The following is a 57,671-nucleotide window of genomic DNA, read 5'->3' on the forward strand; positions in this document are numbered from 1 at the left end:
GTCATGCAAGACAGCCTGGCCCCCGGCGTTCGCAATCTGTCAACATGGGATGAAGCGACTGACCACTTCTTCTCTGAAATCACTGAAGACCTCAGCTTGACTCCGTTTTAAGTCTGCTTTTGTAAGGTTTCCAGGCGACTGACAAAGAAATTGTTCAGTTCGCTGTCAACGATTCCAGCATATCAATCTCGAATGCAGACGGAATCGTTACCAGCAATGTGTTCGCATTATAATCGAATCGGATGGTGTTATACGGCATCGAACTCGACTTACTGTTGACCAGAACGACGTTCTTATCCCTCAGGACTAAAAAGTGCTCCTTTAAGCCCTCTTTTCCGATCGTAATAAACATCAACACCCCCTGCTTCAGTTTCACAGTCTGCACTTTCTTAAAAATGGTGCTTTGAGAAACCCGAGGCAAGCTACCTTGATTAAGGCCTAATTGATTTGCATTCGTTATCACTTCCTCTTCTTTCGATTGCGTCTCTCCACTCACAATCAGCAGAGAGAGACAAAACAGAATCACAATGATTGAAGCGATCGTGGTCAGCAGGTCTCGCATGATTCCCGTCTCCTGATTATTGATATCATCACTGAGATGATTATTCCCAAGTACTCGTGTTACTCACTTTTTGTTTACGCAGGCCACCCGCAATCATCTATGGGCTCAGAAAAAACTCATCCCCATTCGAGGCTGACCCGTTTGCTTAAACTTCGGTTCCGTCAGACGCCAGGTCCCTTCGCTTTTTCCTGGCACGATCAATGAATTCAAGATCGGCATCTGCACAAAGTTGAAGATTTCATTGAGGGATTTGAACGGTACGAGTTCAAATTCGGCATTGGCTGTCTTGAGTAAATTCGACTCTGCCACATCCGGTTTTCCAGCAGCCAATGCCAGCAGTAATTGCTGTATCACCTTCGCCTGAGTCGCGGAGAGAGGATGAGTCATACGCACCCCTTCCCTGGGCTCAGGCCAGCGGAATTGAAAACGATCCCCTTTTGACCAGTCGGGATGCTGCTCCGCGAGTTTCTTCAAATCATGTCGGATCGTTTTTGTAATGACTTCGCCAGCTTTCACCGTGACCTGCGAATTAATGTAGTGCGCCGGCTGCCGCTTGATTTCCCACCCCGCAGCATCACTCACAACCTCTATCTCATAGTTGCCGGGAGACATTTCGAAAATCGTTTTACCGGCTAAATGCTTTTTTGCCATCCAGGGTTCAACTGCTGGATCCTGTGAAGCATCAGCCCGTTTAACATCCACCTGCAATCCATCCTCTGTAGAAAGCGTGAGTGCCCCTCTTACTTTCTTCTTTTCTGTTTTCTGTATGCTGACACCAGGACGATTGTCTTCAAACGGATTCGATTTCGGTGCTTGAATGAATTTTGGTTCTGCCAGCCGCCAGGTACCTGGTTCTTTTCCAGGCACAATCAATTTTCCCCAGGCAGGATGCTTCCCATTCTTGAAATATTGTTCCAACGAATCATATATACCAGGATTGAAGCCTGTACTCGCTGTCTTCAGTAAATCCGCTTCCGCCACATCCGGCTTGCCATCTGCAAATGCCAGGAATAATTGTTGAACAACCAAAGCATCCTGAACGGAAAGCGTAAAGACCTGTCGCGTCCCCAGTCTTGAATCAGGCCAGCGAAACTTGAACAGCGCTCTCCATGACCAGTTCGGATGATTCTCGGCTAGTTTTGCATAGTCCCGTGAAATCGTCACGGGAACAATCGCTCCCGGCTTCACCTCGATCTCAGTCATATCATACTGAGGATTTTCGCCCTCTATTTCCCAGCCAGCGAGTTCACTGGTAACGCGGATGAAATACTTGCCGTCAGGAACTTCATGCGTCATCGACTCCTGAATAAACATACGATCTGATGAAAACAATCCATCCATCATCCCCCCGCTACCCATCATGTCCTCGACTACTGTCAATACGCGGCCCCACAAACCAGGCTCTTGCCCACTCAGCACGATTGCACCGCGATTTTGCTCCCGCTCTACTGCCTCTTGTTTTCTATTTTTGGCGTCGTTGACGATCTGCTTGATCACAGGGGCCAAGTGAATCTTCTGTCGTTTCCCAGCGATTTTTTTCACATTTCGTGTAAAACTCAACGCCTTGCCAGACGACTTGTAAGTAACCTCTAAAGCATGCTCACCCGGTGACAGCTTGATTAGAAACGGCTGAGAAACGACATTGATCTCTTCACCAGGTTTAGTTGAAATTCGCGTCACTGGATACTGCTTATCAAAGGTAATCACTACCCAATCGCTTCCAGGCTTGCTCACCACCTGCATCAACATCGACAAAGTAAATAGACCAGCCAACATCGCGGTCACCCAGCCCATGATATTCCAGGGGTTATTCCTCGCTGCTGAAGCTGCTTTCCGCTTAATAAAATATGCGGCTACGAACATCCCGCAGACCACTGCCAGTCTCAAGCCCCAAATCCGGACCCATTGTTGCTCGACCTCATTCAGATGAATCCAGATCTGCACATAGAGCATCGAAATCAACAGTAGAGAGAGAACAAACAGAACTCCCAGGATGATCCGCTTATTGGAACGCCGATTCTCTTGAACAAACGGATCATCGCTGGAAGTGACAGGCAATTGCTGCGTTTTTTCTGCTGCTTGCGCGTCCCGCCGTTTCATGTAACGCGCAATGTATAACAAGATGCCAAGTGGGCCCAAACCTAAACAAGCCAGCAAAAACAATCCATCCAGAATTTTCGCTGACTTTGATTCCGGCTTAACAATATTTTGCGCCCCACATACAAGTACCAAGATTCCCAGCGGGCCGAAGAACAACAGGGAGATCAAGGCAACATCCATGACCTTGGACTTATAATGCAGTCCGCTTGCCATGCCACTGATCCAGATAAAAAACGGCAGCAGCAACATAATGCATCCGGCCCAGATCACGGCCCGATCGACCCAACTCCCCCGAGAGCCACCTGCAGGATCAGATTTCTTCACAGAATAAACGGACGTCTCCTCACGTTCCGGATGTCGCGCTGCATAATCCTTTCTCCAACTGCGTTCCATCAGAAACCCTGCTGTCACGAACAGGCCACCCACCAGAGAAAAGATCAAAATTGGTGCAAAATTCCAATCGCCGCTTGCCAGGAACGCGGGTTGGTAGAATCCCGTCGAAAACATCCAGTAAAACAAAACCATTAACACCCAGATCCCGATGCCGGTCCCCGTCAGAGTACGGGCATCTTTTTGTTTCACTGCCGCAACATAATCAGGCCCCTGCTTTAAGATATGCAGCCACTGCCCCCGCATGGCGAACCCGGCAACAGCCAGAACACCCAACACGGACGCTGCCAGAATCGATCCGTGCATCGAGTTAAATTCGGCTCCAGGTGGTTTGGAACGGATGACCGCCGTCGTGATAAATGACAGCCCTAACGTCATAAACATCGCTAACGTTGACAGGAACCATGTTAAAAAAGGGAGTGGTTTTTTATCTGCTCGATTCCAATAGACGATTGAGGCAATAGAAAGAATAAATATGAGCGTGAATGAGAATTTCACAATTTTACTCATCGTATCATAAGTCATACTGGATTCGGGAGTGCTGGGACTTATTATCTTAAGCCCGATGACGGTGCCCAATACCAAGCCAAGAAATATGGCAATAATGTAACCCGCCGGAGTACTCCCTTTTTCCAATATAACCGAGGTGGCAGACTTCAAAACATCTGTTTGTTTAGCCTGCGATACAACAGACTCTACAGATTGATGCTGCTGGACTTCCATCTGTGGATATCGCTTGCGAAGATCCCTCACGAAATAAATCGTGAAACCAATTGCAAACAGAAAATAGAGCAGTGGTCTCGGAAAATCGGGAATCATCTCCAGATAAAACAGCATCTGCATCAGCCACGTCCCACCTGCTAATGCAGCGGGCATCGAAAGGGCATCGAACATCTGCAGTGACAAAAGAGGCTTCGCCTGACGCCGTTCTGCCTCATAAACAACCAAAGCAATCAAGACCCCCAGAAAGACACTGCTCGCTAAGGTCATCAGAAATGAAAACGAAGCATGCGCTTCCGAAAACATAATCATCCCCGCCAGAAAATAAATGGCGTGTGCGACTGGCATGAAAACCCGCGGATCAGTCTCCACTGCCGGTGCAACTTCTGCAGATGATACTTCTGTGGTGTGAGACGTTGTTTCCTGCCGGGAAGGCCGCGACGGTTTCCCATCCATTTTCGGCACCGCGCCCGGTTGTTGCACAATCGCTAGATGTGCTCCCAACAAATCAGCGACCTCGCTCGCGGTCTGAAAACGATTCTCCGGTCGTTTTTCCAACAGGCAATCGACAATCTCAATCAGCCATACTGGAATTTCTTCGTTGACATCCTGAATCGGGCGTGGTGTATCATCACAAACCCGGCGCACCACAGCGACCAGATTACTCGCTCGAAATGGCGATCGTCCCGTACACATCGCATATAGCACTGCCCCCAGACTGAACAGGTCACTCCGCTGGTCGACGCGGTCCCCTGTCGCCTGTTCGGGAGACATATACTGCGGCGTGCCTGATACTTCGCCAGTCTTCGTGATCGTCACATCATCGACGGCGCGCGCCAAGCCGAAATCGGTGATTTTGACTCGCTCGACACCATTTTCCAGCAGAATATTCGCCGGCTTAATATCCCGGTGAATCAATCCCTGTTTGTGAGCGGCGGCCAATCCCTCGGCAACCTGGTTTCCAATTCGCAAGATTTCAGTCACGCTGAGCGAACCAACGTTATCGAGCTTCTCTTGTAAGGACTGCCCCACCACATATTCCATCACGAGATAAGGTAACTTGTCTTCATCAACTGCATGAATCGTCACGATATGAGGATGACTCACCGCAGCCGCAGCTTGGGCTTCCCGCAGAAACCGCTTCCGTGCATTGGGGTTCACCGCTAATAACGGCGACATCACTTTGATCGCCACGATCCGATTCAACTTGGGATCAAGGGCCCGAAAAACAATTCCCATGCCTCCCTGCCCAATCACTTCCTGAATCTGATACTCTCCCAGAGTTCCCAGTAAATCGGGATTCTCCGCAGGAGTTAGAAAATCGAGTGAATAGGGCGGAACCTCTCCTGAACCGACTGGAGATTTTTCCAGAAAACTGCCGGCATCATCATACGCCATGAGCAGCGCCTCGACGCGTCTGCGTTGCTCTGCATTATCACCACACATTTCATCCAGAAATTTTGTGCGTTCCGCCGGTGTTTTCTTTTCTAGTGCAACCAGAAACAGTCCCTCAATCGACTGGGGATTTACATTCTCACGTGTTGGTCCTGGCTCTTGCTCAGGGTTTTCTGATGAGTCTGATTCAGGGTTAGACATGATTTCATTTTTCTTCAGGATGGGAGATCCCATCAGGAAAAGATTTCAAACCAGGGCAGTCATTGCCCCACGACTACTATTCCATGCGATTTTGACGTGTGGCGCGCCTCAAGGATTCTTTGAAAAATGTATTCTTTCGAAATTCGATTATAGACTGGCACACTTGATTCGCCGTAAGCCCATACTACTAAACAGTTTAATATTTTCCAGATTTGATTTGAGAAAAGAGCCAGGCCCGTGAATAGGCCCAGTGACGCGCGGCGGTTGCACGTGAGATCCCCAGTACCTCGGCGGCTTCCTGCTCACTCAACCCGGCGAAGTAGCGTAGCTTAACTAGTTCCGCCTTCTCTGGACTTTCCTGCGCAAATTTGGTGAGTGCGGCATCCAACTCCAGTAAATCATCCGATTGATCTAAAGCCGGTGCGGAGATTTCCGGAAGATCAACTCGATCGTGTTCGCCACCATGTTTCAATCGTTTTTTGCGACGCGCATTCTCGATCAGAATCCGCCGCATCGATTCCGCAGCCGCGGCAAAGAAGTGTCCTCGGTGATCCCACTGCTGCTCCTCGCCTTCATTGCCCACAAGTCGCAGATAAGCTTCATGCACCAGTGCTGTCGCCGTCAACGTTTGGCCGGGTGCTTCGTGTAACAGTTTATTCCCCGCGAGCTTCCGTAGTTCCACATACACGATCGGCAGTAATTGATCGGTGGCAGCGACATCGCCTGCTTCCAGAGCCTGTAATATTCGTGTCACTTCCTGCATGTTGATCTTCTCGTTGTCTCGATCACTGCTGTTTTTAGAGTAATTCATACGGTTTCTGTATCACGCTTCAGTGTAACCAGATACCCGACCAATGCAAATCTCATTCTTCACTAACAATCCGAGCCAAACTTAAAAAGCGACATCTCAAAACAATCGAAGATCAAAATAATACATGGCAGCCATCTAGCAGTCCTGACTCGTTTCACCCCTATATTTACAGACTGAAATCAGCTCTTGACCTCGCCGTGGCGCGAAATAAGATGTGTTGTTCGCATCGCGCGCGTGAGCGATCAGTAGAACATCCCAAACTGATTCCAAATGAGTACTATATAACCCGCTGGTTTCATAACGATTTTCAAATAAACTGCTCACTCCTCTCCCATTTATCAAAGCGCTTCGAATGATCTTCATAAGCCATCCCAGGTTAATGAAGCGGTATCGTGAGGGGTTCATTAGGCATTCACGCTTCAATAATTGATTCATTTTCGTTACTCCGTGTTACAGCTAAAAAGGGCAAACCAAACTATACGCCGGCATCTCTTTATCGATCAGCAATCCGGACAGTCATCCCTGTCGGTCCGCCGAATGAAAGACCCGGAAGACAAAACAGGGGCCATCTTACCGGAAAGACTCGAACGCCCAGAGATGAAAACGACGAAGCAATACTTACTTCTAAGCACCATAAAGATTATCGATAGACCAGCGATCACAAATGATTCACGAGAATGAAATTGATTCTAAAACAACAGGCAGAAACGATAAAATATGAGCCACCGTGTGCCACTGTCGGCTGGCCCGACAGTGCGCGCGAGGAAACTGCTCCTTACAAATTCAATGAAACATCTTCATCCATTAACTAACTAAAATTGATTCATTTATGATTCAATTGAGCCCCAGTAAAACGGTATAATCTGGATACTCTCAATTCACCTTACAACGAAAAGTAACTGCTTATGCGCCTCACACTGCTGCTCCTTTGTTTTTCTCTGTTTTTGAGCATCGCGTCAGCTGCTGAGAAATCAGCTGCTCAAAAAGCACTGCCATCATCAGGAGTCGTCTTCACATTCGATGATCGTAACATGGATCAATGGGTCAAACAGATCCCCCTCTTTCGCAAGCACAATGCAAAAGTGACCTTCTTTGTCGATCACTTTCACACACTCAAGCCTCAGCAAATCGCTCGACTTAAAAAACTGCAGGACGCCGGACATACAATTGGCTGTCATGGCGTGAAACATCGTAAAGCGGTCGACTACGTTCGCGAGCATGGCATCGAGCGTTACATGGAGGATGAAATCAACCCCGCAGTCCAACGTATGACCATCGCCGGTCTCAAACCGACAGCTTTCGCCTACCCCAGCAGTTCCCGAACCCCGGAAATCGATCAGCGGTTACTCAAAACGTTCCGCCATCTTCGCGGCGGCACCGGTTTACCCCCGACCCAACGCATGCGTGATCTCAAACCCATTTTTGTCCCCGTTGATCAGATCAAGGCCACCGGTTGTCTAATCGGTACCGGCATCGATTACGCGGGCACCCAAAAGCGTCCGCACTATCTGACCGAGATCAAAGACGCCATGGATCATGCGAAACAACAGAGTGAAATCGTCATCTTCTACGCCCACAACATCAGCGACAAAGGCCCCGGACATCATCTGCCACCCAAGGCACTCGAAGAAATCCTGGCACACGCCCAACAGATCGACCTGCCCACCTTAACCTACGATGATTTGCCATAGTCACCTGCGTGCTTTTCCCATCACCAAGGTCTATCACCACCCACATAAAAACAAATAAATATACAACATTGTGTGCCACTGTCGGCTGGCCCGACAGTGCGCGAGAGAGAACCATTCCTTACCAAGAATAACGACAGGAAAAGTAAAGTCACTGCCCCAACTATTCCGACTTGTGTTACCACAGGAGCAGCCCCATGTGTCCGTCGGCAACCAAGATTTCGAAAATAAAGAAATAGACGCACAGTTTCTAGACAAAGCTCAAAACGGTTCACAACAGTTGCACCAGCACTGTCGGACAAGCCGATCAGGGGCACACAGGATCGTTGTTCTGGTTCATAATTTTGCATAGATTGAAACGTCAACAGTACGCGTGAGCGAAGCGCTCCTTACCCATCTCTTGAAAGAACAGGGTCGATACAGAAAACTTCAGAAAGCTATTTCTTCCCTTTCATCTTCGTCTTCAGCTCCACCTTGTCAGCCCAGACAAACCAGTCCTGCGCCATCAGCTTCACACGGTCCGGATGTTGAGCCGCCAAATTGTTCGTCTCACACCGATCGGCACTGATGTCATACAGTTCCCATTCCTTGACCTGCGTATCCCAGACAAGTTTCCACGGCCCCTGTCGCAGAGCACGATTTCCCGACCAAAACCAAGCCAGTGAATCGTGCAGCGTTTTTTCTTCGCCTTTTAACAGTGCCAGCATACTGGTCCCTTCCACGGGAAGAATTTCATGTCCCTGATAAGTCTTCGGATAGTCAGTCCCCGCCATTTCCAGAAAGGTCGGCATCAAATCGATAATATGCGCCGGATTCCTATTAATCGTGTCCGCGGGAACATGACCCGGCCACCAGGCGATGCAGGGTGTGGAGATGCCCCCTTCATGCACCCACGACTTATAACGGCGGAACGGCGAATTCTGTGCCCAGCCCCAAGAGGGCCCCACGGCGACATAATCGTCTTTCGGCCCCGGTTTGCGGACGTTCGCATCACGGCCACCAGGCTCTTCACTGCAGCCACCATTATCAGAGAGAAACAGCACTAGCGTATTATCCAGCTGTCCGGTTTCTTTTAGTGTCGTCATGATCCGGCCGATGTTTTGATCCATGCTGTCAATCATCGCTGCATACACGGCCATTCGTAGATCTTCGAATTCATGAATCGCCGTTTCCCAATCGTAGGTTCGACTGTCCCCTTCCGAGAGCGACCAGTTTTTCCCCGCCAGCCCCATTTCCTGCAGACGTTTCCAGCGGTCTTTCCGCATCTGATCCCAGCCCATTTTGAACTTGCCCACATATTTGGCGATGTCTTCCGGCTTTGCATGCAGCGGATAATGGGGCGCCGTATAACACAGATGAATGAAGAACGGCTTCTCTGCCTTACTGGAACGCTGAATCATGCCCAGCGTGTGATCGGTAAACGCATCGGTCGTATAATAACCGTCTTTGAATTCGGTGACCGCTTTGTCATCATGACCGAAGCTGCGAATGCCTGCCTTCTTATATGGCGGATCGGAAATCGTCGGATCGAAGAAATTACAGCAACCGTCTAACACGCCGTAATACGAATCAAAACCGCGAAAGAAGGGATGCGTTGTTTTATCATAACGATCAATCCAGCCGCCCGGCGTTTTGCTCTTGGCATAACCTTTAGTGCGCATCAGATGCCATTTGCCACTGAGCCCCGTCTGATAGCCGGCGACTTTCATCGCTTCTCCCAGCGTGACCATATTCTGCCGCAGGTGTCCCCCTTTTCCGAAACGGGGATAGAGACCTGTCAGAATCGAAGCGCGCGTGGTCGTGCACTTCGCGTTGTTGTAGAACTGTGTAAACCGCATCCCCTCACGGGCCAGTCGATTCAGGTTCGGCGTCTCAACTTCACCGCCATAACAACCAATATCTGAGAACCCCATATCATCGCACATGATCAAAATGATGTTCGGCTTGTCGGCTGCCTGTAGAAAAGAGACAGACAAAAAGAGAATACAGAGCGTAGAGAACAGGACAATCAATCGACGAGAGCGCGAATTCGGCATGGCGTTGCTTTAGTTGAGGGAGTTAGTGCGGAATGCAGTGAAAACGATGCTCTCATTGTAAGCTGTCGGCAGACAGGACTCAACAATTGATCTTTCCTACAGAGCCGGTTCCCAAGAATTCCGGGAAGATTCAAGTTCCGAATTGATCTGGCTTTCAGCACCGGTTACAGTTTAAGGAATACATATTAAATCCAGAATCCAATTAAATTGTCTCTTTATCGCCGCTCCGGGAGATCTTACATGAGTCATTCGAAACAGACACATACACGTCGCGACTTTTTGAAAACAACCGCAGCGGGAACGACAGCAGCCCTGTTCGGTGCTCCCGCGATTCACGCTGGCACGAAAACCGATTCACGGATCGTACTCGGTTCAGGCGACTATCAATACGAAGTCCAGCACGACTGCGTCAAGCTGCCGTCCAAATTCACCTGGCAGACGACACATAATGTCGCCGTGGATAAAGACGGATTTCTGTATGTGATCCACGAAGGCCGCGCCAATCAAACCGATCATCCTTCGATTTTCGTCTTCGATCCGAACGGAAAGTACGTCCGCTCATTCGGCAAACAGTTTCAGGGGGGCGGCCATGGCCTGGAAGTCCGGCAGGAAGGCAATGAACAGTTTATCTACGTTACCGCGTATCAACACCTGAAAACATTCGCCAAGCTCGACTTGAAAGGCAAAACCGTCTGGCAGAAATATGCACCGATGGAATCCAAAGTGTACGCCGAAGGTGAAGCCGCACATCCGAAAAAAGTCTGGGGCCGTGATCGATTCCTTCCGACCAACTTTGCGTTTCACAATGATGGCGGGTTTTATTTGGCCGATGGTTACGGTGCGTACCAAATCCACCGTTACGACAAAGATGGTAAATGGCTCTTCGCCTTCGGGGGAAAAGGGAAAGAAGATGGCAAGTTCAACCTGCCACACGGGCTGTGGATTGATAACCGTCCGGGCCGCGAACCTTCGGTTGTTGTCGCTGACCGGGCTAATGCACGACTGCAGTGGTTCACGCTTGACGGCAAACATCTGGAAACGATGACCGGTTTTATTCTGCCTGCGAATCTGGATACACACAAAGAAATCCTGCTCGTCCCCGATCTGGCCTCGCGGATTACGCTCTTGGGGCCGGACAATAAAGTTCTCGCCCATCTGGGTCAGGATCCAGAATGGGAAAAAGCGATGAAATCCGCTAAGCCCCGCATGCGGGAAACGCCAGACAAATGGCAGGCCGGCCGTTTCGTGCACCCGCATGACGCCTGTTTTGATCAAGATGGCAATATCTTCGTCGCCGAATGGGTCGCCACAGGACGCATCACAAAACTGAAACGACTAGGCTAACAAGCCGCACTGACAGTACAATCTCACCATGAAAGCGCAAGTTTACGTTCCCCTTCGGAAGAAGTAACATCATGAAACGACCAGCCATACTCACCTTAATGGGCCTGATTTTATTTTCATTCTCGTTACCGGCTTTACCGGCAGCAAACGAACCCCAGCCTGCGAAAATCACATTAAGCCCCGAAACAGAGGCTCGCTGCCTGGAAGTCTTGCGAGAAGCAATTCGCAGCGATGAATTCTGGCCGTCCATGCACGCAGCGGAAGCACTCACCCTCGCCGGTAAAGGTGCCGAAGTGCGTGCAATCATTGAACCAAAACTGAAAACCGAAAAGGACGACCAGCACCGCTGTGGTCTGGCACGGGAACTGGTTCGTGCCGGCGACCGCTCCAAAGCGGTGATTTTGTTCCAGATCCTGGCAGGCAAAGATCCGCACGGTCACATCCATGCCTGTGAATCGTTGTACAAAGTCAATGAACTGGGAGACGGTATCCTGATCCGCGAGGCACTGAAGTCAGACAACCCCAAAAAATCCATGATGGCAGCCGCCCTGCTCTGTCGCTGGGGAAATCCAGAGGCGTTTCAAGTTGTTCGGAAGTATCTGAATGATCCCGATGTGAGTATCGCCAGTATCGCGGCCTGGATCATTGCCCGCGTGGGTGACAAACAAGATATCCCGGCTCTCAAAGCAAATCTGAAACGGACCGACGATCCGTTTACGCGTGCTTATTTCGAAACCGCACTCGCCATGCACGGCGATCCGGAAGGCTTACAGGCCGTCCAACGGAATCTCTCCAGCGATAACGCGGCCGTCAAAACCTATTCCGCAATTTTTGCCGGCGAATCAGGCGCCAGTAATCTGAAAGAGAAACTCAAAAAACAGCTCAACGATACTAATCGGGACGCACGAATCCGGGCGGCTCAGGCATTGATTGTACTCGCAAAGAAAGATCAGTATCCCAAAGGGGAAATCGTCGTGAACGACGTCTACGAAGCCTCAAAAGAATATCCCCGCTACAGTGAAGGCTCGATCCTGCCTTTAAATGACGGCACTCTCCTCTACGCGACCACACAGTTCATCGGCAGCGGCTCCGACTTTGCCACTGCCCGTATCATTGCCAAAAAATCACCAGACGGCGGGAGAACCTGGAGCAAGCCCCACGTGTTACAGGAAAACACAGGTAAGAAAAACGTGATGTCCGCCACTCTGCGTTATCTGGCTGGCCCCATGCAAGAAAAACGCCCCATCGGTTTATTCTACCTCAAGAAAAACACACTCTCCGATCTGAAAGCGTTTTTGAAAGTTTCACACGACAACGGAAAAACCTTTGGACCGCCGATTGAAATCACCACCCCACCCGGCTACCACGTGATGAACAACGATCGAATCACCATTCTGTCATCAGGCCGCTGGCTGGCACCCGTCGCTTCGACGCCCGATGTGCACAAGTCGAATCATTTTGTTTGTACCTGTTTCATTTCCGATGATCAGGGAAAAACATGGCGACAGTCGAAAGGCAGCGTCGATTACGCAAAACGCGGCGCCATGGAACCAGAGGTTTTTGAACTGAAAGACGGCAAAGTGCTGATGATCTTCCGCACCCAATCCGGCCACATCGGCTCCAGTATCTCAAGCGATAAAGGCGAACACTGGAGTAAACCCGGTTCCTGGGGCGTGCGGGCTCCCGAAGCCCCTGCCACACTCCGCCGCATTCCTTCAACTGGCGATTTGATGCTGATCTGGAACGACAACTTTGAACCTGGCGCCGGACATAGCGGCAAACGTACGCCACTCACAGTTGCCATTAGTAATGATGAAGGCCAAACCTGGAAACTGAAAAAGAACCTGGAAACCGATCCAGACCAGACCTATTCCTATATCAGTCTGACCTTCCATCAGGGGCGGGCCATTATGAGCTATTATGTCGGCGATCCCGATCGAAAGATCTCATCACGCTTCCGATCCATTCCCCTGATCTGGTTCTACCAGCCTGAGTCCGATTAAGGCCAGCAGTTACTTCCCGATGCAATACAGCATTTCCTGACGTTTACCATCAACTTCTTCAGAGACCCGCATAAAGATCCGACTGTCACAAAACGTCGGCGTCGCAAAGACTTCCGAACCCAGTTTGTTTTCTGCCAACAATTCGAATTTCTTTGGATTCGCTTTGTAAATGTAAGTCTCACCACCCTCGTTGGTCACATAAATCCGATCACCCACTAGTACGGGAGAAGAGCTGAAGGTGCCGCCCAAGCGTCCCTTCCAGATTTGCTTGCCGGTATTCACGTCCCAGCAGATGGCCACGCCATTGTCGGTCACCGAAAAGAGATGGTCCCCTTTGATCAACATCGAAGGCACATACATGCGGTTATTATTTTCCCAGAGCACTTCACCCGAACCATCGGCTTTAACAGCTGCCATATGATTTTTAGGATAGCCGCCACTCGTCAGAATCAGTTCGCCGTTTGAAACCGTGGACGTCACACACTCGGTTGTCGCACCTTCAATTTCCCAGAGTTTTTTCCCGGTCAGCGGCTCAATACTCGTTACCAGATCGCAGCCCGTCATCAACACCTGCTCTTTACCTGCGATATCCAGAATAATCGGCGAGGGATAATTGGGCCTTTTCGGACGCGCAATTTTCCAGACGACCGAACCATCGGATCGCTTCAGACCAGCAACCGCACCACCCCCTTTATTATCAGCCGACACAATCACTAGCGAATCAAAAATCGCCGGCGAAGATCCGTACCCCTGATGAATAATATAATCGGTGATTTTCGTCTGCCACAGTTGCTTGCCTTTCAGCGACAACGCCGTCGTATAGGCGGCGCCATCGTTGATGAAATTAATAAACAATCGCTCGCCGTCACAGGCCACGGTTGATGAAGCATGCGTCGATTTTTTATTCCCCTTCTTACTGAAGCCCCCTTTGTGAATGATCGTTTTCCAGAGTTGTTTTCCTGTCGTTCGATCATAACACAGAACAAACTGTGTTTCCGTTTTAGTATCCGCAGAAGCAAGATAGATCTGATCGCCAACCACCGTCGGTGAACTATATCCCCGACCTGAAATCGGCGTTTTCCAGACAATATTTTCTGTCTCAGTCCACTTTAGCGGTGGATTCTGATTCGGATTTGCAATCCCATTTCGCTGCGGCCCGCGCCACCAGGGCCAATCGGTCGATTTCACATTGATTGCTGACGCAGAAGCCGCCTGCTTTTCCCCCGCGCTGAGTAAAGCCGGCTGGCAGAGTATCAATAATAGACAAACGACGAGAAACCGATTCATGGGTGTGCTTTCTATAGGAAGGATCGCGTGGAGGAAACGGGGGTATTAAAAAGAATCAACCTCATAGATCTCCTTTTATTGTAAGCGCTCCGGTATCAACCGCAAGCGCAGTCAGTCTTTCCCCCTCAGAAAACCGAGACCGATTGAGAGGCAACGCATCGGAATGACATCTTTAAAAATACGCTCCATACTCGCGGGATCCAATTCTTTTCAGAGCGATTAAAAATTGGATTCTATCTCCAATTTATACTTGATCCGCTGATTTTGATTGATACCTTAGATACAACTCCACAGCATATCGTATTTCATTTTTGACGCTCGTTTTTTTAGTAATCCATCTAAGTTACTCACGGTGATGCCTCTCACTTGGTAGATTGGAAACCCAATGTTAACGATTCTCTACACCGCCTTGGGGGTAATTTTTGGCTTCGTCATTCTCATTCTGGCGATCTGGTTCTGGCTGAAGTATAAATTTCGAAAGTTCACATCCAAATTTGCAGCCGAATTCGCTGACGCAATGGCGAATGCAAGAGGCTTCGCTCCCCCCCTGCGTATTGATCTCGAACCAATGGACGAACCCGAGTGGACGGACACCGAAAAGATTGAATTGATCACGACCGCTCTGAAAAAGACAGGCTTCGAACCGGATGGCCTCTATGAATCGTTTGCCCCGGTCCATCTCAAAATATTGGGATTCAAAAACAGGAATCTACCCGGCTACGCGGCGATCTACGAAATAGATCAGATCGGCGCCATTCACCTGGAACTGGTTTGTGAATTATCCGATGGAACTCATATCACAGTCACTACAATATCAGACGATGGAATGGATCATCCGGAATACTCAAGAATCATTCGCATGGATCATCTGGACCTTTCCGAACCAGAACAGGTTCAGGAACTGTATCAATGCATGCAGGACGAAATAAATGAAAAAACGATAGTCGATCAGACGGACAAAGGATTTGAAGAAGTCTTCAAAAAAACTTGGGCACGTTCTATGGACTGGCGCGTGGAACGCGGAGGTATCACCACCAAAGAAGTCCTCCGAGTTGCTGAAATAAATGGTCAACCAGAACCTTCTGAAAAAGAAATCGAACTGGCTAAACATCCCTGGAAGCAACAGATCGACTATTTTATCACAGATCAAATCCGTAAGAGCTACCTCAAAAACACCAACATGTCAGGCGATGAATGGGAGGAAACAGTCGATCGCTTGGTGATTATTCACGAGAAATCGGACCTAACGCGTTTGATCTCAGAACTGGCAGACCTCATCACATATGACGATGACCTGGATGATGATGACGATGAGCAAGGCGAAGATGCCTATTTAAAAATGGAGCATCAGCTGAAAGCAGCCTTTGATTCTGAAACGTCTGTCATCGACGGTTTCCGAAAAGCGATTGAATTACTACCGCCCAAAAAAGAATATACCCTGCACGGCTCAACAGATTCGCCTTGGAGAAGCGAAGTCTATCTCTCTCCCAATTTCTATGATGAAGATGACGACGACGATTTCTAATACGAACTCTAATTATCGCTACCCCCGGGCTCTGCCTGGGAACCCCACAAGCTGAAAGAACCTCACCGAACCATCAACAACCCTTGATGTATCATTCACATCATTGGTACGATGAAGCAGAAATCGCGAGCACACAAAATCCGAGCCATTATGCCCTTAAAGGAGAACCGGTATGAGCAACGTCAACCGTCGCACGTTTATGGGAGCATCTCTTGTTTGGGTGGGAGCATCTGCGTTGAGTCAGGCGGCGGTTTCCGCAAATGACAAAGTCAACGTCGCACTCGTCGGCTGTGGTGGTCGAGGGCGTGGCTTGGGCAGTTGGTTCTCAAAGCTGCCTGACAGTCAACTTGTCGCGGTTTGCGATCCCGATCAAAGCCGTAGTGGCCAAATGGCAGACCAGATTGAAAAATCAGGAGCAAAACGACCTAAGCTGGTTGAAGATTTTCGCTCTCTCCTCGACGGGAATGATATCGACGCGATTGTCATCGCCACACCCGACCATTGGCACACGCCAGCCGCGATCATGGCCTGCCAGGCTGGCAAAGACGTCTATGTAGAAAAGCCCTGCTCACACAATATCCATGAAGGACGTCAGTTGGTGAATGCCGCGCGCAAATACAAACGGGTGGTCCAGCATGGCACCAATCTGCGTTCAACCCCCGTCTATGAAAAAGCGTGGAAGCAAATCCAAGATGGCGTGATCGGCAAAGTACAAATGGTCAAAGCCATCAACAATCAACGCCGTGCCCTTTATCCACCACGCCCGAACGAACCGGTTCCCAAAGGAGTCAACTACGATCTTTGGCTGGGCCCTGCACAAAAACGGCCCTTCAACCGCAACTGCTTTCACACTTCCTGGCATTGGAACTGGGATTTTGGTACCGGCGACATTGGCAATGATGGTGTGCATCAAATTGATATCGGCCGTTGGGGCATGAATCTGAAAGCGCCGAACGCCGTCTCCTGCAGCGGCGCGAAATTGGGTTCCAAAGGAGATGCCCAGGAAACGCCAGACACGATGGTCGTCACTTGGGAGTATGATGATCTGCTCTATGTTTACGAGCAGCGCGATTTCACCCCTTATCGTATGCAGGCACATCGCCACGATAACGACAATATTTTTTACGGTGATAAAGGATTCATGATGGTCGATCGCTCTGGCTATCGTATCTTTTTCAAACATGAACGTGGCCCCGCTTTCGAACAGAAGTGGCAGGACACGCCAACGCATTATCAAAACTTTATTGATTGCGTGAAAAACAGAAAGTCTCAAGACCTGCTGGCCGAAATTGAAGAAGGCCACTACTCAGCTTTGCTCAGCCACCTCGGAAATATTTCGTATCGCACCGGACGACGGCTGGTATTTGATCCCAAAACCGAAACGTTCCCGGAAGATAAAGACGCCAACCAATACCTGACGCGCGACTATCGCGATGGCTTCGAACTACCTCAGGTTTAATTTCACAAAGATCTTCAACACAGAGACCCCGATAGAGAGAAAGCAGATTCATGGCAGACAAAGCAAAAGTAGCACTCATTATCAGTGAAACGTCTGCGCATCTCGGCGCGTATTTCCCGGCACTCGCTTCCTGCGAAGATATCAGCGAAGTCATTCTCAGTGACGAAGGCCAGAAACATGTCGCGCAAGCCCGCCAGAAACTAGGCGACAAACTCACGCGTGTGTATAACAGCCCCGAGGAACTCTTCAAGAAAGAAAAACCAGATCTGGCGTTGATCACCCTCGAAGCCGGCAAGGCACCCGCGGCCATTAATATTGCGTTCGACCATGGCTGTCCTGTCTTTGCTGAAAAACCCGCCTGCACGAATATCGACGATTTTGAAACCCTGGTGCAGAAAGCGGACTCGAAACACCTGAATCTAATGCTGGCTCTCGCGAATCGCAACAATCCGGAAGTCAAAGCGGCACGTCGTATGATTCGCAAAGGAACGTTCGGAAAAGTTTATGGCATCGAACTTAACTTCATCGCCGATCAGACCCGTTTAACCAGTCAAAGCTATCACGACCGCTGGTTCGCACAAAAAAAACGCGCGGGAGGCGGACATTTAATCTGGCTCGGAATTCACTGGCTCGATCTGGGAATGTACATCACCGATTCCAAGATCACCGATGTCAGCGGCTTCATCACCAATATCGGCGGACAGCCGATTGATGTGGAAGACTCCGCGGCCCTCAGTTTGAAGTTTGACAAAGGTTTTCTGGGAACAATGACCTCCGGTTATTACATCAATCGAGGAAAACAGTCATTGATCAAAATCTGGGGATCGAAAGGCTGGCTGGAGATGGATTACTCGACCGGCAAACATCTTCAATGGTCGCTGAATGCCGACAAACCGGGAACCATCCACAAGTTTGAAGAATCCCTGACACCGCGCGGCTATACTCCCTGTGTCCACGCTGCGGTCAGGTCGGTTCTGGAAAAAGCCCCCCCCACGCTCGACAGCCACGACAGCCTGCAGGTGTTACGTACGATCTACGCCGCCTATAAAGCAGCCGAAACAGGACAGACCCAGAGTATTCGCGTCGATTGAACGCGAACATCCTCCAGGTCGTTTACTACTTTGTATAGGAATGCCCCAGGTCATTGGTACGAATGGCCTTCAATTTTGCCGCCATCTGTTTCTGAAACGCAGCGACGGTCGACGCGTATTCTGATTTGCCAACCAGATTCGTAAACTGCTGCGGGTCTTTTTCCATATCAAAGAGCTCGGCACCACCGGAGCCATCTTCTTTATATTGAATATAAGCCCAGCGATCATCGCGAAGCAGAAACCCACGATTTCCCTTACCCCGTGGGTCAACACTGAAGGCGGCATCACGCACACGCAAACTCGGATCGTCAAGTAGCGGCGCGAGATTTTTGCCTTGAATATTAGCGGGAACATTCAAACCGCACAGACTACTGAGCGTGGGATATAAATCGAGCAGTTCGGCAAGTGAATGACAGACCGCAGGTTGCTTGCCGGGCACACTGATAATCAACGGCACCGCCGCCGACTCTTCATGCAGACTTACTTTCGCCCAGAAATCATGTTCCCCCAGATGGTAGCCATGATCGCTGGTGAAGATCACAATCGTCTTGTCTTCAATCCCGGCACGTTTGACCGCATCCAGCACCTTGCCGACCTGTGCATCCATGTAAGCGACAGAAGCCAGATAGCCGCCAACCGCTTTTTTCTGCCGCCGTAGATCCATTTTCATATTCACGCTCGTTTTGTAGTTGATGCCCAGCTTCGGAATGTCATCCCAGTCACCGGCAACCTTTTCTGGCAGGACATGTTTATCGTAAGGCTTGAAGGGAGGGTAATAAGATCGTGGCGCGACAAACGGTACGTGCGGCCTGACAAAACCAACTCCCAGAAAGAACGGCTCGTCTTTGTGTTTCGCGATCAGCTCAACTGCTTTCTTCGCCGTCTTGCCGTCCGAGTGCACCAGATCATCGCCGTCTGCTTCCACAACCACAAAGGTATTCCCACCCACGGCAGGTTTTTTGCCATTGGGATTGTTTTCCAGCGTCTCCCCATCCCCGGGTGCTTTCCATTCCGGTCCCTGGCTGTTAAACCGTTCTGTCCATGATGCGGGGTCGTCGGTGCCGTTATTCCCTTTTTCAATATCACCGGGCACACCCATGTGATAAATCTTGCTGACGCGTGCCGTGTAGTAACCGTTGTTTTTGAAATGCTGTGACCAGGTCGCCCTGTCACCAATATATGATCGCGGACTGACATAACCAAATGCTTTTGACGCATGCGGATAATATCCCGACATGAACGAGGCCCGAGAAGGACCGCAATATGTGGCCTGACAGTAAGCGTGCGTAAAACGCGTCCCCTTAGCGGCGATGGAATCGATGTGCGGCGTTTGACAGACCTTATTCCCATAGCAAGAAAGCGCCGTAGATGTCAGATCGTCCGAGATAATGAACAGCACATTATATTGAGGCGCGGCTGCCTGAGCAGTATTCGATAAAGAAAGTAACACCAGAAACAGGCAGACGAATCGCGGCAGGCATAATTTAATCATCTGTTTTCCCAATCGATGGAAGCAGGTAAACGGCTAGAATTCGGTACAGGCACGTCAATTCCATTCTATGGTTCCGCTTTCCAACAGACAACTCACCTGTGATTGGTCGGATTGATAGAATGTGTCTTATTCATTGGAGACGATCAACGTACGCCTGTCAATCCGATTGCTTCAAGAGAAAGACGAATGCAACAGAACTGTAATTCACTCAGTCAAGTCGCTAGCCGGGATCACATCGACAAATGAGACGCCGACGCGAAGTTCGTCAAAGTCAGTAGAATAGCGGCTGACAATTTTGACTCGTTCAATTCGCAAATCGGGCGCCATCAACCGCAGGTCGACCTTATCCAGATCCGGAATCCGGTTTAAAGGCGGGTTAAGCCACAGGTCCACTTCTTCGGCACCAGGTCGGAATAGAATCCGAACCACAATCAGCACTGCCTGTCCTGACAGAACATCGCTGGATGCCGTATTGATTTCCGTGCCGTTGACCTGCCCTGCAGCGGCCCAGTTACCACGAACGGCAGAAGCCAGTTTTCCGATCCGCAGACTCGACTCATTATTTCCAAAGTCGATATAGGCATAACGCCCATCCCCGGCATTATCACAAGACTGTGCCATGAAGCTCAGCCATAATATTTCGCCATCAGCGCCAAAACCTTTTTCATCCGACAACGCATAAGGAACCTGCAGGAGATCGATGTGCCGTACCGCTACAGATTCAGGCATCGCTCCCGAGCGGTACTGTCCTCCTTGAGTTAACAGCATATTCCCATGCTGGTCTGAGAATCCCAGCGGTCCAAACAACCGCATATCATTTTTACCCTGATTCTGTTTTTTGGGGTCTTGAATGATCGAGGAAAAGGCCACTCCCTGATCGATCCAGGGACCAGACCAGCCGATTCCGCCACTCAAACCATTTACACCATCTGTTTCTTTCTCACTCAGAAACTCCGGTGAATAATCGAAACCTTCATACAGGAATGGTTGGGCCGCCTTCCGCGCCATCAGGAAGGTTTTCCTGGCATAGTCGGACTCAAAGGTAATCGCTTCGAATGCCTTGTCTTCATCATAGGGTATTTGAAAATCCTTGATGAACATGACTGCCAGATTGATTGTAGAAATAATGCCGATCCCGACCATCAGAAACCAACGCCACGTAAGTAAGGTACTGCGTTGTTTCTGTTTCTTCTTAGGCCGTATGGGGACCGTTCCAGGCTGTGATTGAGGTTGAACCTCGATTTCAGATTCCGAAGGAAGCACCAACGGTTCTTTTTGTCGCGATTCCAGTTCGCGGGCCTGTGCTTCACCGATCGAGTGAACTTGAAAACGCTGCCTGAGGTAAGAGTGCAAAAACACGCGTCGAAATGCCTGATCGGCATTCTCACCGTCAGTCTTAATCCATTGTTCCAGCTGTTGCGCTTCTTCTGGAGAAAGCTCTTCGCCATCCAGATAAGCATCGATATTCTCGAGCGCCGTGCTTACTTTAATTTCCGACATTCGCTTCACCAGCGGCCCGTTTTTGAACACAATCCATCAAGGTGGTACGGATTCGAGAAAGCGTCACTCGAACCGATCCAGTTGATGTGCCCAATTCGGTGGCAATTTGCTTTGGCTTCATATCATCAGTATAACGCAGACCCAACAAACGTCGAGAACGCTCAGTGAGTTGCCCCAGACAATATTCCAGTAAGTCGCGTTCTTCAGTCATCAATTGCTGCACCCGGGAACAGGCATCGGCCAGTGCATCCATGGCCTCTCCCAGAAACAGCACGCGATCACGCCGCTTGCCTCGATAGAAATCGGCAATCTTGATTTTTGCAATCCATAATGCCCACGGAAGAAAAGGACGCGAATTATCATATTCGTCATATCGCAAGGCAACTTCAGCGGCCACTTCCTGCAGCAGATCTTCCGCATCACTAAACTGAGGAGTTGATGCCACAACGAAAGCCATCAGTGAAGGTTGAACCTTCACCCAGTTCCGTGCCAGTTCTGCACGACTTTGTGCAGACTCAGTTTGTAGTGTTCTTGTTTGTGTCGCATCCATCGGGCACATGCGTCTTTTCTTATAAGCAGTTAATTTTAATATCTAAGCTTTCAGAATAATCAAATCAATGAGGGTTAACTCTGAACTGAAAACTGTAAACCGATATCCAAGTACTAGCAATATTTTATATTGTAGTAGAATGTATTAAGAATTGATGAAGATCGTGAAGAAGTTTCAATCATTGAAATAAAAACTTGAATTCCAAGAGATTAAAACTTAAACCCCGAACTATTTGCTTTTTTTTGAAAATAGTTGTTAACGTTTTGGGGTCTTCTGCGATATACAATTAAGGCTAAGATTCCGTGCTCTTATAAACCCAAGCACACCTTGAACTGCAAACATGTTCACACGCAGTCATCCATCAATCCTGCTTGACGGGAATCGAAATAACCAGACCTGCAAACCGGTCACGTTTATTATCGTTGGCTCCGAATCCAAGATGACAACCCAGACAGCCGTTGTTCATTAAAGAGATCGCTACCGCTCGCCGGTAAACTCCTTTTTCCACGCGTTCGTATTCGTGCTTGCCTCCAGCAATTTCTTTAGCCGCCTGCTTCTCGAACTCTCCTTCAGGCTCATGATCGATGCTCATCGCTTTCGCATTCACGGCGATCCACTTCGCCTTGATATTTTCCTGACGTTCTATATCAGCAAACATGTCTTCCATCACACGTGCAGGGACATTCGCCCTGTCATGAAAAAAGTAATGATGGTGCATCGCTTCCAGAGTCGTCGCATAAATACTATGTGTCAGCTTCGCTCGCTGGCGCGCTTCCTTAACAGTCACAAGTCGTTTCGTTGCAGATTGCTTTTTCTGTGCCTTCGCTTCAGATTTCGGTTTCACATCCGGATTTACTTTAGTCTTTTCCGCAACGGGTGGTTCTGCAAACGAAGCAACCGCAACACAAAAAATACTCACAAAACAGATCGTAAAACAAAAGTTGATTGTTACTGGAAAACGCATTCGACTACTCCTGTACGACTTGTGCTGATACTGAAGATGATGTTGGCTTCGTTCCAAAATAAACGAGAAACGCAGATGACTCACCATCCACGCTTCACCGCTTGGCTTGGGCCAGAAATTGATTCTGGCTCACAATGATGTTCAGTTTAACCGTTTCCCTCACGCAAAACAAGACGAATTCATCCTGTTTATAAGCCCAGCCCCCCTCTGGTTTCACAACGATCGGAGTTCTTACCCAAAATACAATTCCCTTGAGTTATTCCCTGACTTTTTGACATAAATATACATTGATATGTATTGCTGCACTGGCTAAACTTGCATTCGAAACGAATGCCGTTTGAAATCGCTGAATCGGAAAGGAAAACGATGCTGTCATTCTTGAGCGCGCAGGATCAGCAAAGTCGCACCAGTTCACGAAGGGAATTTCTCCGAATCGGTGCGCTCGGACTGACCGGACTCACTCTGGCCGACCTATTACGTGCCGAAGAACAGTCAGGAATCCGGTCCTCAACCAAAGCCATCATTAACGTGCATCTCGATGGTGGGCCGCCTCATATGGATATGATCGATTTGAAGCCGGAAGCCCCGGTAGAAATTCGTGGCGAGTTCCAGCCCATCTCGACAAGTGTCACCGGAGTACAAATTTGCGAGTTAATGCCGCGTCTTGCCGCAAACGCAGAACAATTTGCGTTTGTACGTTCGCTCGTTGGTTCCGCCGGTGCGCACGATGCATTTCAGACACAATCGGGATTTACGAAAAAAGACATGCTCTCGGTCGGCGGACGCCCTGCTCTGGGTTCAGTTATCTCCCGACTCAAAGGAACACCTCAGGATCTTGCTCCCTCGTTTGTTGACATCATGCAAGGACGCGGCTTAGTTCGAAACAGCGCTCGTCCTGGATTCCTGGGACCCGCGCATCAACCCTTTCGTCCTGATATCTCGGACCTGTTCCAGCGCCAGCTTGAAAAAGGTATGCAGGGCGAACTCAAGCGATTAGGAGCCGACCATCAGGTCAGCCTCAAACTCAACCCATCACTGAGTATGGAACGGCTCGAAAACCGCACGACCTTACTCACCGAACTCGATACGATTCGTCGCAAAGTGGATGCCAGCGGCATGATGGACGCGATGGACCGTTTTTCCCAGCAAGCCGTCAGCATTCTGACCTCCGGCCGCCTGGCAGATGCAATGGATTTAACTCTGGAAGATCCTGCAACCCTGGCGCGTTTTACGCCGGCACCACAAAATACGTCATCACGCTTTTACACGAGCGAAGGCCCGGGTGCGGTGAAAAAATTCCTGCTGGCTCGCCGCCTGGTAGAAGCAGGAGTACGTTGTGTGAGCATCTCGATCAGTGATTTTGACACCCACTCCAGCAACTTCAATCGCCTGCGACAATTACTGCCGATTGTCGATCATGGCCTCACCGCGTTGGTCGCCGACCTCAAAGAACGGGGCATGCTGGATGATGTCACCATTGTTGCCTGGGGAGAATTCGGCCGCACACCACGGATCAATTCCAAAAATGGAGGCCGCGACCATTGGCCTCGTGTCGGCCCCGCGATTCTCGCTGGTGGCGGAATGCAAACCGGCCAGGTCATCGGCAGAACCGACCGCACCGCCAGCGCCGTGATACAGCGGCCCGTGCATTATAAAGACATCTTTGCCACTCTGTATCATAACCTCGGCATTGATCCGCATGCCATCACGCTGACCGATCCACGGGGACGGCCTCAATATCTGCTCGATACAGGCACGCGTCTGAAGGAACTGGTTTGAGTACGCGACAGCTACGTTCATCTTAATGAGCCCCTTGTTTCACACTTTCGTGACAGGTATGATCGTATCTTAATGACAAGGCCCGAGAAGACCCCAATGAAGAACCTAATCTAGTGGAGCGTCATTTTTAATTTTGGGTTGATAGATATCACAAGAGTGCGACAACGGAGCACGTAAACAACACCCCCAACCCTCAATTCCTAGCTTGACAAAGCACTAGTCGCATCGGCATGACACATACCACTTCCTGACAGGAGAGATTCACCATGAAGAAATTGATCGCTACCCTTTGTAGTTTTGTTTTGATTCTGCTCTGTAACCTTCTGGAAGCGCAAGCCGACGATCTGCCGCACTATAAGCCACTGTTTAATGGCAAAGACCTGACCGGCTGGGTGAATGTCAATACGGCTAAAGACACCTGGTATGTCAAAGATGGCATGCTGATTTGCACGGGACACCCCATCGGTGTTATGCGAACCGATAAGCAGTATGAGAATTTTCTGCTCCACGTCGAATGGCGTCATATGGAAGCGGGCGGCAATTCAGGCGTCTTTGCCTGGAGCGAGGGCACCGTTCCGGATGGCAGACGATTACCAAAGGGAATGGAAATTCAGATGCTGGAGCTCGACTGGGTCAATCAGCACAAGAAAAAAGATGGCACTCTGCCCCCCATTGCTTATGTGCATGGCGAACTCTTCGGTGCCAACGGCTTAACGACCATTCCCGATAACCCGCGTGGCACTCGCAGCAAGTCCATCGAAAATCGCTGCAAGGGAAAAGGAGAATGGAATGTCTACGAAGTCGTCTGTGTCGATGGCGTTGTAAAACTTTCCGTAAACGGAAAATTTGTGAATGGTGTCCGAAACGCATCCATCAAAAAAGGATATCTCTGCCTTGAATCGGAAGGGGCTGAAATTCAGTTCCGGAGCATCCAGATCATGGAATTACCTCCCGGAATCACTTCCAAAGCACAAACGGCGCCCCTGCTGAAGTAAAAACAGGCCCTTTCCTTAACTAACCTCATAAAATGCAACGAGTTGTGTCATTTTCAGCAACTTGACTCTGCCCTCAAGACAGAATAAAATAATACCGATATGTTGATCAGCTATAGGAGCTACAATCCTATAACCGAATCAGCATATTCGTGTTTGCCTCTACGCAGGCAAGCACAAACAAGAGTTCCCACCTAATTTTCCTACCTGAGACTGTGAAACTAAGTATGATTGCCAGCCCGCAACATCATCATTTCCGATTTCGTATGACCGCACTTTGTCTGCTGTGGGGAATCTGTTGTTTCGGTTTTTCGATGACCACGCAAGCGGCAGAAACAAAGTCGCTCACCGGCGAACAGATTTACCGCAAAATGTGTGTCGAGTGTCACGCCGCCAGCGGCCAAGGCGTAACCGATAAAGCCAACCCGTTTCACGGCATGAAGTCACTGGTCGAACTCACCACGCTCATCGATGAAACCATGCCGGAAGAAGACCCTGAACTCTGTCAGGGTGAAGATGCCAAACGGGCCGCCCAATATGTGTACGATCGTTTTTTTACGAAAGCGACTGCAGGCAAAAGCGCACGCGTCCAACTCTCCCATTTAACCGTGCGACAGTACCTGTTCACAACAGCCGACCTGATGGCACACTTCCTGGGAAATGCGAAAGCCACCAACACAGAACGCGGCCTCAATGCAGAATATTACGACAGTCGCAGCATGCGACGAGACAAGCGAGTCATTAAACGAATTGACCCTGTAGTCAACTTTCAGTTCGGTGACAAAAAGCCTGTCGATAAAATCACCAATGCGGAAGAGTTTTCGATGAAGTGGGAAGGCTCGGTCCTCGCGGAAGAAACCGGCGATTACGAATTCATTCTCAAAACCGAAAATGGCGCCCGGTTATGGGTGAATCAGAAAGACCCAATTATTGACGAATGGGTCAGCTCGCAGGGACGGGCCAAGGAGCACAAAGCCACGATTCGTCTGCTCGGAGGCAAGCCCTACACACTCCGATTGCATGTGTTCAAATACAAAGAAAAGTCCTCATCGGTTGTTCTGGAATGGAAGCCTCCGCATAAAGCACAGGAAGTCATTCCCCAACGCAATCTCACACCACAACAGATGCCAGGAACGTTTATCACGTCTACCGTATTTCCTCCCGATGACAGCGTCTCGGGTTACGAACGCGGCACTGCTGTTTCTAAATCCTGGGATGAAGCAACGACGTCTGCCGCCATCGAAATCATGACCAACGTCATTAAACACCTTGATCGATTGGCGGGCACGAAACCAGATGCCAAAAATCGTAAAGAAAAAATCCAGCAATTCTGTCATCGTTTTGCCGAACTGGCCTTTCGACGTCCTCTCACAAACGAGCAAAAGACATTCTTTGTTGACCAGCATTTTAAACAGGAACCAGCCGTCGAATTAGCGGTCAAACGTGTCATCCTGCTCATTTTAAAATCACCCCGCTTTCTCTATACCGATCGAGAATATCCAGCACTGGACGATTTTGCTATCGCGTCCCGACTCTCCTACGGCCTATGGGATTCCATGCCCGACCGTCAACTGTATGACCAAGCCAAAGCAGGGAAATTGAAAACGCCCGCCCAGATCGCGAAACAGGCAGAACGCATGTTGAAAGATCCACGAGCGCAATCCAAACTACGTTATTTCTTTCATCACTGGCTGCAACTTGATGAAAAAGAAGAACTGGCAAAAGATAAAGCGCTCTTCCCTGAATTTGATGCACTGGTGGTCTCAGATTTACGGACCTCACTTGACTTATTCATTGATGAAGTGGTCTGGAACAAATCATCCGACTACCGGCAGTTGCTGCTCGCGGATTATGTCTACCTCAATCCCCGACTCGCAAAAGTATACGACGTCAAACTTCCCGACGGGCAGGAATTCCAGAAAGTCTCACTCGATAAAGACAAGCGTGCGGGTGTGATCACACATCCCTACATGATGGCGAACTTCGCTTACCACAACTTGAGTTCCCCCATTCATCGCGGTGTGTTTGTCACGCGGCGTTTACTGGGGCGAACATTGAAGCCACCGCCACAGGCAACCGAATTTAAAGACGGCAATTTCAAACCAGGCATGACCACTCGCGAAAAAGTCGCGTTGATCACCAAGCCATCCGCCTGTATGTCGTGCCACAGTATCATCAACCCTCTCGGTTTTAGCTTGGAGCACTTTGACGCGATTGGCCGATATAGAGAACAGGAAGTCAAGAGATCCATCAACGCCTCGGCTGAGTTGACTTCCGTTTCGGGCGAAACCGTCAATTTCAACGGAGCCCGAGATCTGGCCACCCATATAGCCACCGACCATCACGCCCACGCAGCATTTGTCGACCAACTTTTCCATCAGGCAGTGAAACAGCCAATTAATGCTTATGGAGAAAATATCCGGGAAGAACTAACCACACAATTTGAAAAATCTGGTTATAATATTCAACAGCTACTGATCGAAATTATGAAGGTTGCTGCATTGCATCAGCCTCATTCCTGAGAAAGTAATACCTCATGAGATATCAATCCCGCCGCGCATTTTTAAAAGAACTGGGACTTTCTACGGCTGTCCTGCCGCTGGTCATGCATTTGCCAAGCCTCGGCTTTGCCGCAGATAGAGCCATTCGTAAACAGCGACTGATCGTTATGTTCAGCCCGAACGGCATCGTCCCCAAAACCTATTGGCCGGACGCAGTTGGCGACAAGTTCGAACTAAAAGAAATCATGCAGCCGCTGAAGGCCTATCAGGATCAGATGCTCGTGATCAAAGGAGTCGCAGACCGTGTTCGCGGAGACGGCGACAGTCACATGCGCGGCATGAGCTGCCTGCTGACTGGGATTGAATTACTGCCCGGCAACATTCAAGGCGGATCGCATACTCCCGCCGGTTGGGCCAGCGGGAATTCCGTCGACCAGGAAATCAAACGCTTTCTGCAGAGTCAGCCAGAAACACGAACCCGCTTCGGCTCACTGGAATTCGGCGTCAATGTGCCTCATCGGGCTGACCCCTGGACCCGTATGGTCTATGCCGGTTCCAATAAACCGATCGCACCGATTGACGATCCCTACCAGATGTTTGAAAAGATTTACGGTCAGATGAAAGACCGAAAAAGTCTCGCTAGTATTCTGGATGATGTGCGGGAAGACCTGAAAAAAGTCAGAACCAAACTCAGCCGCGAAGACAAGCAGCTTCTAGAAGAACATGAAACGTATGTCCGACAGATGGAACAGGAACTCAAAGCAGGACAGGAACAAAAGCTGTCCTTCAAAGTTCCCGTACAGGAAGTGGGTGTGAAAAATGATAACGATCACATGCCCGTCACCAGTAAAATGCAGATTGATCTGATGGTCAACAGTCTGGCCAACGATATGGCACGCGTCGCGACCCTGCAGTACACCAATTCAGTTGGTCAAGCACGAATGAAGTGGCTCGGCATCGAAGACGGCCATCACGGACTCTCGCATAAACCGGACAGTGATCAGGATGCCCAGGACAAACTGACCAAAATCAACAAATGGTTCTGCGAGCAGTTGGCCTATCTGGTTCAGAAACTGGATAAAACTGCCGAACCTAATGGCGAGGGAACCATGCTCGATAACACGCTCGTTGTCTGGACCAACGAACTAGGTAAAGGCAACTCGCATACGCTGAACGATGTCCCTCTGGTTCTCGTTGGTAAGGGACTCGACTTCAAAATGGGACGCTCGCTCCAGTTCAAAACCGTTCCCCACAACCGTTTCTTGATGTCGCTGGCTCACGGCATGGGGCACCACGTGAAAACATTCGGTAATCCCAATTTCTGTGGCGATGGAATTATTTCCGAACTGACTTAGTTTCCTTCCCGCTCAGAAAATGGTTGCTGTCATTCCACTGCGTGTTCCTTTTTCAGAAAAGGGGCACGCATTTTTTTATTGCCGTCGCTGACTGGTATCTTTGACGATCTCGCCTTGTCCTGTCATAATCCATTTTCAACACAAATCAAAATGCATAATCCACAAAGATCATGCTCTGTATAAAAGGAACCCGCAAGATGGATCATATCACCCGCCCGAAAGAGGAAGACGAATACTTCTTCGAAGAAGGTTGCTTCATCCTTGAAATGTCCCACCCTGATGTGGACCCGGAAGTTTCCCTCGCGCGTGCCCGCGTGGAACCCGGCAAGAAAACCCGCTTTCATCGACTCAAAGGCACATTTGAACGCTATATCATGCTCTCGGGCACCGGACTCGTCGAAGTCGGCGACTATCCACCAACTGAAGTCTATCCCGGCGATGTCGTACGCATTCCCCCCGACACAGACCAAAGCATCACCAATATCGGCGAGGACGACCTGGTCTTTTTTGTGGCCTGTAATCCGCACTTCCTGAAGTCGGTCTACATCGATTCCGAAGACCTGCGCAAGCAATCCTGAGAATCGTGCTCTTTATTCCAACGCTTGTCCACAGACTGGTTTCCATGCAAGAAATAACCATACTCCTGATAAAACAGTTTTTTCTCAGGCCCGACCATTACTTTATTAAATTAACTTACTTGCTTTCCCTCCCAAATATGTAATAAAATGACTCTTAGCAGTCAAGTAGCTTCTTTAACCCACAGCCCCACTCTTTCCATACTGCCCATACTTCATTATAGGTAATTTCATGCGAGTTCATCCTCTGCGCGGTACGCGCACATCCGGATTTACGTTAATCGAACTTCTAGTCGTGATTGCCATCATCGCGATTCTGATTGCCCTATTATTGCCTGCTGTTCAACAGGCCCGGGAGGCAGCGCGTCGCAGCCAGTGCAAAAATAACATGAAGCAAATCGGGCTCGCCTTGCACAATTATCACGATGTCTATACCAAATTCCCGATCGGATCACGCTCCCCCAATGATCAGCCCAACAACTGGCGTTTTGCATTATTGCCCTACATGGATCAGGCCAACATCTATGAGTTAACCAAAACTCGACCGGGCAGCGACGTTGATTTTTGGGAAGGGGGAGGCGGTACCTATAACGGCGACACCCTGCACTTCAAAGATAAAATTATCACTCCCATTTTTATGTGTCCGTCCAGTGCATCTATCCCGTTTGAATATGCCAACAACGAATTAGGACAGGGATCGCAGGGGCATCAATATGTTGGCATCATGGGCGCTTACCCCGATCCGGCAGGACGCCCAAACGTGTTTTATGAAACACAGTACAATAGCTTTGCTTCTAACACAGGCTGCCTGCTGATTAACGAGTGTCGCGGGATGAGAGATATTACCGACGGATCGTCCAATACCATCATAGTGGGTGAGCAATCACGCAGTTCAACGGGCACACCGAAACTGATGCAGTCGATCTATACATCAGGCTGGGCCGGCACCAGTAACACAGGCACAGTCACACAATGGATCGCCGCGGGCCCGATGTTGCACCGGTTTGGTACGGGGGTCACTTCGGTGTATCATAATCCAAATCCGACTTCGACTGGTGCAGAAGCCAATGCCAAATGGGACTGGAATACACCACTGACTTCTCATCACACTGGTGGCGTACATGTCCTGCTGGGAGATGGCGCCACTCGCTTTCTCAGTGATAACGCAGACCTGCAAATAATTCAGCGACTCTGTGTCCGCGATGATGGCCAGACCATTGGTGAATGGTAAACCGAAAACCTGATTTGTCTGCCTGCTAAAATATCTTATCCCGTGATGCGATCCGACTCGACTTTGATCGCGAACGATTTTTTACCGGAATCCTCAAATGCATTTCTATAAATTCGATCAATTGAATTTCATCGCTTGTCTGCTCTTCATGACTGCTTTACTTGTGGGCTGTAGTGGGGAAGCCGACTCCCGCCCTGCAGTGGAAATCAAAGGCACCATAACTTTGGATGGTGCCCCTTTGCAGCAAGCCAGCATTCAGTTCACTTCTCCCAAAACCGGGGAAAGTGCGTATGCGAATCTCGACGCTGACGGGAACTATTCAATTTCATTCCCCAAGGCTGATATTGGCGCGGAATACGAAATCAGCGTCACCCCCCCGGTCGTGGAAGAAGAAAACGCCATGGCCTTGGCAGAAATACCAAAAGAAAAAACTGCTACCAAAATTCCTGCCAAGTATTCCAACCGTTCGACCAGTGGCTTAAAAACAATCATTAAACAAGCGGGGAGCAACGAAGCCGATTTTGAACTGAAAAGTAAATAACCTGTGCATCAGGATTTCGCAGGATTTTACTTTTCACGCCATTTAATTAAGAATACTAACTATCATGATTTCACTCTGATTCACTGAGAGTTATACTTAAAAGAACGGTGTTCATTTTCAAAACCACAGCTGATTAAAAGCCTAAAGGATCTGCTCACATGAAACCAACGTTCGCCCCCCTCCTGCTCGCCGCCCTGGCATTGTTCATTCCCACGCAGGTTTTTGCTGAACTTCAGGCTGGTGCTGTCATCGTTGATGTCACCCCCACCAAGTTCCCCGTACTCGTTAATGGCAGCATGGTCAGCCGCAGCGTGAGTACGGTCAAAACTAAAGTCAACGCACGCGCTATCGTTGTCGCAGACGGCGAAGAGCGCCTTGCCATCGTCGTTGTGGATAGTTGCATGCTGCCGCGTCCACTTTTGGATGAAGTCAAAACACTAACCGCCCAACGGACCAAAATCCCCGCAGACCATATTCTAATTTCAGCCACTCATGCGCACTCGGCTCCTTCCAGTCTGGCCTGCCTGGGCACGAACGCTGATCCCGAATATGTCCCTTTTCTCCGCGGTAAACTGGTCGATGCCATTGTCGCCGCCGAAGCCAATCTGGAACCGGCTCAAGTCGGCTGGGGATCAGAAAACGCCGCCGACTATACCGCACTCAGACGCTGGATCCTGCGTCCCGACCGGTTGAGAAACGATCCTTTCGGCAACCCAACCGTCCGCGCGACAATGCACGCCGGGACCAACTGGGACAATGCCGTTGGTGAATCGGGACCGGAAGACCCCGAACTATCGCTGATCTCATTCCGTGCCAAAAATGGGCGACCGATTGCTCTACTGGCCAATTTTTCCATGCACTACTTCGGTGATGGTGCGCTGAGTGCCGACTACTTCGGATTGTACTGTAACGGCCTCCAGGAGCAGCTGGGAAAGAAAGTCGAAAAGGACGCCCCTCGCTTCGTCGCCATCATGTCACATGGCTGTAGTGGTGACATTTACCGTCGCGATTACACCAAACCCAAAGACCAATGGGCCATTACCGACGATATCAATAAATATGCTCAAGGCCTGATCAAAATCACCATGCAGGCTTACAAAAACATCAATTATTTACAGGACGCCGACATCGAAATGGCGGAAAACCGCCTGCACTTGAACTATCGCGTGCCGAATAAACAACTCCTGGAATGGTCACAACGCATTGTAAAGGAACTAGGCGACCGGCTCCCGAAGACGACTGAAGAAATCTATGCCCGCGAGCAGGTCATCCTGCACGAGCGTCAGTCAACGGAAATCGTCACACAGGCACTCCGCATCGGCGACATCGCTATCACAACCACCCCCAACGAAACGTATGCCTTGACCGGTTTAAAACTGAAACGGCAAAGCCCGCTGGCCAAAACCATGGTCATCGAACTCGCCAACGGCGGCGATGGTTATATCCCACCTCCCGAGCAGCATTTACTGGGCGGTTATAACACCTGGGCTGCTCGCTCTGCGGGTCTCGAAGTCTTAGCCGAACCGCGCATTGTGGAATCCGACCTCGAACTACTAGAGAAAGTCAGCAACCAACGGCGAAAATTTTATCAACAGAGCCGTGGACCCGCTGCGGAAGCGATCCTCTCCTTGAAGCCATCTGCTTACTGGCGACTGGACGAGTTCAACGGTCCTCGCGCCCGTGACTCATCCGGCAATCAACGAGACGCAATCTATGAACCCGCCATTGCCTACTTCCTGGAAGGACCTGAGTCGAAGTCATTCTGTAAAGCTGACGAAACCAACCGGGCCGTCCATTTTGCCGGCAATCGCCTGCAGGCACGCATCAATGATCTGAAAGACCACTATTCCATCTCCCTCTGGATCTGGAACGGGATGCCGCTGGACGCTCGCGAAATCAGTGGCTGGATGGTTTCCCAAGGCCCCAATCATGGACTCGCCGCTTACGGCGATCACTTGGGACTCGGCGGAACCCAATTTCCCGGCAAGCTCGTATTCATGAACGGCAGCGACCGCAAACTCCACGCCGGCCAGACTGCCGTGAAACGCTGGACCTGGAATCAGGTGACTCTGGTCCGCGATGCAGAAACAGTGAAAGTCTATCTGAATGGCAAACCCGAAATTGAATTGAAATCGGCTCCCGGTGTACCAGGACCGATACTCGACCAACTCTTTTTCGGCGGACGGACAGATAATCAATCCAACTGGGAAGGACGCCTGGACGAAATCGCCGTGTTTGATCGTGCCTTGACGCCTGCAGAAGTCAAAACACTGGCCAAATAATTCGCCCCTGATATTCGTTAGAAACAGTATCTTCCGAGCCCGATCGTGAATTCGATCGGGCTTTTTCTGTTTGATGCCCGAAATCCGTCACACAGGGAAAACGGGGTACGTATGAGAGTCGCTTATGCCTCATCAATTGCATTTTCTCGGCAGGGAGCACAAAACATCCGTATTCATCACTCTCAGCCAACTATATAATGGCATGAATACACGTCTTTCTGTTCGATTTTGATAAACTCACATTTCGTTCTGCCTGTTTTTGATTCACAGTACAGCGCCGCATGACTGAACCAGACTTAACGACCACTGATAAAAAACTGCGCAGAGTATTGCTATTCATACTCACAGCCAGCTTTGTACTGACGCCAGTTGCCACCCCGGATGTCTGGTGGCAGTTGAGCCGCGGTCACGTTGTCGTATCTTATCTCGCACCTCCCGGCCCCATTTTAACAGCCGGCACTCCGCTTAACGAAGCTGACTGGCTGGGCGGCCTCCCATTTTATCTCTCATTCCAATTGGCAGGTTTTTCGGGACTGATGCTGTTGAAATGCACCGCCGTTGGTCTGCTCTTATTTCTGTTCCTGAAACGCTTCGAGGATTCACTAAACTGGCTGGCGTTTTTCATTGTGGTGTTGATCTTAGTGACAGGCAATTCCGCCTGGCAACCAACGCCACGCCTGCTCGACTGCTGGTTCTTGTTTCTCACCTGGTTCATTACTGCACGCTGGTGCCGAGAACCTAGTGCCAAAACGATGGTCCCCATCTTGCTCGTACTCGCACTCTGGGCCAACAGTTCGCCGCTTTGCCTGTTGGGAATCGCGGTCGTCGCACTGGCTCCTCTACTGCCCGGTTTCCAGTCAGAAAATAAACGGCCTCTCAAACAGACAACTCTGCTGATTCTATTTTCGCTCCTGGCGCTGATGCTCACTCCCCGTGGCTGGTTCACTCCCTATGATTCGTTCCTCCAATTGTTCCCCGGCCTGTTTTATCACCGGGATCTTTTAGCGCTGACCGTCTGGCACCCCACATTTCTCAATGGCACCAGCATCGAAGTCATCGGGCTGTCAATCCTGTCGGTCGTCACGGCTCTGTTTCTCATCTGTAAATCCACTTCCTGGATAGAAACAATCGCCTTTCTAGCCTTCGCTATCCCCGCCTGGACCAATTATGACAGTCTGGCTCCTTGTGCGATTGGCATAGCCCTCGTACTCTCACAGACCATGGTCGCCCATCAATTCCAACTTCCCTTTGCAAAATGGAAACAGGCGATTTCGCCGGCCTTCGGACGCTATTTATTGATTCTGGGAATCCTGATCTTAAGCTGGAAGTCGGCCGCCGGGAGTTTACCCGGTCAATCACAGCGTCTTGGTTGGGGAATCGCCCCCGAGCTGGATATTACATTATTGAATCAGACGATTGGCCCTATCAACTACGAAGGCACAGCACACAGCATGGGTATCGCTCCCACTGGCATGCTGTGCTGGATCAAAGCCGATCACAAAATCCAACCGGTCAGAACACTCCGACAAGCCCTTTTACAGGGACTTCTATTCGAAGAACTTTCCTTGAACGAAGAGCTGTCGAATGATTGGATATTCCAACACCCCCGTGCCGATGGGAGCTGGGGCGGCTGGTGGATTCGCTTAAAAAACAGAAATTGCCAATTATTGCTGGTCCCGAATGGAGACGAAAAAACGATTCGTGCCCTGTTCGACAGTCGCTGGCAACCGATGTCCGTAGATGCCTCGGTGATTCCGTATGGCTGGTCCGGCGATATCCTCAGTACTCCCAAAATTGTGGAGCTGTTACGCGCCAAAGATTTCCTGAACCGTGATCAATGGACCTATTCGCTCCCCTCTCCCTCTGGAACTCCGGAATGCTCTGACTGGTGGGGAATTCTGAGCGGCACATCCAATTTGAAACCGGCGATACTACAGGCAAAAACGTTTCGTGGCATGAAACTCTATATAGCCGCACTACGCGTACTGCACCCATTACTGCAACATGATCCTTCGCCACAGGTCATTCATGAATTTCAACTCTGTCAGAAAGAACTAGCCTATCAGGAAAAGCTGGAAATGGGGCAGCGCAGACCCAGTTTCATCAGATCATTTTCCTTGATCCAACTCGCAGGAAAAACCGAGGGAGATTTTGCTCACACAGGTCCGGTGCTCAATGGACTGGAAGAACCGATTCGCACATCAGACTCATTAGAACGTGCCATCCTAAAGTATATACAAGGGGATTGGGAAACGGCTCTCAAAATTTTATCAGACAATAATAGTGAAACTTTATATGCGAAAGCACAGATCCTGTTGGAATCCGGTGATCCCAGCGGCGCTGCAGAAACGTTTCGTGAACTGATTCAACTTTATCCCAAAGATCAACTGGTAGTCCCCAGTCAACGCATGTTGGATTCAATTCCATGAGCCAGAAATATCCTTTTATACCAGCACTGCTGATCCTGCTCCTGGCCTTCGCGTCAGGCACAGCCTGGTATCTGTACGGCTCGCAAGGAAACATTTCGTTTGTTCCCAAAGTCCGTTCTTCCGAACAACCTGTCAAAATGAAACAGTGTTGTGAGTGCCACGAAAAAGTCTGCCATCAGTTTTCCGGAGCACCGCACCTCAGAACACTCAGAAAAGCCACTGATTCTGACGTACTGGAGAAATTTGCTGGTAAAGAAATCACACTCAAAGAGAATGGACTCACCTACCGTTTTTATGCAGAGGACGATGCGCTCTGGGTCAAGTGCGACAGCTATCCAAGCCCCGTACGGATCGAGTGGGTCTTCGGCTCCGGCCTGCACGCGATGACTCCCGTCTCTCTATTCCCCAATGAAGCGGGAGAGTCAGTATTGCTGCAACACATTGTTTCCTGGTATCCCCCGGGAAAACTGGGGGTCACGCTCGGACTTCAGAATCTGGCGCACAACAAAACAGGCATTCAAACACTGGGCGAAGTCAGCTCGCATGCGAAAACGATGAACTGTTTTGGCTGCCACACATCCTACCTCGGCGATGTTCCAGGTGAAATTGATCAAAGCCAGATGATCACCGGCATCTCTTGTGCCCGCTGCCACCTGAACGGTGAAGAACACATCAAAGCCGTCGAACGGGGGGATAAAGATTTACACATTCTTAACTGGAATCAACTGACCCCACTCAAATCGATCAATCGCTGCGGCGAATGCCATCGACGCTCCGATCAGCTCGAATCGGATGAAATTCACCCGGATAATGATCTCTTGATTCGGTTCGCCCCGGTCGGCATGTCGCAAAGCCCCTGCTTTCTAAAACAGTCTGAAGTAAAACTGGCAGACGGAAAACCAGCCCGCTTTGACTGCACCACTTGCCACAATCCCCATCAGCAGGCCAGCAGGGACCCGGAAGTCTATCGAAAGGTCTGCCTGAACTGTCACAGTGATCTGAAAGACCACGCGCCCGTTTGTTCAAAAGAATCAATGCAAAGCCAATGTTTGCAATGTCATATGCCCCCCGTAGAAGTCCACGATAACCTCTCATTCACCGATCACTGGATTCGCATTCGCGAGCACGATAAAGAACGCTTTCCAGAATTTCAGTTGAACAAATAATAAAATGATGTTGTCAAACGCGTCTGCATGCTCTACGATAAAGTATCTACATTTTTATCGAGGTATCACGTGATTGGTAAAGTACTCACACTACTGTTAACACTTTTGATTCTTGCCTGCCCGTTTAATTGCATGCAGAGTAGTGCAGAAGTTACCGACACTGCCGTACAAAGTTGCTGTAGCCATTGTCAGTCCCGATCATCAGAAAACCCTCTGACTCCAGAGCCTTCTCCGTCGAATTGTTGCCAGTGCTTCTGCTCGGGCGCGATTATGGAAAACACAAACCAGCTCGAACAGACAAATCTCGACGTACTTTGGTTTGTGATTTCCCTTCAGGATGCAACATTTCAACCAATCAGCACTAACCTTCAGACTGGCATCGTTCTCCTAGATGTCGTGCCACCCTCCGGTCGCGCACTGCGCTGTCTGCAGATGTCGTTTCAGTGCTGATTCTTTTCTGAGTTTTCGACTCTCGAATTTCACTTGATTTCCGTTTCGATTCAGGCTGCGCGTAGGATAATTGCTTTATTCCACGCTGACCTGAAACCTCAGAATGCTATTCTATGCTCTGGTTTTCATTAATTCCCTGGGAATACGGCGTGCGCAATCTATTTCGGCGTCCGACCCGTACCCTGCTCACCCTGACTGGCTTGACGACAGTCATTGTGCTGGTGTTTGTCGTGATCGGTTTCATTCGCGGCCTGGAACACTCGCTGACCGTCAGCGGAGATCCGCAGGTGGCGCTCCTGTTCTCTTTGGGGATGGGAGAAAATCTGGAATACTCATCCATCCCCATGCGATCCAATGAACTGGTTTCCGCCAGTGTGGCCGGCATTAAAAGCTTTCATGAACGAAAATATGTTTCACCTGAACTCTATCTGGGAACGCAGATTGAAATTCCCGGTCAATCAGAAACCGCCATGGGGTTGGTACGTGGCGTAACACAGTCAGTACTATTAGTACGAAGACAGGTAGAACTGGAATCCGGAAACTGGCCTGGACCGGGTGAGATTATCGTAGGGCAACTCGTGGATACGAAACTCGGACTGTCCTCACAACAATTATCTGTCGGCAGTGAGCTAAACCTCGAAGGCAGAAACTGGCGCATCAGTGGGATTTTTTCTGCCGCTGGTTCTGCTTTTGAATCTGAAATCTGGTGCCGCCTGGATGAATTGCAACAGGCGATGAAACGGCAGGATTTGAGTCTCGTTGCCGTGACACTGAATTCCCCCTCTGACTACCCAGACTTGAACCTGTTCTGTAAAGAACGACTCGACCTCGAACTACAGTCAATTCAAGAAGTCGAATATTATCAGAGTCTCAAAAAAGATTACGGCCCGATTCGGATGCTGGCCTGGCTCGTCGTCTTTTTAGTTTCCGGCGCAGGAGTCTTTGCAGGTTTGAATACACTCTACGGTGCCGTCGTGGGTAGAACGAGAGAACTCTCAACCCTGCAGACACTCGGTTTTTTACGACGCGCCATTATGATCAGCTTAATCCAGGAAGGACTTCTGTTGTCAACCGCGGCCAGCCTGATCGCAGCGTTGATCGCGATCTTCCTGATTAATGGAGTTTCAGTACGGTTTACAATGGGAGCCTTCACGCTTCAGATCGACAGCATCTCACTGTTGATTGGTTGTAGTGTCGGAATCCTACTGGGGTTTCTGGGAGCCATACCCCCTGCTCTGCGGGCGCTCCGATTACCAATTATCGATGGATTAAAATCAGTTTAACAACCGCTCGAATCTTGTTTTTGAGCAAACATTTTAAAAAAGGATTGAAAGTATGAAACAGTTATTCTCTCACAGTTTGTTAATCACAATGGCAGCTTGTCTTTTCGCCGGCTGTGGAAATTCACCCCCTGCTCCAGAAGGCACAAGTACGACTGAAACAACAACGACTGCCCCAGCGGTAACCTCGAAAGTATTACTCACCAGCGAACCAGCGGGCGCCAAAGAGGTCATCGACGCCCGAAAGTCGGCACAAAATGACGAAGAAGTGGTTCTCGTTGGTCGTATCGGCGGCAGCGAAAATCCCTGGGTCGACGGTCGCGCGGTCTTTTCCATTGTTGATAATTCCTTAAAGGCCTGTAGCGATATTCCCGGCGATGGTTGCGCAAAGCCTTGGGATTATTGCTGCGAAACCGACAAGCTCCCTACAGCGATGGCGCTCATCAAAGTCGTTGATGACAAGGGAACGCTCATTAATGAAGACGCACGCAAACTGCTCAACCTGAAAGAACTGCAAACCGTCGTCGTCAAAGGCAAAGCCCAGCGGGATGATGCCGGCAACCTGACTGTATTTGCTAATGGTATTTTTGTACGGAACTAAGATATGTCTCAAGTCGATTTATCACAATTAGCCATTGATCGCAGTGCGCCCTCGTTAGTTCGAGGGCACACGCGACTGCGGTTGATCACGCGCTATCTCCTGCCGGGAACACTGCTGGTTGGTTTCCTGGGATTAATATTCTGGGTCTCACACGATCTGATCTTTCCTCCCAAACCAGTCACCGTCATACCGGTGATTGTCACACAATCGACAAGTCGTAACGCCGGTACGCCGCTTTTTCAGGCAGCCGGCTGGGTCGAACCGCGGCCTACTCCGATTCGCGTCGCAGCGCTCGCACAGGGGGTTGTGGAACAACTTCTGGTCGTGGAAGACCAGTTTGTCAAGCAGGGAGAACCGATCGCCTTACTAGTCAAAGCAGATTCCGAACTGACTCTGAAACACACCATCGCCAGTATGAAGCTGCGAGAAGCAGAATTAAATCAGGCCCAGGCGACATTAAAAGCTTCCCAAATTCGTCTCGACCAACCCGTTCATCGGGAAGCGGTTTTAAGATCGGCTGAAGCAGAACGGGCCAAAATTGAAACCGAGTTAAAAAATTTACCATTCATGGTCAGACGCGCCAAAGCAGAACTGAACTTCGCCATAAATGACTATAATCGTAGGGTTTTAGCAAAGGCAGCGGTAACGAAACGCACCATCGATGAATCACTCACCGAGCTGGAATCAGCGCGCGCCGCCCATGAAGAGCTGGAGGGCCGCAAAACCTCTCTCGTAGCAGAACAAAGAGCATTAAAGGCCCGTACTGATGCACTCCAGAAAGAATTCGAGCTACTCACTGAAGAAATACAGGCAAGGGATGAGAACGCTGCCAAAGTTCAGGCTGCCGCTGCACGACTCGAACAGGCACGGGTCGCGGTTGAAGAAACCAAACTAGCTTTGGATCGCATGACGATCCGCGCCCCAGTCGCAGGTCGCATTTATCGACTGATTGGACATCCCGGCTCCAGCGTGGGAAATATGATGACACAAATGATTGGCCATGATGGCAGAACGATCGTCACCATGTATCGCCCGGAAATGTTACAGATCCGCGTTGATGTTCGTTTTGAGGACATTCCCAAAGTCAGCCTGAACCAGCCCGTGCAAATTAATAATCCCGCGCTAAGTGAACCAGTAACCGGCAAAGTGCTTTATATCAGCTCCGAAGCAGACATTCAGAAAAACACGTTGCAGGTCAAAGTCGAAATCGTAAACCCCTCTCCTCTGCTCAAGCCCGAAATGCTGGTCGACGTCACATTCCTGGCCCCTGAAATCCAGGAAGAAACATCGAAAACAAATGCAGAAACGCACATTTATGTCCCCCGTAAAATGTTGGAACAATCAGAAACAGGCCAGACGTTTGTCTGGATCGCTGATCAATCAAAACAAATCGCCCGGCGTCAGCTGATAGAAATCAGTCAAAAAACGCAAGGCCCGCTGGTGGAAGTCACCAAAGGATTAAACCCGACTAGTCATCTGATCTCTTCGTCTACCGCAGAACTTAAACCCGGCGAACGCATTAAAATCACTGGTGAATCCGATCAGGAAGGAAACTAAGCATGCCACTTGTCATCATCAACAACCTGACCAAGCAATACCATAAAGGGGGCGAGACCATCACGCCCCTCGATCAGGTTTCGCTGGAGATTGAACAGGGCGAATTTCTGTCGTTAATGGGCGCCAGTGGAACAGGAAAATCAACGCTCTTGAACCTGATTGCCAGTATTGACCACCCCGACTCCGGTTCGATCATTGTCGATGGAATTGAAATCACGGCACTTTCCCGCTCAAAACTGGCACGCTGGCGGGCGGCGAATATGGGCTACATCTTTCAGACTCACAACCTGGTCCCCGTGCTCACCGCTTACGAAAATATTGAACTTCCGTTATTACTGTTGCCCATGTCCCGCGCCGAACGAAAAAAACGTGTCGAGGTAGCGCTGCAGGCAGTTGATCTACTCGATCGGGCCGATCACTATCCGCGGCAGATGTCAGGGGGACAGGAACAACGTGTCGGCATCGCCCGAGCCATTGTCAAACACCCGAAAATTGTCGTCGCCGATGAACCGACGGGAGACCTGGACCCGGAAACATCGGAACAAATTCTGAATTTGCTGCAAAGACTCAATCGAGAGTTAGACATTACGATGTTGATGGTCACCCATGACTCTGAGGCAGCTCAGATCGCAGACCGACAGTTCTATCTCGATCACGGGAAACTGGTTCTGGTGAGTCACGATAATCCGAAAGCACTCGCAACCACCGGCCCCCACAGTGAGGAACAATTATGAAGTTGGCTGGTTACATCCTGAAAACACTCTGGGGACACCGTGCTCGTACGATGCTCACTGTCGCTGGCTCAGCAGTCGCACTGTTTGTGTTCTGCTTCATTCAATCCATTCAGGAAGGGATGAATGATTTGAAACAGCGTCAGGATGCCCGCGGTTCATTAATCGTGTTTCAAGCCAATAAATTCTGCCCCGCCACCAGCCATCTGCCTCAGGACTACGATCAACAGATTTCGAAGTTTTCAGGGGTGAAAGATGTCGTACCGATCCAGGTCTTTACGAACAATTGTCGCGCAAGTCTGGATATCGTTGTGTTCTATGGTGTCCCCCCGAAGAAGCTACGCACCGCACGGGATTTTGAATTTGTCACTGGCAACTGGACCGAGTTTGAAAATCATCAGGATGCCGCCATCGTCGGACAGGCCGTCGCGGCCCGACGCGGCATTAACGTCGGCGATAAGTTTTCTATCGGTGACCTCTCCGTCAATGTCGCCGGCATTTACAAAAGTGATAACCCGGCCGAAGAGAATTATATCTACAGTCACCTGGATTTTTTACAGCGCCGCCAGGGCACTAATCTGGTAGGAACGGTCACACAACTGGAAGTCATCCTGCAACCAGGCACTGACCCCATTACTACCAGTGCCGCCATCGATGAACGCTTTCGTGGCGGTCCCGTTGAAACCAACACCCGCGCCAAAGGGGTCTTCCAGGCCAAAAGTCTCGGTGACTTATCTCAGTTGATTGAAATGGCCCACTATCTGGGATTGGCCTGTGTCGGTCTGGTGCTGGCACTCGTCGCTACCACAACACTAATGTCCGTCGAAGACCGCATTCAGGAACACGCCGTGCTGCGGACAATCGGCTTTTCGGGATTCAAAGTTTTTGGGCTGGTGCTCGCAGAAAGCACTCTCTTAAGTTTCGCGGGAGGCCTGCTGGGAGTGGGAACCGCTTTGATCACCCTCAAGCTCAGCAGTCTTTCTGTAGGAGCCGAAGCGGTCACCGTCGCCTTTATCCCCTCTCTGCATCTCGCAGGGGTCGGTATGCTGCTGGCGCTTGGTACGGGGATTTGTGCGGGAGTCGTTCCCGCCTGTTATGCGTCACGTGCTGAAATCGTCCCCGCTCTCAGACACATTTAGCCTGTGTCCAGGTTTACTGTAGCGTTCCCAAGGCCATTTGGACCAAGTATAATAGAACCAAAGATGTTATGGTTGAAAATGATGCGCTCTAGAAACGACTATGTGAGTCCCGGAATTGGCTCCCCTTCGTAGATAAAATGCGGCCGGTCGACGTCGTCGTGCCAGTACATGGTTTTCGGCAAGCCTAAGGCACGGTAGATCGTTGCAGCGAAGTTTTCCGGCTTCTGTGGTTGATCGATGGGGAATCCGCCAATTTTATCCGTCTTGCCAACGACGCGGCCTCCTTTGATGCCACCGCCAGCCAGGAATACAGATTGCGCAGCGCCCCAATGGTCGCGGCCCGGATGAGCATACACCTTTGCGAGTTGAGAAATCTTGGGAGTCCGACCAAACTCACTGCACATTACAACGAGGGTGTCTTTAAGCTGACCACTTTCTGCTAAATCATCCAGCAGCGCGGAAACTGCCCGATCCGTGGGAGGCATTAAATTGTCTTTGAGATGCGGGAACATATTTCCGTGCGTGTCCCACGATTCATTATTCCCCAGATTGACCTGTACCAGATTCACCCCCGTTTGAATCAGACGCCGCGCCATCAGCAACGACCAGCCAAACGAGTTTTTACCGTAACGTTCCTGGATCTTGTCATCCGCATGCGTGACATCCATCGCATAATGGACTTTCTCATCATTCAGCAGAGAAATCGCCGCGCTGCGATAGCGATCAAAGCTTTCGACCTGCCCCGCATTGTCGAGTATTCTGCGCTGTTTTCCCAGCTCATTCAGTAAGCTGATCCGATTATTCATACGTCCTTGTGTCATACCCTGCGAGAGTTTCAGATGCGGCGTTTGAAATAAACGCTTATCAGCTCCACCGCGCCTCTGGTGATCGAAATCGTACTGCGGAAACGCACCATACGATTTACTATTGAACGGAGATGCTTCAATGAACCAGGGATCACGATTCGATCCCATCCTGCCGGCGAATTGACCGGGGATCACGCGACCGGAATTATGCACGATTTTATCAGGCAACACGATTGCTGGCGGCAAATTAGTACGGGCACGAATGACATCGCCGGCAATGGCGGCAATCGATGGATGGTCGGTACTCATCGGACGGCTCGGGTTGAATCCGACAGGAACTTCCGAACGCCCGGTCAACATGATGTGATGCCCCATCGAATGCTCGTTCGAACCATGCGTCAATGAGCGACATAGAGACCAGAGGTGACTTCGCTGCGCTAACATCGGTAGATGTTCTGAAATCTGTAACCCTGGAATTTTTGTCGCAATCGGATTGAATTCGCCTCGAATCTCATCACTAGCATTTGGTTTCATGTCGAAACTCTCGTGCTGTGACAGGCCCCCCGACAGAAATATAAAGATACAGGATTTCGCTGTCTGGTGTTTTGGGGGAGCGGCTGCTTCGACACGTAACGCATCCAGATGGTTGATTCCCAATCCGAGCAGACCGATAGAACCAACTTCGAGAGCCGTACGACGAGAAATATTGGGATGGCTGGAAGGGTTATAAGCAGGCATCACGACTCTCCTGAATCCAAGAGATGATTTTGAAGCGCAAGAGGATATCTTAATATACTTTACAATGCATCAATATAATCTAATACGTCGGTGAGGAAAAGTCCAATCGAAAGGATCTATTCGATCACTTCTATTTTTTTCGTACCTTGCAGCCAGTCTACACAACCTGTTTTGAAAATTCGCTCTGTTTTACGGCATAGCAACAGATCGATCTGGAATCAAAAAACTCGACTCATATTTTGATTGACGAACGACGATATTGCTTATATGCTTTGCTCTGCTGATTCCCTCCCCATTCACCAGGTGGTGGCCGCGTGTGGCTCGCTGAAAGTAGTCACTTTTAAAATATCATTGTGCTGTTTCTTCTTAAGACCTGTATTGGAATCCGGGTCTAACTCTCAAGGATGATTGTGGGCGTTTTGCTGCGTCCCAACTGCGCACTCTGATGCGCACAGGAGAAATCAATGAACCAGTATCTAACCAAACGTCAACAACAAATTCTTGATTATATTACGCGCCAGATTGATCACACCGGCATCGCCCCTTCAGCGCAAGAGATTGCGACGGAATTCGAGATCCCTTCACTATTCAGAGTCACGCGTTATCTAAATGGACTTGAAGGCAAAGGCTGGATCGTCTGCAACTCAAATCAGGCAGGTGGAATCACCCTCATGGAAAATGTCCGCCATTATCGGCTCTCCGTTTGTGGTGATGTCGAAGAAGATCGCGTAGCCTTCAAGAAACGAATTTAAAACGAGCCCCGCTCTACTGAAATAGAGAGACCAGGGTTCTTAGTTCCCACCTCTTTCAAGTTGATCAAATGACTTGGAAAAGGTGTTTTTCTAACCACGAAGAATTTCTTAATTTTCTTTGTCTTTCTGCCGATTATTCTATCCACACACAACACATTAGATTACTCTTATGTGATCGATTCATTGTTGATCCCCCGCGCTAACGATCAATCATATTCATCGGAAAGCAGAAATTGATGCTCAGGCTAGAAGATCAAACCATTCGATTATGTGACCGGATGCCACGACGCTCTTTTATGCAGATTGGTGGCCTGGCAATGGGAGGTCTTTCGCTCCCTCAGATCCTTCGTGCACAGGAACAGAGCGGGAAGAAATCATCGCATAAAGCCGTCATCATGATCTTCCTCGCAGGCGGACCGCCGCATCAGGATATGTTTGACCTGAAACCAAATGCGCCTGATGAAATCCGTGGCGAATTCAAGCCGATCAATACAAACGTGCCGGGAATTCAAATCAGTGAACTAATGCCGCGTGTGGCCAGTATGATGGATAAGTTTTCCATCATTCGTTCTCTAGTGGGCGCGGAAGGCCGCCACGATTCCTTTGAATGTTGCACCGGCCATCATTTCCGCAGTGCGCAACCACAGGGAGGCTGGCCTGCACTGGGTTCGGCTCTCTCCAAAGTCAAAGGCCCCGTAAACCCAACGGTTCCAGCTTACATCGATTTGTCGCATACCATGGCGCACAATCCCTGGAACATAAAAGGCTCTGGTTTTCTGGGATTGGAACATGCCCCATTTCGCCCCGATGGTCGCGTCATGGAAAATATGACTCTCAATTCTATTTCCAACACCCGGTTAAATGAACGCGCCAGTCTATTAAACGACCTGGACCGCTTTCGCAGAGTCTCTGAGACACGCCTCACAGATGGCACATACGACGGTTACACGAAACAGGCACTAGAAGTTCTCTCTTCTTCCCGACTGGTGGAAGCACTTGACCTGGAACAAGAAGATCCGAAAGTCCGTGCGCGTTATGGGAAAGACAGCCCCAAAGTTTTAAGCTACACACTTGATAAAGGCTATCAGGCGATTATGTCCCGGTTCCTGTTAGCACGTCGCGCTGTGGAAGCAGGTGCCCGCTGTGTGACTTGTAGCTTCGCCCACTTTGACTGGCACGGCAATAATTTTGGTCATGCCCGAAAAGTCGTTCCTCTGCTCGATCAGGGTGTCGCCGCGCTGGTGGAGGACCTGCACGAACGAGGCATGGACAAAGACGTCACAGTCCTGGTCTGGGGGGAATTTGGAAGAACTCCCAAGATCAATAAAAATGCTGGCCGCGATCATTGGCCGCGCGTGCATGCCGCACTCATGGCAGGTGGAGGTATGAAAACCGGACAAGTCATTGGTTCCACCAACCGACTGGGCGAAGAAGCCGTCGACCGCCCCGTACATATGCAAGAAGTATTTGCCACTCTGTATCACAATCTGGGTATCGACACGGCGTCCACAACCATCGAAGACAATAACGGTCGCCCCCAATACCTGATCGACCAACAAACCCCTATTCGCGAACTAGTTTGATCGTCGATAGCGATTCGCTTATTTAGAGATCAGGTTCTCTTCAAAGAAGAGTACATATTAAAGTCTTAGACTTTTTCACATGAGCGTCAGCAATACTGATCAGTACAAACAGATCTCGCTTTGATCTTGATCAATATTCTTCTTCATATCAGCCCACCAGAAACAGAACATTTGCTCCTTCCCCGCTTACAATGTTTCATTCTATCAACACCGCTGAGGTAAAGCACTCAATTCAAAAATAGTGAGCTCTTGATTTTTATAATGATCTATAATTTTAACGAAGACGCTCACTTTTCTATCATTCGATTTGAATCGTAGCTATGGCATATTTAAACCAAAACCAACACAGCGAATTTACATTGCAATTCTGTTGATCAATTCCCCCGTTGTTCACAGGCTGTTGCACTGTGATCTTTCAGGGGGACTAATGATCCAGAGTACGGTGACTGAAAACATCGACGAAGCCATTCCACCAAAATACGATCGATGTAAAAATCATGATGTCGTAATTAGCCCCGGTGGAACGATTCTGATCATCGAAGATAGTAATACCCAAGCGCGTATTATCGAAGAATCTTTGAAAGACCTCCCCTTACAAATCCATTGCTCTAGTACCGGCCGAGATGCATTAGAATGGCTCAAAGATAATAAAGCCATCCTGTTACTCCTCGATTACGAGTTGCCTGACATGAAAGGCATCGAGATCATCGATGAACTGGCGCGGCAGGGACAACACCCTGAGTTCCTCGTTATGACGGCTCGTGGTAGTGAAACAGTCGCCGTGCAAATGATGAAACGAGGTGCCGTAGACTACTTAATCAAGGACGATACATTCACCAGCCTGCTCCCTACGATTGTCGAACGCTCATTAAAGAAAATCAAATCCGAACAGATACTTGAAATTGCTCAAAACGCATTACAACAGGCGGAAAAAAGAACGCGGTTGATCATCGACTCTGCAGCCGACGGTTTTATTTCAATGTGGGATGATGGCACGATTCTGGATTGGAACAAAGCGGCAGAACGTATTTTCGGATGGAGTTATAAAGACGCCATCGAAAATAATTTGATTGATAAGATGATGCCAGAGAAAGATCGCGAGAATTTCAAAGAGAAGTTAATGGAAATAAAATGTGGAGATCAGAGTCAATCCCAGAATAAGTTGATTGAAGCGACAGCACTCAACAAAGCGGGACAGGAATTCCCGATCGAAATTTCTGCATCTATCGCGTCAAAAGGCGAACCCTGTGTTTTGAATGCGTTTATCCGCGATATCTCCAACCGTCAGATGTTGGAATCCCAGTTAATCCAGTCTGAAAAACTGGCTTCCCTGGGTCAACTCGCCGCCGGTGTCGCGCATGAAATTAACAACCCTGTCGGATTCGTAAAAAGTAATGTAGGCACACTCAGTGAATATGTAGAAATCTTCACGCGGCTATTGAGTCTCTACGAAGAACTGGCACAGGCAGCCCACTCTGGAGACAAACCAAAACAAGAGCAGATACAGAATCAGATCCAGACGATTCGCGAAGAGGAAGATCTCGCCGACATTTTAGAAGACGTCAATGAATTACTGTCTGAATCAACAGAGGGCCTGGTCCGCGTCACTGAAATTGTACAAAACTTGAAAAGTTTTGCCCGCCTCGATGAAGCCAGTATCAAAGAAGCGAACATCAACGAAGGTATTACCGCTACGCTGAAAGTCGTCTGGAATGAGTTGAAGTACAAGAGCGAGATCGTAACCGACCTGGGAGAAATCCCCGATATCCGGTGTTCGCCCGGGCAACTGAATCAGGTCTTTATGAATTTACTGGTCAATGCAGCACAGGCCATTCCTGAACGAGGCACGATTTCAATTACAACCGAAGCGATAGATTCAGAAATCATCATTTGCATTTCCGATACAGGAGTTGGCATTCCTGAGCAGGAACTTTCCCAGATATTCACCCCTTTCTACACCACCAAGCCAGTTGGCCAAGGAACGGGACTGGGACTATCAATCATTTATGGAATCATTCAGAAACATAACGGAAATATTTCTGTCGAGAGCGAAATCGGTGTCGGTACAACATTCACCATTCGTTTACCACTGGAAGGGATGAGTGTATGAAACAGAAAACCATCCTCTGCGTTGACGACGAAATTAACGTGCTTCGATCGCTGAAACGACTATTGAGAAACGAAGACTATCAATTAGTTACCGCCAACGGTGGAGAAGAAGGACTCGCTGTCCTCGCGGAAGAAGAAGTCAGCGTAGTCCTTTCCGACCAGCGAATGCCGGGCATGACAGGTACCGAATTTCTTTCAATTGTGAAAGAAAAACATCCGGAATGCGTTCGTGTCGTGCTTTCCGGTTATGCCGATGCGGCCACAATCCTGGATTCCATCAACAAAGGTGCGATCTACCGTTTTTTAACAAAGCCATGGAATGATGAAGAGATACGTATCACCATTCGGCAGTGCTTAGGTCAATACGAACTGCTGCAGGAAAATCGAAAACTGACAGAAGAAATCAAACTACAAAACGTGGAGCTGAACCGTCTGAACCTACAACTGGAAGACTTAGTTGGTAAAAGCACCCAATCATTACATTTCTCGCAAGACGTATTGGCAAAAATCCCGATTCCGGTTGTCGGAATCAGCACGGAACGTATCGTCGTTTTAGCTAATGAAGCGGTGAACCAGGTATTCCCTACGCTCGGTAAAGTACATCTCGGTTCCGATATCAAAGACATCTTTTCTAATGAAATTGTAGAAACCGTAATAAACTGTTTATCAGGCAGCAAGCAATCGGAATCCGTGCCTCTGCAGATCAATAATAAGCAGGTCAAAATTCATTGTAACAAACTAATGGACGGAGACCATTTGCGAGGATGCGTTCTCTCAATGGAAGATTGATATGGATGAATCTAAGCTGAATCAGATTTTAAACATGGTGCGCGCCGTGCCGACGCTACCTGAGGTTGCTCAGGAATTAAGTCGGCTCGCCGGTGACCCAACAGCGTCTGCACAGGACATGGCCCATGTCGCTGAAGCAGACTTAGGTCTTGCTGCGCAGATTTTGCGAGTTGTCAATTCGTCGTTCTTCGGATTCTCCAGACAAATCAGTACGATTCCACAGGCAATCGTTGTATTAGGTACGCACGGCGTTCGCAACATTGCGCTGGGGCTGACTGTTTCTACTCTCAGACCGCAATTAAATACCGATTCACAGCTCTTCGACGTTGATGATTTTTGGCGACACTCACTTTCCGTCGCGATTGGTGCGAGGCAACTGGCCAGAGAACTCGTCATCTGCGATCCGGAAGAAGCCTTTCTGGCCGGGCTATTGCATGATATTGGCAAATTGATTCTGATCGAATCGTGCGCAGAACAATATCAGGAATTAATCACCGCGGCAAATACGAATAATCAGCCTCTACACGTTCTGGAAGAAACTCAACTCGGTTTTAATCATGCTGATGTCGGGTTTGCGCTGTGCGAACGCTGGAAGATTCCAGACTCAGTCGCCTACTCCGTCCAAAACCATCATCACTGGAACTGTGAGATGCCCCTTGCTACGAAACAGAACCAATTGCTGTTTCTGGTCAATTCCGCTAATAATTTGACGAAAGTTTCAGGCATCGGTTTCAGTGGAAATGCATGTGTGACTCCGTTTTGCATGCAGACTTCTTTCTCTCACGGATCACTTACGGAAGCACTCCAGAACACGCTGGAATCACTTCCTTTAGAAGTGGCACATACCGAGCACCTGTTTAACATCACGTCGCAACACAATAATACAAACATCTCCGAACCAGGCAGCGTCTGTATCGGGGTCATTGTTCAGAACAGAGATCTCTTCACAATCTTCAGCTTGTTGTTATTGAGCCAGGGAATCATACCGGTGTCAGAGCAGGATCAGATTCCGACAGGAACGGAAATGATCGCGATCCTTACGGACTCGGAAATGAATCCGAATTCAGTCCCAGTTGGATGGTCTCAGCACATCCTCACGTATTGCTATTCCAAAGAATTAAACCATCCGCAATCGCCGCAGGATATCTCCTTTGAAATTGATGTCCAACAACTCCGAATCTGGCTCAATGAGCAACTCCCGACTTCCACGATGGAGAAATTAGTATAATGAATCCCAAAGTAATATTTATTGACGATGAACCTCATATCCTCAAAGCATTCGTTCGACTGTTTCGTAAAGATGAAATTGATATCTTTACGACAACGTCTCCAGAAGAAGTATGCCAGTTGGTACAGACAGAAAACTTCGCATTAATTGTCTCAGATCAACGCATGCCCGAACTGGAAGGTACGAAACTGTTAGAGCGCGTCAGGGATTTATCCCCGGAGACGATCCGAATCATCCTGACCGGATATGCAGACAAAGACGCCGCCATTGAATCCATCAATCAGGGATCCGTCTATCGTTTTTTGACAAAACCCTGGAACGATAATGAATTACGAAATGAAGTCAAACGAGCCGTCGATGAATACTCGCTGCGACAGGAGAATCGCAGACTTCAGGAATTGACACTGTCACAAAACGAAGAACTGCGCGACTTAAACCAGAATTTGGAATTTAAAGTCAAAGAGCGAACTGAAAAAGTCACACTACTGAACCAGCAGTTAAAACAGGGGTTTATCGGCTCCATTCGCGCGATGGCCCAACTCGGCGAAATGCACAGCTCTGACCTGGGAGAACATGCAAAACGCGTCACCGTCATGACGGGGCAGATTGCAAAACAGCTCGGATGCAAACTCGATGAACTATTTCAAATCAATTCGGCAGCATTGTTGCACGATATTGGTAAAATTGAGCTTCCTGAAAATCTACTTTCAAAACCGTATGAGAAGTTGATTCCAGCCGAACAGCGACAGGTACAAAACCATGTCATACTAGGCGAGAAGATCGCACAGATGGTGCCCAGTCTCGAAAAGGCAGCCGTCCTCATTCGCCATCATCACGAACGCTTTAATGGATCTGGTTACCCGGACGGATTGAAAGGCGATGAAATCCCCCTGGGCTCCCGAATTATTGGTGTGGCAGACTATTATGATCATCTGCTAAACAGTCGCGCTAGCTCACATCAAAAGTCTCCCGAAGCGATCCTGGAATCAATGGGCAGGCTAACGGGAACCTGGTTTGACCCGAAAGTCGTTTCGGCACTGCATCAGTATCTCTTTCCCAAAGAACAGCAAAGTCACTTACACAAATACTTCAAGGATCGAACAGCTGGCAATCCGCCTCAAGAAGCAAAATCACAACATACGGAAACAGTGCAACAACAGACCAGAGATAATCATCCTCTTAATGAGGACGTTGACGTCACTGTGGAACAAGATCGTCACGTGCGTCCTTATGAACTCATATTGGGCATGACGCTCTCGCGTGATCTGTTCTCAAATAACGGCGGCTTACTTCTGCCACGTGGAACTGTATTATCCCCAAAACATCTGGAAAACCTGAAATCGCTCTCTTTGGCAAACCCAATTTCCGATCGGATTTTTGTATCGCCAGGGGTAACAATAAACGAAACAATTTCTGTCCCCTCAGAAACTTCCCTGAATGCTCCAGTTCCTGTTTAAGAACTGCAGAATGAGATAATGTAAAATGATGATACGCAAATAGTCATCATGAAAACTCTGTTTTATCATTTTCAATTTTGGAGGAGTTTATGAGTCAGTCCATCCTGTTAGTCGATGATGAACCGATCTTGCTGAAATGCGTTCGAAGATTACTGCGCCCTTTAGAAAAAAAAGGAGTCTTCGTCTGGACCAGCACCTCAGCGGAAGAAGCCGTTGAATTATTGACCAAGCACAACATCGATGTCGTCGTTACCGACGAAAATATGGTTGGTATGTCCGGAACAGAATTATTGGCCTGGATTTCAGAACACTCACCAGAAACAAGACGCATTGTATTAACCGGTGATATTTCTGTCTCGATTGCGATGCGCGCCATCAATCACGCAGGCGTTGATGCGTATTTAACAAAACCATTTAATAATGCAGAATTGCTGGATGCCGTTCTGAGCGCACTACACACAAAGGACCGTGAATCCCGTGTGCAGGCAATTCGAGATTCGATTATTGAGGACCTGACAGACAAAGTCGAAGAACAGATCGCCCACGAGAGCACTTCGCCGTGAGTTAATCGTTTAGACTCTGACAAACGACTTCATTCCACTGAAGTAAAACTGACACTTAACCTGGTGATGAGAGAACCCAGCAGAATATAACCAATCAAGACTTCCAGCATCACCAGTGCCTGACCTATGACACTCAACGGGTTCGCATGAATATCTCCAAAACCCAGCGTGGTCATGGTGACACAGGAAAAATACAGGCAGGAGTACATTCTCATATAAATACTGGCTCCAACCAGCTTAGCTGGTAGTTCGACAAACGGAAATTCTGATGAAATAATATAGTCGTCCAACACGATCGAACTGCTGTAAATCATTGCAAATACGACGGCAAACCCGAGAATACAGGTTAAAATTCGTTGTGTCGAATTCCCATAGTCTGAAGTCCACCAGAAAGACTGAATCGCCCACTTTTTAATAACCGGCATTTCCTGATATTTCTTTTCCCACATCTGACGACGCATATTCCATTCAAGATAACTCAGATCGGTTATCGGATTAAATCGAGCTGTTCGTAATGCCGTGCCTGTCGCATCGGACTTCTTATTAAATTTACACCCACTGAAATAAGTCCTGGGATCCACAATCACATTGGTCAGTTCAACTGATTCCAGAACAGTATCCTGTAACAGAGCCATCGAGAGATCAGCTGCGTTTAATGTCGCGCCTCGAAAATTGGTTTCATTGAGTTTTGCCCCAGTGAGATTACTCCAACTCAAATCAGCGTCGCTCAAGTTGGCGCTATTCATATCGGCTCCAGTCAGATTGGCACCACTTAAGTCACACCAACTTAAATCTGCTTTACTCAGATTGGCTTCGCTCAAATTGGCTTCCCGTAAGATGGCCATTTTGAAAATCGCCATCTTCATGTTGGCTTGACTTAAATTGACATTGAGTAAATTGGCGTCAACAAATTCGGCATTAAACATTTGCGCTTTACTTAAATCAGCACTTAACAGATTCGCCTGGCTGAAATTGGCATCATGCATATTCGCTTCACGCAAATTCGCATATCTCAGATTCGCTTCGCTTAAATCAGCATGAAATAAGTTCGCTTTGCTCAGATCCGTTTTGCTTAAGTTTGCTTTCTTCAGATTTGTATGAAATAAGTTCGCTTCACATAAATTGGCTTCATGCAAATTGGCCCCACTCAATTCAATTCCACCTAAATTGGCCCCACTCAAATCGAGGATTGTTTCCGGGTTTTCGGCCTGCCATATCGTTAATGCTTCCGTTCCTTGCTTGACTATTTTCACATGTTCCGGATGAGACATGAATCACTCTCCATAGATGATATCTGCAAATATTGGGACCGTATTATGGAAACCTGATCCATTGGGATCAAGAGAATACACAAGAACGCCGTTTGACTGAACCTGATAACACCAAAGCACATGCAAAAGGAGGGGAATCACTTTACGTGGGCCCTGATTGATGATCAGTTTGGCAGGAAAGAAGATGAAATGAGTGTTCACACGATATCAATACGACCAAATATCGTTCATCGCGGTGCATCGTTTGGATCGGTGCGCGTGCATGTGTCTCATGCTGACACTGCTTAAGGGCTGAAATTGGTTGACTTTTTACCAGCAGCGGTTCCCAGTTCTTTATAAACTTGAGAACTCATATTTTCACTCAAAAACCTGACGGAACCATCACCAAATCCAAATAGCGCGCCACCTTCGTGATCACTGCCTGCCGATTGATAGAAGTTATTATTAAATCCGCCTGAGGTCCCGCCTGAAATCCCGGTATCAAACATTGTCGCCACGCCTCCTGCCGCCCAACTGTCCTGGCTGGTATTGGGAGCCCCCGGTCCACGCAATTTCTGCAACTCTCCGGTCATGATCGTATTGGAGGTCCCATCATCAACATCGCGCATCGCCGTATCACTGTTCACGGAGAACATACCCAAAATTGCGTTACTACCGCCAAACGAACCAATCAGAGAATCGGTCCGGTGAGTAAGATGAATAATATTTCCATCTGCCCAACCATTTCCACCACCAATACAAACCCCGTAATCACAGCCCCCTTTGTTGAAGCGATTTGCCGGTTTACCATCGCGAGGATTTTCCCCTAACATAATATCATCATCAATTTTTCTAACCTTACTACGACGAGTGGGACAATAAAAGATAGGCACATTCGTCTCAGCGATAGAACGGTTTCCAATGACATTCGTCGAGAAATCCCATTGATTAGAAATCACGGCCTGATCAAGAAAGGGAAGAATCTGAACTAGCCAACTTGTACCATGTAGACCTTGCTCTATCGTACTCCCGGCGTCCCCCCATACATCAAATGCCGTGGATGTTGAAGTAGTTGCAATCGCACCAGGCGGAAACAAACCGTGCGTTTCATGGTAGTTATGCAGCGCCAAACCAAACTGCTTCATATTATTTCTACAAGTTGTACGACGTGCCGCTTCTCTCGCTTGTTGAACGGCCGGTAATAGTAAGGCAATTAAAATTGCGATGATGGCGATCACCACTAATAATTCAATCAACGTAAACCCGCGGCTCTGCTTCGAACTGCGCATCATAAGGCCCTTTAGATAAAAAAATGAAATGAAATAATAATTTATCTAAGTCGATTGACGCCGCAAAGAAACAAAGCGACATCCTGCAATGATGAATTTCCTGATGCCTCAGACCTTTTGTTTATTTTGACGTTAAATCAAAATTGACTTCATTGGCCCCCGCTTTGACTTCTGCTGTCAGTTCAGTTTCACCACTATATTTGTCAGGGATTGTCTCTTTCTCATTTTTCAATTTACTGACGACAACCTTATGTTGGCCGATGGCAGCCCCTTTTTCATCCCGAATATAAATCAGATCATATTTTCCTTCACTGTCCGTCATGGCAGATGAGGCACGCACTCCCTCAGGCATGAACGTCACACTAGCATCAGTCAGCGGAGCACCATCTATCGTAATTGTACCAGTCACCTGACCTAAATCGGGGGCACCATCACCTCCGCCACCACAGGCCGCCAAAGTTACTACCACTCCAAAACAAACGCAGGCCGTACAAATAGTTTTTAATTGCTGCATGCTCAATGAATCCTTAACTTAATTACCGCAGAGTCATTCTCTGTGTTGTGAATCATTCCACTGCAGATCGTTAGAACTCACCAACAATCGAACCCTGATCAGCATTGCCAAGACGCTGGAAAGTCGTCGCATCGATATTTTCGGAAATAAATCGAACGGCACCATCTCCCATTCCGAAATGCGCACCTCCAACATGATCACTACCCGGTCCCTGGAAATGATTTCCATTGATTCCCTTACTACCGGCATCGGTATCAAATATATTTCCCACACCACCGGCTGCCCACCCATCGTTACTCCGACTCGTATTCCAGGCACCACTGGTTAAACGTTGCATCTCACCGGTCATGATTGTGGTTGTCGTTCCATCCTTTATATCCCGGATTTGGGTATCACTATTTGCGTAAAAAATACCCAGCTCACCCCCACTCAAAGTACCAGCCCAATCTGAATCCAATAAATTGTGTCCGGCTGAACCATCACCAAAGGTGTTTCCAGAACCCATGCAAGCACCATAGTCAGTGCCGCCTTTGGTAAATCCGTTGACAGGTGTTGCTGCCGAAGGGTCCTCGCCCAGCTGAAGTCGCAGTTCGACCTTACGGATCTTACTGCGTCGTGATGGGCAGTAATAACCGGGAATATTTATTTCTGCCTGAGCACGGTTAGCCAGAACATTGGTTGAAAAGTTCCATTTATTATAGAGTGGTGCCTGATCAACAAAAGGTAAGATCATCAACATCCAACTCGTACCATGCAATCCGGCACCAGCTGTATTGCCAGCCTCAAGCCAAGGCGCCCACTGAGTACTGTTCCCCGATCCCGAAGCAATCGTTCTCACAATTGCCCCGGGGGGAAATCCCCGATGC

42 protein-coding genes (1 of these 42 running past the window's edge) are annotated in these 57,671 nt (G+C 49.1%); 28 read left to right on the forward strand and 14 right to left on the reverse strand.

Annotation, left to right across the window (positions count from 1 at the left end; translation table 11 throughout):
• Positions 1-154: 154 nt before the first annotated feature.
• The 3 genes from AAC022_RS21500 to AAC022_RS21510 form a co-directional block, all read right to left on the reverse strand.
• On the reverse strand, positions 155-562 hold the full coding sequence (locus tag AAC022_RS21500) for a hypothetical protein (protein WP_339734302.1): 408 nt from the start codon (positions 560-562) through the stop codon (positions 155-157).
• A gap of 105 nt (positions 563-667) precedes the next feature.
• On the reverse strand, positions 668-5,368 hold the full coding sequence (locus AAC022_RS21505) for a protein kinase (RefSeq protein WP_339734304.1): 4,701 nt from the start codon (positions 5,366-5,368) through the stop codon (positions 668-670).
• Positions 5,369-5,564: 196 nt separating this feature from the next.
• Positions 5,565-6,179 (reverse strand): sigma-70 family RNA polymerase sigma factor, encoded by a 615-nt coding sequence (locus tag AAC022_RS21510; RefSeq protein WP_339734306.1) that lies wholly within the window; start codon positions 6,177-6,179, stop codon positions 5,565-5,567.
• Positions 6,180-7,084: 905 nt separating this feature from the next.
• On the opposite strand from AAC022_RS21510, the gene AAC022_RS21515 reads away from it, so the two are divergent.
• The gene (locus tag AAC022_RS21515) at positions 7,085-7,870 is read left to right on the forward strand and encodes a polysaccharide deacetylase family protein (RefSeq protein WP_339734308.1); all 786 of its coding nucleotides are present in this window, start codon (positions 7,085-7,087) and stop codon (positions 7,868-7,870) included.
• Between the two features lie 434 nt (positions 7,871-8,304).
• Here the strand turns inward: AAC022_RS21515 and AAC022_RS21520 are convergent, their stop codons facing one another.
• Positions 8,305-9,903, reverse strand: coding sequence for an arylsulfatase (locus tag AAC022_RS21520; RefSeq protein WP_339734310.1), 1,599 nt, complete (start codon positions 9,901-9,903; stop codon positions 8,305-8,307).
• A 240-nt stretch (positions 9,904-10,143) separates the two neighbouring features.
• Between AAC022_RS21520 and AAC022_RS21525 the strand changes: the two genes are divergently transcribed.
• Together AAC022_RS21525 and AAC022_RS21530 are read left to right on the forward strand one after the other, a co-directional pair.
• Positions 10,144-11,247: a twin-arginine translocation signal domain-containing protein gene (locus AAC022_RS21525; protein WP_339734312.1), complete on the forward strand. Its 1,104-nt coding sequence runs from the start codon at positions 10,144-10,146 to the stop codon at positions 11,245-11,247.
• A 71-nt stretch (positions 11,248-11,318) separates the two neighbouring features.
• Positions 11,319-13,250, forward strand: a complete 1,932-nt coding sequence (locus AAC022_RS21530) for an exo-alpha-sialidase (protein WP_339734314.1) — start codon at positions 11,319-11,321, stop codon at positions 13,248-13,250.
• Between the two features lie 9 nt (positions 13,251-13,259).
• Here the strand turns inward: AAC022_RS21530 and AAC022_RS21535 are convergent, their stop codons facing one another.
• Positions 13,260-14,537, reverse strand: coding sequence for a PQQ-binding-like beta-propeller repeat protein (locus AAC022_RS21535; RefSeq protein ID WP_339734315.1), 1,278 nt, complete (start codon positions 14,535-14,537; stop codon positions 13,260-13,262).
• A gap of 385 nt (positions 14,538-14,922) precedes the next feature.
• Between AAC022_RS21535 and AAC022_RS21540 the strand changes: the two genes are divergently transcribed.
• From AAC022_RS21540 to AAC022_RS21550, 3 genes are all read left to right on the forward strand, one after another.
• Positions 14,923-16,062 (forward strand): hypothetical protein, encoded by a 1,140-nt coding sequence (locus AAC022_RS21540; RefSeq protein WP_339734317.1) that lies wholly within the window; start codon positions 14,923-14,925, stop codon positions 16,060-16,062.
• 172 nt (positions 16,063-16,234) lie between these two features.
• Complete coding sequence (locus AAC022_RS21545; RefSeq protein ID WP_339734319.1) at positions 16,235-17,521, forward strand: Gfo/Idh/MocA family oxidoreductase; 1,287 nt, start codon at positions 16,235-16,237, stop codon at positions 17,519-17,521.
• Between the two features lie 50 nt (positions 17,522-17,571).
• The gene (locus tag AAC022_RS21550; RefSeq protein WP_339734321.1) at positions 17,572-18,612 is read left to right on the forward strand and encodes a Gfo/Idh/MocA family oxidoreductase; all 1,041 of its coding nucleotides are present in this window, start codon (positions 17,572-17,574) and stop codon (positions 18,610-18,612) included.
• A 25-nt stretch (positions 18,613-18,637) separates the two neighbouring features.
• Here AAC022_RS21550 and AAC022_RS21555 read toward each other — a convergent pair whose 3' ends face one another.
• The 4 genes from AAC022_RS21555 to AAC022_RS21570 all read right to left on the reverse strand — a co-directional run bounded on the left by AAC022_RS21555 (position 18,638) and on the right by AAC022_RS21570 (position 23,118).
• Complete coding sequence (locus tag AAC022_RS21555) at positions 18,638-20,104, reverse strand: sulfatase (RefSeq protein ID WP_339734323.1); 1,467 nt, start codon at positions 20,102-20,104, stop codon at positions 18,638-18,640.
• Positions 20,105-20,308: 204 nt separating this feature from the next.
• The gene (locus AAC022_RS21560; RefSeq protein ID WP_339734325.1) at positions 20,309-21,604 is read right to left on the reverse strand and encodes a hypothetical protein; all 1,296 of its coding nucleotides are present in this window, start codon (positions 21,602-21,604) and stop codon (positions 20,309-20,311) included.
• The gene (locus AAC022_RS21565; protein ID WP_339734327.1) at positions 21,591-22,163 is read right to left on the reverse strand and encodes a sigma-70 family RNA polymerase sigma factor; all 573 of its coding nucleotides are present in this window, start codon (positions 22,161-22,163) and stop codon (positions 21,591-21,593) included. The genes AAC022_RS21560 and AAC022_RS21565 overlap by 14 nt, the downstream gene beginning before the upstream one ends.
• 352 nt (positions 22,164-22,515) lie before the next feature.
• Positions 22,516-23,118, reverse strand: coding sequence for a DUF3365 domain-containing protein (locus AAC022_RS21570; RefSeq protein ID WP_339734329.1), 603 nt, complete (start codon positions 23,116-23,118; stop codon positions 22,516-22,518).
• A gap of 366 nt (positions 23,119-23,484) precedes the next feature.
• Between AAC022_RS21570 and AAC022_RS21575 the strand changes: the two genes are divergently transcribed.
• The 15 genes from AAC022_RS21575 (at position 23,485) to AAC022_RS21645 (ending at position 43,727) form a co-directional block, all read left to right on the forward strand.
• On the forward strand, positions 23,485-24,897 hold the full coding sequence (locus tag AAC022_RS21575) for a DUF1501 domain-containing protein (protein WP_339734331.1): 1,413 nt from the start codon (positions 23,485-23,487) through the stop codon (positions 24,895-24,897).
• Positions 24,898-25,163: 266 nt separating this feature from the next.
• Positions 25,164-25,892, forward strand: coding sequence for a DUF1080 domain-containing protein (locus AAC022_RS21580; protein WP_339734333.1), 729 nt, complete (start codon positions 25,164-25,166; stop codon positions 25,890-25,892).
• Positions 25,893-26,116: 224 nt separating this feature from the next.
• On the forward strand, positions 26,117-28,411 hold the full coding sequence (locus AAC022_RS21585; protein WP_339734335.1) for a DUF1592 domain-containing protein: 2,295 nt from the start codon (positions 26,117-26,119) through the stop codon (positions 28,409-28,411).
• Positions 28,412-28,425: 14 nt separating this feature from the next.
• Positions 28,426-29,745, forward strand: a complete 1,320-nt coding sequence (locus AAC022_RS21590) for a DUF1552 domain-containing protein (RefSeq protein ID WP_339734337.1) — start codon at positions 28,426-28,428, stop codon at positions 29,743-29,745.
• Positions 29,746-29,942: 197 nt separating this feature from the next.
• Positions 29,943-30,323, forward strand: a complete 381-nt coding sequence (locus AAC022_RS21595) for a cupin domain-containing protein (RefSeq protein ID WP_339734339.1) — start codon at positions 29,943-29,945, stop codon at positions 30,321-30,323.
• A 229-nt stretch (positions 30,324-30,552) separates the two neighbouring features.
• Complete coding sequence (locus AAC022_RS21600) at positions 30,553-31,551, forward strand: DUF1559 domain-containing protein (protein WP_339734341.1); 999 nt, start codon at positions 30,553-30,555, stop codon at positions 31,549-31,551.
• Between the two features lie 97 nt (positions 31,552-31,648).
• Positions 31,649-32,092, forward strand: coding sequence for a carboxypeptidase-like regulatory domain-containing protein (locus AAC022_RS21605; RefSeq protein ID WP_339734343.1), 444 nt, complete (start codon positions 31,649-31,651; stop codon positions 32,090-32,092).
• A gap of 158 nt (positions 32,093-32,250) precedes the next feature.
• A complete protein-coding gene (locus AAC022_RS21610) occupies positions 32,251-34,374 on the forward strand; it encodes a LamG-like jellyroll fold domain-containing protein (protein WP_339734345.1) in 2,124 nt (707 codons plus the stop codon).
• Between the two features lie 281 nt (positions 34,375-34,655).
• On the forward strand, positions 34,656-36,803 hold the full coding sequence (locus AAC022_RS21615; RefSeq protein ID WP_339734347.1) for a tetratricopeptide repeat protein: 2,148 nt from the start codon (positions 34,656-34,658) through the stop codon (positions 36,801-36,803).
• Positions 36,800-37,969, forward strand: coding sequence for a multiheme c-type cytochrome (locus tag AAC022_RS21620; protein WP_339734349.1), 1,170 nt, complete (start codon positions 36,800-36,802; stop codon positions 37,967-37,969). The genes AAC022_RS21615 and AAC022_RS21620 overlap by 4 nt, the downstream gene beginning before the upstream one ends.
• 563 nt (positions 37,970-38,532) lie before the next feature.
• Positions 38,533-39,702 carry an ABC transporter permease gene (locus tag AAC022_RS21625; protein ID WP_339734351.1) on the forward strand — a complete coding sequence of 390 codons (1,170 nt, stop codon included), beginning with the start codon at positions 38,533-38,535 and terminating at the stop codon, positions 39,700-39,702.
• A gap of 52 nt (positions 39,703-39,754) precedes the next feature.
• Positions 39,755-40,300: a hypothetical protein gene (locus AAC022_RS21630; protein WP_339734353.1), complete on the forward strand. Its 546-nt coding sequence runs from the start codon at positions 39,755-39,757 to the stop codon at positions 40,298-40,300.
• Between the two features lie 3 nt (positions 40,301-40,303).
• The gene (locus tag AAC022_RS21635; RefSeq protein WP_339734355.1) at positions 40,304-41,857 is read left to right on the forward strand and encodes an efflux RND transporter periplasmic adaptor subunit; all 1,554 of its coding nucleotides are present in this window, start codon (positions 40,304-40,306) and stop codon (positions 41,855-41,857) included.
• A 2-nt stretch (positions 41,858-41,859) separates the two neighbouring features.
• Positions 41,860-42,591: an ABC transporter ATP-binding protein gene (locus AAC022_RS21640; protein WP_339734357.1), complete on the forward strand. Its 732-nt coding sequence runs from the start codon at positions 41,860-41,862 to the stop codon at positions 42,589-42,591.
• Positions 42,588-43,727 carry an ABC transporter permease gene (locus tag AAC022_RS21645; protein ID WP_339734359.1) on the forward strand — a complete coding sequence of 380 codons (1,140 nt, stop codon included), beginning with the start codon at positions 42,588-42,590 and terminating at the stop codon, positions 43,725-43,727. The genes AAC022_RS21640 and AAC022_RS21645 overlap by 4 nt, the downstream gene beginning before the upstream one ends.
• Positions 43,728-43,825: 98 nt before the next feature.
• Here the strand turns inward: AAC022_RS21645 and AAC022_RS21650 are convergent, their stop codons facing one another.
• Positions 43,826-45,271, reverse strand: a complete 1,446-nt coding sequence (locus AAC022_RS21650; protein WP_339734361.1) for a DUF1501 domain-containing protein — start codon at positions 45,269-45,271, stop codon at positions 43,826-43,828.
• Positions 45,272-45,735: 464 nt separating this feature from the next.
• On the opposite strand from AAC022_RS21650, the gene AAC022_RS21655 reads away from it, so the two are divergent.
• The 7 genes from AAC022_RS21655 (at position 45,736) to AAC022_RS21685 (ending at position 53,752) form a co-directional block, all read left to right on the forward strand.
• Positions 45,736-46,023, forward strand: a complete 288-nt coding sequence (locus AAC022_RS21655) for a hypothetical protein (RefSeq protein ID WP_339734363.1) — start codon at positions 45,736-45,738, stop codon at positions 46,021-46,023.
• Between the two features lie 236 nt (positions 46,024-46,259).
• Complete coding sequence (locus AAC022_RS21660; protein WP_339734365.1) at positions 46,260-47,606, forward strand: DUF1501 domain-containing protein; 1,347 nt, start codon at positions 46,260-46,262, stop codon at positions 47,604-47,606.
• Between the two features lie 427 nt (positions 47,607-48,033).
• Positions 48,034-49,716: an ATP-binding protein gene (locus tag AAC022_RS21665; RefSeq protein ID WP_339734367.1), complete on the forward strand. Its 1,683-nt coding sequence runs from the start codon at positions 48,034-48,036 to the stop codon at positions 49,714-49,716.
• Positions 49,713-50,504, forward strand: a complete 792-nt coding sequence (locus AAC022_RS21670) for a response regulator (protein WP_339734369.1) — start codon at positions 49,713-49,715, stop codon at positions 50,502-50,504. Before AAC022_RS21665 ends, AAC022_RS21670 begins: the two co-directional genes overlap by 4 nt.
• A gap of 1 nt (position 50,505) precedes the next feature.
• Positions 50,506-51,732 (forward strand): HDOD domain-containing protein, encoded by a 1,227-nt coding sequence (locus AAC022_RS21675; protein WP_339734371.1) that lies wholly within the window; start codon positions 50,506-50,508, stop codon positions 51,730-51,732.
• Positions 51,732-53,189, forward strand: coding sequence for an HD domain-containing phosphohydrolase (locus AAC022_RS21680; protein ID WP_339734373.1), 1,458 nt, complete (start codon positions 51,732-51,734; stop codon positions 53,187-53,189). Before AAC022_RS21675 ends, AAC022_RS21680 begins: the two co-directional genes overlap by 1 nt.
• A gap of 89 nt (positions 53,190-53,278) precedes the next feature.
• Complete coding sequence (locus tag AAC022_RS21685) at positions 53,279-53,752, forward strand: response regulator (protein ID WP_339734376.1); 474 nt, start codon at positions 53,279-53,281, stop codon at positions 53,750-53,752.
• A 29-nt stretch (positions 53,753-53,781) separates the two neighbouring features.
• On the opposite strand, the gene AAC022_RS21690 is transcribed toward AAC022_RS21685, so the two are convergent.
• The 4 genes from AAC022_RS21690 to AAC022_RS21705 all read right to left on the reverse strand — a co-directional run.
• Complete coding sequence (locus AAC022_RS21690; RefSeq protein WP_339734378.1) at positions 53,782-55,023, reverse strand: pentapeptide repeat-containing protein; 1,242 nt, start codon at positions 55,021-55,023, stop codon at positions 53,782-53,784.
• A gap of 284 nt (positions 55,024-55,307) precedes the next feature.
• Positions 55,308-56,294, reverse strand: a complete 987-nt coding sequence (locus AAC022_RS21695) for a DUF1559 domain-containing protein (protein ID WP_339734380.1) — start codon at positions 56,292-56,294, stop codon at positions 55,308-55,310.
• 118 nt (positions 56,295-56,412) lie between these two features.
• Positions 56,413-56,805 (reverse strand): hypothetical protein, encoded by a 393-nt coding sequence (locus AAC022_RS21700; protein ID WP_339734382.1) that lies wholly within the window; start codon positions 56,803-56,805, stop codon positions 56,413-56,415.
• A 70-nt stretch (positions 56,806-56,875) separates the two neighbouring features.
• Positions 56,876-57,671, reverse strand: partial view of a DUF1559 domain-containing protein gene (locus AAC022_RS21705; protein WP_339734384.1) — the 3' portion only. Its footprint extends 194 nt past the window's final position; only the last 796 of its 990 coding nucleotides appear in the window; its start codon lies beyond the right edge, outside the window; the stop codon is at positions 56,876-56,878.

It is taken from the genome of uncultured Gimesia sp. (assembly GCF_963976445.1).
In the GTDB taxonomy this organism is placed as follows: Bacteria; Planctomycetota; Planctomycetia; order Planctomycetales; family Planctomycetaceae; genus Gimesia.

What these genes read in the sequence shown, in the direction of transcription:
- AAC022_RS21700 (WP_339734382.1), bottom strand. Translation starts at nt 56,805, where the DNA reads ATGCAGCAATTAAAAACTATTTGTACGGCCTGCGTTTGTTTTGGAGTG.
- AAC022_RS21645 (WP_339734359.1), top strand. Translation starts at nt 42,588, where the DNA reads ATGAAGTTGGCTGGTTACATCCTGAAAACACTCTGGGGACACCGTGCT.
- AAC022_RS21590 (WP_339734337.1), top strand. Translation starts at nt 28,426, where the DNA reads ATGAGATATCAATCCCGCCGCGCATTTTTAAAAGAACTGGGACTTTCT.
- AAC022_RS21565 (WP_339734327.1), bottom strand. Translation starts at nt 22,163, where the DNA reads ATGTGCCCGATGGATGCGACACAAACAAGAACACTACAAACTGAGTCT.
- AAC022_RS21585 (WP_339734335.1), top strand. Translation starts at nt 26,117, where the DNA reads ATGATTGCCAGCCCGCAACATCATCATTTCCGATTTCGTATGACCGCA.
- AAC022_RS21640 (WP_339734357.1), top strand. Translation starts at nt 41,860, where the DNA reads ATGCCACTTGTCATCATCAACAACCTGACCAAGCAATACCATAAAGGG.
- AAC022_RS21690 (WP_339734378.1), bottom strand. Translation starts at nt 55,023, where the DNA reads ATGTCTCATCCGGAACATGTGAAAATAGTCAAGCAAGGAACGGAAGCA.
- AAC022_RS21560 (WP_339734325.1), bottom strand. Translation starts at nt 21,604, where the DNA reads ATGTCGGAAATTAAAGTAAGCACGGCGCTCGAGAATATCGATGCTTAT.
- AAC022_RS21670 (WP_339734369.1), top strand. Translation starts at nt 49,713, where the DNA reads ATGAAACAGAAAACCATCCTCTGCGTTGACGACGAAATTAACGTGCTT.
- AAC022_RS21555 (WP_339734323.1), bottom strand. Translation starts at nt 20,104, where the DNA reads ATGATTAAATTATGCCTGCCGCGATTCGTCTGCCTGTTTCTGGTGTTA.
- AAC022_RS21685 (WP_339734376.1), top strand. Translation starts at nt 53,279, where the DNA reads ATGAGTCAGTCCATCCTGTTAGTCGATGATGAACCGATCTTGCTGAAA.
- AAC022_RS21610 (WP_339734345.1), top strand. Translation starts at nt 32,251, where the DNA reads ATGAAACCAACGTTCGCCCCCCTCCTGCTCGCCGCCCTGGCATTGTTC.
- AAC022_RS21510 (WP_339734306.1), bottom strand. Translation starts at nt 6,179, where the DNA reads ATGAATTACTCTAAAAACAGCAGTGATCGAGACAACGAGAAGATCAAC.
- AAC022_RS21630 (WP_339734353.1), top strand. Translation starts at nt 39,755, where the DNA reads ATGAAACAGTTATTCTCTCACAGTTTGTTAATCACAATGGCAGCTTGT.
- AAC022_RS21500 (WP_339734302.1), bottom strand. Translation starts at nt 562, where the DNA reads ATGCGAGACCTGCTGACCACGATCGCTTCAATCATTGTGATTCTGTTT.
- AAC022_RS21600 (WP_339734341.1), top strand. Translation starts at nt 30,553, where the DNA reads ATGCGAGTTCATCCTCTGCGCGGTACGCGCACATCCGGATTTACGTTA.
- AAC022_RS21675 (WP_339734371.1), top strand. Translation starts at nt 50,506, where the DNA reads ATGGATGAATCTAAGCTGAATCAGATTTTAAACATGGTGCGCGCCGTG.
- AAC022_RS21615 (WP_339734347.1), top strand. Translation starts at nt 34,656, where the DNA reads ATGACTGAACCAGACTTAACGACCACTGATAAAAAACTGCGCAGAGTA.
- AAC022_RS21655 (WP_339734363.1), top strand. Translation starts at nt 45,736, where the DNA reads ATGAACCAGTATCTAACCAAACGTCAACAACAAATTCTTGATTATATT.
- AAC022_RS21545 (WP_339734319.1), top strand. Translation starts at nt 16,235, where the DNA reads ATGAGCAACGTCAACCGTCGCACGTTTATGGGAGCATCTCTTGTTTGG.
- AAC022_RS21580 (WP_339734333.1), top strand. Translation starts at nt 25,164, where the DNA reads ATGAAGAAATTGATCGCTACCCTTTGTAGTTTTGTTTTGATTCTGCTC.
- AAC022_RS21605 (WP_339734343.1), top strand. Translation starts at nt 31,649, where the DNA reads ATGCATTTCTATAAATTCGATCAATTGAATTTCATCGCTTGTCTGCTC.
- AAC022_RS21680 (WP_339734373.1), top strand. Translation starts at nt 51,732, where the DNA reads ATGAATCCCAAAGTAATATTTATTGACGATGAACCTCATATCCTCAAA.
- AAC022_RS21595 (WP_339734339.1), top strand. Translation starts at nt 29,943, where the DNA reads ATGGATCATATCACCCGCCCGAAAGAGGAAGACGAATACTTCTTCGAA.
- AAC022_RS21635 (WP_339734355.1), top strand. Translation starts at nt 40,304, where the DNA reads ATGTCTCAAGTCGATTTATCACAATTAGCCATTGATCGCAGTGCGCCC.
- AAC022_RS21650 (WP_339734361.1), bottom strand. Translation starts at nt 45,271, where the DNA reads ATGCCTGCTTATAACCCTTCCAGCCATCCCAATATTTCTCGTCGTACG.
- AAC022_RS21570 (WP_339734329.1), bottom strand. Translation starts at nt 23,118, where the DNA reads ATGCGTTTTCCAGTAACAATCAACTTTTGTTTTACGATCTGTTTTGTG.
- AAC022_RS21535 (WP_339734315.1), bottom strand. Translation starts at nt 14,537, where the DNA reads ATGAATCGGTTTCTCGTCGTTTGTCTATTATTGATACTCTGCCAGCCG.
- AAC022_RS21530 (WP_339734314.1), top strand. Translation starts at nt 11,319, where the DNA reads ATGAAACGACCAGCCATACTCACCTTAATGGGCCTGATTTTATTTTCA.
- AAC022_RS21575 (WP_339734331.1), top strand. Translation starts at nt 23,485, where the DNA reads ATGCTGTCATTCTTGAGCGCGCAGGATCAGCAAAGTCGCACCAGTTCA.
- AAC022_RS21540 (WP_339734317.1), top strand. Translation starts at nt 14,923, where the DNA reads ATGTTAACGATTCTCTACACCGCCTTGGGGGTAATTTTTGGCTTCGTC.
- AAC022_RS21505 (WP_339734304.1), bottom strand. Translation starts at nt 5,368, where the DNA reads ATGTCTAACCCTGAATCAGACTCATCAGAAAACCCTGAGCAAGAGCCA.
- AAC022_RS21625 (WP_339734351.1), top strand. Translation starts at nt 38,533, where the DNA reads ATGCTCTGGTTTTCATTAATTCCCTGGGAATACGGCGTGCGCAATCTA.
- AAC022_RS21695 (WP_339734380.1), bottom strand. Translation starts at nt 56,294, where the DNA reads ATGATGCGCAGTTCGAAGCAGAGCCGCGGGTTTACGTTGATTGAATTA.
- AAC022_RS21525 (WP_339734312.1), top strand. Translation starts at nt 10,144, where the DNA reads ATGAGTCATTCGAAACAGACACATACACGTCGCGACTTTTTGAAAACA.
- AAC022_RS21620 (WP_339734349.1), top strand. Translation starts at nt 36,800, where the DNA reads ATGAGCCAGAAATATCCTTTTATACCAGCACTGCTGATCCTGCTCCTG.
- AAC022_RS21660 (WP_339734365.1), top strand. Translation starts at nt 46,260, where the DNA reads ATGCTCAGGCTAGAAGATCAAACCATTCGATTATGTGACCGGATGCCA.
- AAC022_RS21665 (WP_339734367.1), top strand. Translation starts at nt 48,034, where the DNA reads ATGATCCAGAGTACGGTGACTGAAAACATCGACGAAGCCATTCCACCA.
- AAC022_RS21550 (WP_339734321.1), top strand. Translation starts at nt 17,572, where the DNA reads ATGGCAGACAAAGCAAAAGTAGCACTCATTATCAGTGAAACGTCTGCG.
- AAC022_RS21515 (WP_339734308.1), top strand. Translation starts at nt 7,085, where the DNA reads ATGCGCCTCACACTGCTGCTCCTTTGTTTTTCTCTGTTTTTGAGCATC.
- AAC022_RS21520 (WP_339734310.1), bottom strand. Translation starts at nt 9,903, where the DNA reads ATGCCGAATTCGCGCTCTCGTCGATTGATTGTCCTGTTCTCTACGCTC.